At 71.3% G+C, this 56,469-nt stretch carries 55 protein-coding genes and 1 tRNA gene (2 of these 56 only partly in view); 18 read left to right on the forward strand and 38 right to left on the reverse strand.

All coding sequences use genetic code 11. The features are described 5' to 3' along the window. A protein-coding gene (locus RUR49_RS15585; protein WP_409147307.1) for a helix-turn-helix domain-containing protein crosses the window boundary here: on the forward strand, positions 1-320 show its 3' end. The gene continues 529 nt to the left of window position 1, outside the view; the window shows 320 of its 849 coding nt (coding positions 530-849); its start codon lies off the left edge, out of view; its stop codon occupies positions 318-320. Positions 321-375: 55 nt separating this feature from the next. On the opposite strand, the gene RUR49_RS15590 is transcribed toward RUR49_RS15585, so the two are convergent. The 9 genes from RUR49_RS15590 to RUR49_RS15630 all read right to left on the reverse strand — a co-directional run bounded on the left by RUR49_RS15590 (position 376) and on the right by RUR49_RS15630 (position 12,472). Then, the gene (locus RUR49_RS15590) at positions 376-906 is read right to left on the reverse strand and encodes a hypothetical protein (protein WP_409147308.1); all 531 of its coding nucleotides are present in this window, start codon (positions 904-906) and stop codon (positions 376-378) included. A gap of 211 nt (positions 907-1,117) precedes the next feature. Further along, on the reverse strand, positions 1,118-2,674 hold the full coding sequence (murJ, locus tag RUR49_RS15595; RefSeq protein ID WP_409147309.1) for a murein biosynthesis integral membrane protein MurJ: 1,557 nt from the start codon (positions 2,672-2,674) through the stop codon (positions 1,118-1,120). Between the two features lie 22 nt (positions 2,675-2,696). After that, complete coding sequence (locus RUR49_RS15600; RefSeq protein ID WP_409147310.1) at positions 2,697-5,495, reverse strand: [protein-PII] uridylyltransferase; 2,799 nt, start codon at positions 5,493-5,495, stop codon at positions 2,697-2,699. A gap of 133 nt (positions 5,496-5,628) precedes the next feature. Then, complete coding sequence (locus RUR49_RS15605; RefSeq protein WP_409147311.1) at positions 5,629-5,814, reverse strand: hypothetical protein; 186 nt, start codon at positions 5,812-5,814, stop codon at positions 5,629-5,631. 68 nt (positions 5,815-5,882) lie between these two features. Beyond that, a complete protein-coding gene (locus tag RUR49_RS15610) occupies positions 5,883-6,248 on the reverse strand; it encodes a DUF1850 domain-containing protein (protein WP_409147312.1) in 366 nt (121 codons plus the stop codon). Then, on the reverse strand, positions 6,245-8,380 hold the full coding sequence (locus RUR49_RS15615) for a TRAP transporter permease (protein WP_409147313.1): 2,136 nt from the start codon (positions 8,378-8,380) through the stop codon (positions 6,245-6,247). Before RUR49_RS15615 ends, RUR49_RS15610 begins: the two co-directional genes overlap by 4 nt. Positions 8,381-8,633: 253 nt before the next feature. After that, positions 8,634-9,608, reverse strand: a complete 975-nt coding sequence (locus RUR49_RS15620) for a TAXI family TRAP transporter solute-binding subunit (RefSeq protein WP_409147314.1) — start codon at positions 9,606-9,608, stop codon at positions 8,634-8,636. Between the two features lie 383 nt (positions 9,609-9,991). Next, positions 9,992-11,050, reverse strand: coding sequence for an ABC transporter substrate-binding protein (locus RUR49_RS15625; protein ID WP_409147315.1), 1,059 nt, complete (start codon positions 11,048-11,050; stop codon positions 9,992-9,994). 231 nt (positions 11,051-11,281) lie between these two features. Beyond that, positions 11,282-12,472 carry an NAD(P)/FAD-dependent oxidoreductase gene (locus RUR49_RS15630; protein WP_409147316.1) on the reverse strand — a complete coding sequence of 397 codons (1,191 nt, stop codon included), beginning with the start codon at positions 12,470-12,472 and terminating at the stop codon, positions 11,282-11,284. Between the two features lie 96 nt (positions 12,473-12,568). On the opposite strand from RUR49_RS15630, the gene RUR49_RS15635 reads away from it, so the two are divergent. Next, complete coding sequence (locus tag RUR49_RS15635; protein WP_409147680.1) at positions 12,569-13,459, forward strand: HpcH/HpaI aldolase/citrate lyase family protein; 891 nt, start codon at positions 12,569-12,571, stop codon at positions 13,457-13,459. Positions 13,460-13,474: 15 nt separating this feature from the next. Here the strand turns inward: RUR49_RS15635 and RUR49_RS15640 are convergent, their stop codons facing one another. Then, positions 13,475-14,803 (reverse strand): CobW family GTP-binding protein, encoded by a 1,329-nt coding sequence (locus RUR49_RS15640; protein WP_409147317.1) that lies wholly within the window; start codon positions 14,801-14,803, stop codon positions 13,475-13,477. Beyond that, entirely contained in the window at positions 14,803-16,290 is a 1,488-nt protein-coding gene (locus RUR49_RS15645) for a D-alanyl-D-alanine carboxypeptidase family protein (RefSeq protein WP_409147318.1), read from the reverse strand. The genes RUR49_RS15640 and RUR49_RS15645 overlap by 1 nt, the downstream gene beginning before the upstream one ends. Positions 16,291-16,596: 306 nt before the next feature. Here RUR49_RS15645 and RUR49_RS15650 point away from each other — a divergent pair, with 306 nt between their 5' ends. Beyond that, a complete protein-coding gene (locus RUR49_RS15650) occupies positions 16,597-16,878 on the forward strand; it encodes a BolA family protein (protein ID WP_409147319.1) in 282 nt (93 codons plus the stop codon). A 251-nt stretch (positions 16,879-17,129) separates the two neighbouring features. Here RUR49_RS15650 and RUR49_RS15655 read toward each other — a convergent pair whose 3' ends face one another. The 3 genes from RUR49_RS15655 to RUR49_RS15665 form a co-directional block, all read right to left on the reverse strand. Beyond that, entirely contained in the window at positions 17,130-18,461 is a 1,332-nt protein-coding gene (locus RUR49_RS15655) for an HlyC/CorC family transporter (protein WP_409147320.1), read from the reverse strand. Beyond that, the gene (gene aroB / locus RUR49_RS15660) at positions 18,458-20,236 is read right to left on the reverse strand and encodes a 3-dehydroquinate synthase (protein ID WP_409147321.1); all 1,779 of its coding nucleotides are present in this window, start codon (positions 20,234-20,236) and stop codon (positions 18,458-18,460) included. Before aroB ends, RUR49_RS15655 begins: the two co-directional genes overlap by 4 nt. A gap of 151 nt (positions 20,237-20,387) precedes the next feature. Next, positions 20,388-21,215: a TIGR00730 family Rossman fold protein gene (locus RUR49_RS15665; RefSeq protein WP_409147322.1), complete on the reverse strand. Its 828-nt coding sequence runs from the start codon at positions 21,213-21,215 to the stop codon at positions 20,388-20,390. Between the two features lie 173 nt (positions 21,216-21,388). On the opposite strand from RUR49_RS15665, the gene RUR49_RS15670 reads away from it, so the two are divergent. Continuing rightward, positions 21,389-21,475: transfer RNA gene (locus RUR49_RS15670), tRNA-Leu, on the forward strand. A 73-nt stretch (positions 21,476-21,548) separates the two neighbouring features. Here the strand turns inward: RUR49_RS15670 and RUR49_RS15675 are convergent. The 10 genes from RUR49_RS15675 to RUR49_RS15720 all read right to left on the reverse strand — a co-directional run bounded on the left by RUR49_RS15675 (position 21,549) and on the right by RUR49_RS15720 (position 32,148). Then, positions 21,549-22,361 carry an SDR family NAD(P)-dependent oxidoreductase gene (locus RUR49_RS15675; RefSeq protein ID WP_409147323.1) on the reverse strand — a complete coding sequence of 271 codons (813 nt, stop codon included), beginning with the start codon at positions 22,359-22,361 and terminating at the stop codon, positions 21,549-21,551. Further along, the gene (locus RUR49_RS15680; protein ID WP_409147324.1) at positions 22,358-23,296 is read right to left on the reverse strand and encodes a 3-hydroxyacyl-CoA dehydrogenase; all 939 of its coding nucleotides are present in this window, start codon (positions 23,294-23,296) and stop codon (positions 22,358-22,360) included. Before RUR49_RS15680 ends, RUR49_RS15675 begins: the two co-directional genes overlap by 4 nt. A 3-nt stretch (positions 23,297-23,299) precedes the next feature. After that, positions 23,300-24,190 carry an N-acyl homoserine lactonase family protein gene (locus tag RUR49_RS15685; RefSeq protein WP_409147325.1) on the reverse strand — a complete coding sequence of 297 codons (891 nt, stop codon included), beginning with the start codon at positions 24,188-24,190 and terminating at the stop codon, positions 23,300-23,302. After that, on the reverse strand, positions 24,187-24,777 hold the full coding sequence (locus RUR49_RS15690) for a hypothetical protein (protein WP_409147326.1): 591 nt from the start codon (positions 24,775-24,777) through the stop codon (positions 24,187-24,189). Before RUR49_RS15690 ends, RUR49_RS15685 begins: the two co-directional genes overlap by 4 nt. Continuing rightward, positions 24,767-25,849: a LacI family DNA-binding transcriptional regulator gene (locus tag RUR49_RS15695; RefSeq protein ID WP_409147327.1), complete on the reverse strand. Its 1,083-nt coding sequence runs from the start codon at positions 25,847-25,849 to the stop codon at positions 24,767-24,769. The genes RUR49_RS15690 and RUR49_RS15695 overlap by 11 nt, the downstream gene beginning before the upstream one ends. Positions 25,850-25,887: 38 nt before the next feature. After that, a complete protein-coding gene (gene hisD, locus RUR49_RS15700; protein ID WP_409147681.1) occupies positions 25,888-27,177 on the reverse strand; it encodes a histidinol dehydrogenase in 1,290 nt (429 codons plus the stop codon). 58 nt (positions 27,178-27,235) lie between these two features. Beyond that, the gene (locus RUR49_RS15705) at positions 27,236-28,462 is read right to left on the reverse strand and encodes a sugar ABC transporter substrate-binding protein (protein WP_409147328.1); all 1,227 of its coding nucleotides are present in this window, start codon (positions 28,460-28,462) and stop codon (positions 27,236-27,238) included. Positions 28,463-28,592: 130 nt separating this feature from the next. Next, on the reverse strand, positions 28,593-29,612 hold the full coding sequence (locus RUR49_RS15710; protein ID WP_409147329.1) for an ABC transporter permease: 1,020 nt from the start codon (positions 29,610-29,612) through the stop codon (positions 28,593-28,595). Continuing rightward, the gene (locus RUR49_RS15715; RefSeq protein ID WP_409147330.1) at positions 29,609-30,610 is read right to left on the reverse strand and encodes an ABC transporter permease; all 1,002 of its coding nucleotides are present in this window, start codon (positions 30,608-30,610) and stop codon (positions 29,609-29,611) included. The genes RUR49_RS15710 and RUR49_RS15715 overlap by 4 nt, the downstream gene beginning before the upstream one ends. Further along, a complete protein-coding gene (locus RUR49_RS15720) occupies positions 30,607-32,148 on the reverse strand; it encodes a sugar ABC transporter ATP-binding protein (protein ID WP_409147331.1) in 1,542 nt (513 codons plus the stop codon). Before RUR49_RS15720 ends, RUR49_RS15715 begins: the two co-directional genes overlap by 4 nt. 356 nt (positions 32,149-32,504) lie before the next feature. Between RUR49_RS15720 and RUR49_RS15725 the strand changes: the two genes are divergently transcribed. From RUR49_RS15725 to rplT, 3 genes are all read left to right on the forward strand, one after another. Continuing rightward, a complete protein-coding gene (locus tag RUR49_RS15725) occupies positions 32,505-33,371 on the forward strand; it encodes a DUF2066 domain-containing protein (protein ID WP_409147332.1) in 867 nt (288 codons plus the stop codon). A 183-nt stretch (positions 33,372-33,554) separates the two neighbouring features. Next, on the forward strand, positions 33,555-33,755 hold the full coding sequence (gene rpmI, locus RUR49_RS15730) for a 50S ribosomal protein L35 (RefSeq protein ID WP_409147333.1): 201 nt from the start codon (positions 33,555-33,557) through the stop codon (positions 33,753-33,755). Between the two features lie 87 nt (positions 33,756-33,842). Continuing rightward, a complete protein-coding gene (gene rplT / locus RUR49_RS15735) occupies positions 33,843-34,217 on the forward strand; it encodes a 50S ribosomal protein L20 (RefSeq protein ID WP_409147334.1) in 375 nt (124 codons plus the stop codon). A 92-nt stretch (positions 34,218-34,309) separates the two neighbouring features. On the opposite strand, the gene RUR49_RS15740 is transcribed toward rplT, so the two are convergent. After that, complete coding sequence (locus RUR49_RS15740) at positions 34,310-35,533, reverse strand: MFS transporter (RefSeq protein WP_409147335.1); 1,224 nt, start codon at positions 35,531-35,533, stop codon at positions 34,310-34,312. Between the two features lie 143 nt (positions 35,534-35,676). Here RUR49_RS15740 and RUR49_RS15745 point away from each other — a divergent pair, with 143 nt between their 5' ends. Beyond that, positions 35,677-36,825: a GGDEF domain-containing protein gene (locus tag RUR49_RS15745; protein WP_409147336.1), complete on the forward strand. Its 1,149-nt coding sequence runs from the start codon at positions 35,677-35,679 to the stop codon at positions 36,823-36,825. Here the strand turns inward: RUR49_RS15745 and RUR49_RS15750 are convergent. Genes RUR49_RS15750 through RUR49_RS15760 form a run of 3 tightly spaced genes read right to left on the reverse strand, consistent with a single transcriptional unit; the run spans position 36,815 to position 39,297 of the window. Continuing rightward, the gene (locus RUR49_RS15750; protein ID WP_409147337.1) at positions 36,815-37,423 is read right to left on the reverse strand and encodes a Smr/MutS family protein; all 609 of its coding nucleotides are present in this window, start codon (positions 37,421-37,423) and stop codon (positions 36,815-36,817) included. The genes RUR49_RS15745 and RUR49_RS15750 overlap by 11 nt on opposite strands. After that, positions 37,413-38,570, reverse strand: a complete 1,158-nt coding sequence (locus RUR49_RS15755; RefSeq protein WP_409147338.1) for a murein transglycosylase A — start codon at positions 38,568-38,570, stop codon at positions 37,413-37,415. Before RUR49_RS15755 ends, RUR49_RS15750 begins: the two co-directional genes overlap by 11 nt. A 4-nt stretch (positions 38,571-38,574) precedes the next feature. After that, the gene (locus RUR49_RS15760) at positions 38,575-39,297 is read right to left on the reverse strand and encodes a Tim44/TimA family putative adaptor protein (RefSeq protein WP_409147339.1); all 723 of its coding nucleotides are present in this window, start codon (positions 39,295-39,297) and stop codon (positions 38,575-38,577) included. A 205-nt stretch (positions 39,298-39,502) separates the two neighbouring features. Here RUR49_RS15760 and RUR49_RS15765 point away from each other — a divergent pair, with 205 nt between their 5' ends. After that, the gene (locus tag RUR49_RS15765; protein WP_409147340.1) at positions 39,503-39,970 is read left to right on the forward strand and encodes an FxsA family protein; all 468 of its coding nucleotides are present in this window, start codon (positions 39,503-39,505) and stop codon (positions 39,968-39,970) included. 153 nt (positions 39,971-40,123) lie between these two features. Then, complete coding sequence (gene secB, locus RUR49_RS15770) at positions 40,124-40,627, forward strand: protein-export chaperone SecB (protein WP_409147341.1); 504 nt, start codon at positions 40,124-40,126, stop codon at positions 40,625-40,627. A gap of 49 nt (positions 40,628-40,676) precedes the next feature. Here the strand turns inward: secB and dnaQ are convergent, their stop codons facing one another. The 5 genes from dnaQ to RUR49_RS15795 form a co-directional block, all read right to left on the reverse strand. Next, positions 40,677-41,381, reverse strand: coding sequence for a DNA polymerase III subunit epsilon (gene dnaQ, locus RUR49_RS15775; RefSeq protein WP_409147342.1), 705 nt, complete (start codon positions 41,379-41,381; stop codon positions 40,677-40,679). A 118-nt stretch (positions 41,382-41,499) separates the two neighbouring features. Continuing rightward, positions 41,500-42,108, reverse strand: a complete 609-nt coding sequence (coaE, locus tag RUR49_RS15780; RefSeq protein WP_409147343.1) for a dephospho-CoA kinase — start codon at positions 42,106-42,108, stop codon at positions 41,500-41,502. A gap of 13 nt (positions 42,109-42,121) precedes the next feature. Next, positions 42,122-42,964, reverse strand: a complete 843-nt coding sequence (locus RUR49_RS15785; protein ID WP_409147344.1) for a shikimate dehydrogenase — start codon at positions 42,962-42,964, stop codon at positions 42,122-42,124. After that, positions 42,961-43,560 carry a Maf family protein gene (locus RUR49_RS15790; RefSeq protein ID WP_409147345.1) on the reverse strand — a complete coding sequence of 200 codons (600 nt, stop codon included), beginning with the start codon at positions 43,558-43,560 and terminating at the stop codon, positions 42,961-42,963. Before RUR49_RS15790 ends, RUR49_RS15785 begins: the two co-directional genes overlap by 4 nt. After that, positions 43,557-44,396 carry a pyruvate, water dikinase regulatory protein gene (locus RUR49_RS15795; protein WP_409147346.1) on the reverse strand — a complete coding sequence of 280 codons (840 nt, stop codon included), beginning with the start codon at positions 44,394-44,396 and terminating at the stop codon, positions 43,557-43,559. The genes RUR49_RS15790 and RUR49_RS15795 overlap by 4 nt, the downstream gene beginning before the upstream one ends. 427 nt (positions 44,397-44,823) lie before the next feature. On the opposite strand from RUR49_RS15795, the gene hemE reads away from it, so the two are divergent. From hemE to RUR49_RS15835, 8 genes are all read left to right on the forward strand, one after another. Beyond that, entirely contained in the window at positions 44,824-45,897 is a 1,074-nt protein-coding gene (gene hemE / locus RUR49_RS15800) for a uroporphyrinogen decarboxylase (protein ID WP_409147347.1), read from the forward strand. Positions 45,898-45,901: 4 nt separating this feature from the next. Next, positions 45,902-46,333: a protoporphyrinogen oxidase HemJ gene (gene hemJ / locus RUR49_RS15805; protein WP_409147348.1), complete on the forward strand. Its 432-nt coding sequence runs from the start codon at positions 45,902-45,904 to the stop codon at positions 46,331-46,333. Positions 46,334-46,427: 94 nt separating this feature from the next. Then, a complete protein-coding gene (locus RUR49_RS15810) occupies positions 46,428-46,634 on the forward strand; it encodes a YdcH family protein (protein ID WP_409147349.1) in 207 nt (68 codons plus the stop codon). Between the two features lie 109 nt (positions 46,635-46,743). Then, entirely contained in the window at positions 46,744-47,247 is a 504-nt protein-coding gene (purE, locus tag RUR49_RS15815; protein ID WP_409147350.1) for a 5-(carboxyamino)imidazole ribonucleotide mutase, read from the forward strand. After that, positions 47,244-48,350, forward strand: a complete 1,107-nt coding sequence (locus RUR49_RS15820) for a 5-(carboxyamino)imidazole ribonucleotide synthase (RefSeq protein WP_409147351.1) — start codon at positions 47,244-47,246, stop codon at positions 48,348-48,350. The genes purE and RUR49_RS15820 overlap by 4 nt, the downstream gene beginning before the upstream one ends. Positions 48,351-48,543: 193 nt before the next feature. Next, entirely contained in the window at positions 48,544-48,777 is a 234-nt protein-coding gene (gene rpsU, locus RUR49_RS15825; protein ID WP_409147352.1) for a 30S ribosomal protein S21, read from the forward strand. 126 nt (positions 48,778-48,903) lie between these two features. Next, on the forward strand, positions 48,904-49,794 hold the full coding sequence (locus RUR49_RS15830; RefSeq protein WP_409147353.1) for a tetratricopeptide repeat protein: 891 nt from the start codon (positions 48,904-48,906) through the stop codon (positions 49,792-49,794). A 155-nt stretch (positions 49,795-49,949) separates the two neighbouring features. Further along, positions 49,950-52,256: an Orn/Lys/Arg decarboxylase N-terminal domain-containing protein gene (locus RUR49_RS15835; protein WP_409147354.1), complete on the forward strand. Its 2,307-nt coding sequence runs from the start codon at positions 49,950-49,952 to the stop codon at positions 52,254-52,256. A gap of 41 nt (positions 52,257-52,297) precedes the next feature. On the opposite strand, the gene RUR49_RS15840 is transcribed toward RUR49_RS15835, so the two are convergent. From RUR49_RS15840 to RUR49_RS15860, 5 genes are all read right to left on the reverse strand, one after another. Next, on the reverse strand, positions 52,298-53,320 hold the full coding sequence (locus tag RUR49_RS15840; protein WP_409147355.1) for an NADP-dependent oxidoreductase: 1,023 nt from the start codon (positions 53,318-53,320) through the stop codon (positions 52,298-52,300). Positions 53,321-53,492: 172 nt separating this feature from the next. Beyond that, positions 53,493-54,137: a BA14K family protein gene (locus tag RUR49_RS15845; RefSeq protein WP_409147356.1), complete on the reverse strand. Its 645-nt coding sequence runs from the start codon at positions 54,135-54,137 to the stop codon at positions 53,493-53,495. Between the two features lie 185 nt (positions 54,138-54,322). After that, positions 54,323-55,270: a ring-cleaving dioxygenase gene (locus RUR49_RS15850; protein ID WP_409147357.1), complete on the reverse strand. Its 948-nt coding sequence runs from the start codon at positions 55,268-55,270 to the stop codon at positions 54,323-54,325. Between the two features lie 46 nt (positions 55,271-55,316). Then, positions 55,317-56,090 (reverse strand): lysophospholipid acyltransferase family protein, encoded by a 774-nt coding sequence (locus RUR49_RS15855; protein ID WP_409147358.1) that lies wholly within the window; start codon positions 56,088-56,090, stop codon positions 55,317-55,319. A 57-nt stretch (positions 56,091-56,147) separates the two neighbouring features. Beyond that, positions 56,148-56,469 carry the final stretch of a YdcF family protein gene (locus RUR49_RS15860; protein ID WP_409147359.1) on the reverse strand. It continues 362 nt past the right edge of the window, so the window shows 322 of its 684 coding nt (coding positions 363-684); its start codon lies off the right edge, out of view; it ends in the stop codon at positions 56,148-56,150.

Genomic DNA, 56,469 nt, shown 5'->3' on the forward strand with positions numbered 1-56,469 from the left:
CCTGGCGCGCCCACATCCTCGCGCGCCTGCACCGGCAGGTGGAGGCGACGGCTGACGCGGGCCTCGCGGCGCTGATGGAGGAGCTGCGGGCCTACCCGATGCCGCGCGGAACGCCCGGCCGCACCACGGGGGCCGACGGGGGCGAGGTCTGCGTGCCGATGGTGCTCGACTCGGCGAATGGGCCGCTGTCGTTCATCTCGACGACGACCGTGTTCGGCACGCCGGTCGATGTGACCCTGGCGGAGATCGCCGTGGAGGCCTTCTTCCCGGCGGACACCGAGACGGCGGAGGCGCTGCGGGCGATGGCGGCCGGCGCCTGACGCACGAAAGCCGGCGGGGGTGCCGCCGGCTTTCGGTCGAACGCAGAGGTGGGCGTCAGGCCGCGCGGAAGCTGAGATCCGACGTGGTCACTGTCGGGCCGCCCGCACCGTCCTTGTCCAGAACCTGGATGCTCATGGTCCCGTCTCCCGGATTGCGGATGATCATCGTCGCCTTGTCGTCGCCGTTGATCGGCTCCGCCCAGGTGATCGTCAGCGTCAGGGTGTCGCCGTTCCGCTTCCCGGACAGCGTCGCCGGCCCCTCCGAGGCGCCGATGTAGGTACCCGAATAGACCCCTGTCGCCGGGTCGATGGTCAGCTTCGCGCCGATCCGCTTGTTGACGAACACGGCTGCGCGGCAGTTGCCGCCGATGTCGATCGCGTTCGGCCCGAGGTCCTGCGTCATCGTGCAGGTGACGTTCCACGGCCCCTCGTTGGCGCGGCGTAGCACCTTGCCGCCACCCGTCCAGTCGGTCTCGAAGCGAGAGAGGAAGTCGCCTTCATCGGCCGTCGCGGGAATCGGGGCGGTCGTCGCCACGGCGAAGAGCGCCACCGCTCCAAACGCCGCGACCTTGGTGAAGTTTCGCATGGCGGATCTCCGGTCGTTCATGAAACGGGGGTGGGCCGCATGCGGCCCACCCCCTCCTGTTTCAACAACGCGCGAGATGAGGCGAAGTTGCCTCGGCCGCCGAGGCAAGTTTCCCCTGCGATCTGCGATTTCACGGCAATGATCGAGAAAGGATTATGGCAGCTTCTTGTTCAACGGCGGCCGATATTGACTCTGGATCGCACCAGCCTACCTAGCGGCCGCGCTTCAGCACGCGGCGGAGGTCGGAGCGGCTCACCGCGCCGAAGGCGATCGCCGCCACCGCATAGGCGAGGCCGCCCACGCCGACGAAGGCGGCCAGCGCCCCGAGGCGCTGGAGGCTGCCGGCGGCGAACCAGGGCGCGAGCAGGTATTCGGCCCCATAGAGGACCGCGACCATCACCGCCACCGCCGCCAGCACCCGCACCATCGTGCGCTTCAGGCGCGCATCGGCGGCGTAGAGGTCGCCCTTGCGCAGGCCCCAGTAGAGCAGCGCGACGTTGAGCCAGCTCGCGGCAGAGGTGGCGATCGCCACGCCGACGTAGCCGATCAGCGGAAACAGCGCGAGGCTGATGACGACGTTCGCCGCCACCGTGATCGCCGAATAGACCATCGGCGTGCGGGTATTCTCGCGGGCGAAGAAGGCCGGCTGGAAGACCCGCGTCAGCACGAAGGCGGGCAGGCCGGCGCCGAAGGCGGCGAGCGCGGCGGCGGTGGCGACGCTGTCCTCGGCGGTGAAGGCGCCGCGCTGGAACAGCCCGATGGTGATCGGCAGGGCGAACAGCGTCAGCGCAGCGGCCGCCGGCAGCGTCAGCGCCATCGCGAACTCCATCGAGCGGTTCTGGCTGGCGTTGACGCTGGCGATGTCGCCGGCCCGCACGCGCTTGGCGAGATCGGGCAAAAGCACGACGCCGACGGCGATGCCGACGATGCCGAGCGGCAGCTGGTAGACGCGGTCGGCGAAATAGAGCCAGGAGACGGCGCCCGCCTGGGTGGACGCGATCATCGTGCCGACCACCGAATTGATCTGCACGACGCCGCCGGCGATGACGGCCGGACCCGCCAGCACGGCGAGGCGCTTGACCCCCTCGGTGAAGCGCGGGCGTCGGAGCGCGATCGGAAAGCCAGCGCGGGCGAGGGCGAAGAGCAAAAGGCCGAGCTGCAGGACGCCGCCGAGCGTGATGCCCCCGGCGAGCAGCACGCCGGCCATCGTCGTCCCCTCGTAGCCGAGCAGGAACACGGCCGCGAGGGCGGCGATCAGCGCGGTGTTGAGGAGGGCCGGCGAGAAGGCGGCGGCGGCGAAGCGGCCGAGCCCGTTGAGGACGCCGGAATAGAGCGACACCAGCGAGACGAGCAGCAGGTAGGGAAAGGCGATGCGGCTCAGAAGCACCGTCAGGTCGAACTTCGCCGGGTCGTCGGCGAAGCCCGGCGCCAGCACGAACACCAGTGCCGCCATTCCGAGTTCGGCCGCGACGGTGAGCACGAGGAGCGCGAGGCCGAGCGCCGACAGCGATTCCTCGGCGAAGCGCTTGGCGCTCGCCTCGCCCTCCGCCTCGAGCTTGCCGGCGAACAGCGGCACGAAGGCGGAAGAGAACGCCCCCTCCGCGAACAGTCGGCGGAACAGGTTCGGCAGGCGGAAGGCGACGACGAAGGCGTCGGCCACCGCGCCGGTGCCGATCGCCGCGGCGAGGAAACTGTCGCGGACGAAGCCGAGCACGCGGCTCGACAGCGTCAGCCCGCCGACGGTGGCGAAGTTCTTGAGGAGGCTCACGCGGCGCGGCCGGGTCTGACGGTTATTCGGCGGCGAGCGCGCGGCGCTCGCGCGGCCGCGTCTCGGCGGCCGGCGGGCGCGGCTCGAACACCGCCGTCAGCCGCCGCCGGATCGCCGCCTGGCGGTTGGCGTTGGTGACCTTATGGTTCATCAGGTCGGTGACGTAGAAGACGTCGACGGCGCGCTCGCCGAAGGTGGCGATGTGGGCCGAGGCGATGTTGAGGCTCAGGTCGGCGATGACGCGCGTCAGCTCGTAGAGCAGGCCCGGCCGGTCGAGGCCCGACACCTCCAGCATGGTGAAGCGGTCCGAGGCGGCATTGTCGACCAGCACCTCCGGCTCGACGTGGAAGGTCTTCGCCGGCGCGACCGTGCCGACACGGCGGGCGGGCCGCTCGGGCATCGGCTCCTTGCCGGCGACGACCCGCTCGATCAGCGCGGTGATGCGCTCGGCCCGCCGGAGTTCGTCCGCATCATCGGGAAACTCGCGCGACAGCGAGATCGAATCGATGGCGAGCCCGTCGGTGGTGGTGAAGATCTGGGCGTCGGCGATGTTGGCGCCGGCGGCGGTGCAGCAGCCGAACACCACCGACAAAAGCCGCGGATGGTCGGGCGCGAGCACGTTGAGGCAGACCGCGTCGCGGTCGGCGAGCATCGCGGCGGTGGCGGCGAGGCGCTGCCGGCGACGATCGGCGGAGCGGATCAGCGTGGCGTGCTCGCGCTTGCGCTCGAGATCGACGCGCAGCCAGTAGGCCGGGTAGTGGCGCTCGAGATAGGCGTCGAGTTCGGCCTTCGGCCAGTCCGGCAGCGCCCGGGCGAGCTCGGCCTTGGCGTCGTTGACGCGCTGCTCGCGCGACTGGCGGGTATGGCCGCCGGCCACCACCTGCTCGGTCTCGAAGAACAGCGTGCGCAGGAGCTGCGCCTTCCAGCCGTTCCATACCCCCGGCCCGACCGCCTTGATGTCGCAGACGGTGAGGATGTGCAGCAGCTTCAGCCGCTCCGGCGACTGCACGATGCGGGCGAAATCGGCGATCGTCTTCGGGTCGGAGAGATCGCGCGACTGCGCGGTCATGCTCATCACGAGGTGCGTCTCGATCAGCCAGGCGACCGTCTCGGTCTCCGCCGCCGTCAGCCCGAGGCGCGGGCACAGCCTTCGCGCGACCTTGGCGCCGGCCGTCGAATGGTCCTCCGGGCGGCCCTTGGCGATGTCGTGCAGGAACAGCGACACATAGAGGACGCGGCGGTTCTGGATGGCGTCGACGAGGCGGGTCGTCAGCGGATGCTCGTCGGAGCGGTCGCCGCGCTCGATCTCCGAGAGGATGCCGATGCAGCGCAGGAGATGCTCGTCCACCGTGTAGTGGTGGTACATGTTGAACTGCATCATCGCGATGACCTTGCCGAAGTCCGGCACGAAGCGGCCGAGCACGCCCGCCTCGCTCATCCGTCTCAGCACGATCTCCGGCTCGCGCCGCGAGGTCATGATCTCCAGGAACAGCCGGTTCGCCTCGGCGTCCTCGCGCAAGTCGTGGTCGATCAGCTTCAGCGAGCGGCGGATCAGCCGCATCGCATCCGGGTGGAAGGCGAGCGCGTGCTTGTCGGCCAGGTGGAAGATGCGCACGAGGTTGACCGGATCGCGCTCGAACACCCCGTCGTCGACGATGGTGATGCGGTCGTGGTCGACGACGAAGTCGGTGCTGTCGGCGAGCGCCGCCCGCCGCCGGCGCATCGAGCGCAGGAAGCGGTTGAGGCCCGTGACCTGCTTCACCTGCTCGTCTTCCAGTGCCGAGCAGAAGATGCGCGTCAGGTCACCGACGTCCTTCGCCACCAGGAAGTAGTGCTTCATGAAGCGCTCGACGTCGCGCAGGCCCGGGTGGCTGGTGTAGCCGAGGCGGACCGCGATCTCGCGCTGGATGTCGAAGGAGAGCCGCTCGTCCGCCTTGCTGGTGAGGAAGTGCATGTGGCAGCGCACCGCCCACAGGAAGTCCTCGGCCTTGCGGAAGAGGTTGTACTCGCCACGCGTGAACACGCCCTTTTCGACGAGGTCGCCGGCGCGGCGCACGCGGTAGAAGTACTTGGCGATCCAGAACAGCGTGTTGAGGTCGCGCAGGCCCCCCTTGCCCTCCTTGACGTTCGGCTCGACGAGGTAGCGCGAGCGGCCCTGGCGGCGGTGGCGCTCGTCGCGCTCGGCGAGCTTGGCCGCGATGAACTCCGCCGCCGTGCCCTTCACCACCTCTGAATCGAACCGCACCAGCAGCGAATCGGCGAGGCCGGCGTCGCCCCACAGGTGGCGTGCCTCCAGCACGGCGGTGCGGATCGTCATGTCGGTGCGGGCGAGCCGGATGCACTCGTCGACGGTGCGCGTCGCGTGGCCGACCTTCAGGCGCAGGTCCCACAGCGCATAGAGCACGAACTCGATGACGCTCTCGGTCCAGGCCGTCTGCTTGTAGGGCAGCAGGAACAGGAGATCGACGTCGGAGCCCGGCGCCAGCGTGCCTCGGCCGTAGCCGCCGACCGCCATGATGGCGATGCGCTCGCCCTTCGACGGGTTGTCGGCGCGGTAGACGCGCTCGACCGCGATGGTCGCGAGCTCGCGGATGATGACGTCCTGCAGGTGCGACAGCCGGCGGGCGCAGGCGGCGCCGCTGCCGTCGACGGCGAGCATCGCCTCGGCGCGGGCGAGCGCCTCCTTGCGCACCTCCTTGAGGCGGGCGACCAGCTTCGGCCGCACGTCGCGCTCGGCGCTCGCATCGGCGAGCGCCCTGAGCTCCCGCGACAGCGCCTCGGCGTCGACGATTTCCGACAGTCGCGGATCGACCTTCCGCATGGCGCGCTCACGTCCTTCCGGCGGCCGGACCGGGCCGGCGAACCGGCGGACGTTATATCGCCGCCGTCGCGGGCGCCACGGGATCATCGCGGCTGCCCAAAATCCGGTCAGGCCTCCCGGACGGGCCCGACGCTCAGCGGGCGCGCTTCAGCGTCAGACCGTATTCGGCCGCCCGGGCGGACACCTCGGCGGCGGGGCGGGAGAGCTTCAGGCTGATCGCCTCGGCCGGCGCACCCTCAGCGGCGAGCGCCTTCAGCCACCAGAGCTCCTCGACCGACCACGTCAACCCCATTGATACCGGCCCTGCGCCTTGCATCATCGCACCCTCCCTGTTCCGTCGAGCAGCCCCCCGGCCACTGAACGGGCCGCCTGGCCGATCGTTCCGCTTCAGGGGCAGGGCTTCAGCGTCACGGGGTCGGCCGCAGGCGGCAGGATCTCGCCGATGGGCCGGCACGCCCCCTCCACACAAAGGCGCCAGTCGCCCGCCTCCGGCGCCCGCCGCAGCGTCACCGCGGGCACGGAGAGCCCCGGCATCCATCGCCACCAGGTGCCGTCGAAGCGGGCGTCGTCCGGCGGCTCCATGCCGGCGCCGGTGCCCTTGATGCGCGCCTCGACGAGGACGAGGGCGGCGGGCTCGACGCGCCAGTCCTCCTCCCAGGCGGTGTGCTCGATGGTGTGGGTCCAGACGAGCGTGAAGGCGAGCGTCGCCACCCGCAACACCTCGCCGCCGCCGGCGAGGCAGAGCGCGCTCACGGCGTCGTCGATGGGCCGGTGGCGGTCGGGCCGGTGGCGCGGCGCACCGCCGTGCGGCTGCGCCAGACGTGCCAGACCGCGAAGGCGATGCAGCCGGCCCAGCCGATCTCGTCACTGATCGGCACGCTGACCACCAGGAACGCCGCCGCGCCGAACGCCCAGATCCGCTCCCACCACGCGACCGGTGTCATCCCGTAGCCGATTGCCGCCACCGCCCACAGCGACACCGCGACGATCGCCTTGGCGAAGACGTAGACCACCGCCGGCCAGAAGCCGATCGCCTCGGCGAGCGCACCGCCCTCCTGCAGCATCAGCACCGGCGCGTAGACCGCCATGAACGGCACGACGAAGCCGGCGATCGCCACCCGCATGGCGTTCATGCCGATCCTCATGCCGCTGACCTTGGCGATCGGTGCGGCGGCAAACGCGGCGAGCGCCACCGGCGGCGTCAGGTCGGCCATGATGCCGAAGTAGAACACGAACATGTGGCTGACGATCAGCGGCACGCCGAGCTCGAGCAGCGCGGGTCCGGCGATCGACGAGGTGATGATGTAGTTCGGGATCGTCGGGATGCCCATGCCGAGGACGAGGCAGGTGATCATCGTCAGCACCAGCGACAGGAACAGCGAGCTCTCGCCCACCGAGACGACGACGCGCACGAAGGTCGACGCCGCGCCGGTGAGGCTGAGGACACCGATGATGACGCCGACGAGCGCGCAGGCGACACCGACCGGCAGCGCGTTGCGGGCGCCGTCGGCGAGGCTGTGCACCACCGCCGACAGCGTCTCGCGGCCGCCGCGGTAGAAGGCGTTGACCGCCAGCATGGCGATGATGAGCAGCACCAGCGCATCGACGCCGAAGCGCAGGAAGGTCGAGGCGGCAAGCCCGATGACGATCCAGAACACGATCCTGAACGGCAGCGCCCCGAGCCGGGCGGCGAGCGGCAGGCCGAGGATGATCAGCGCCGTCAAGGCGAGGCCGATGGTGCCGGAGAACAGCGGCGTGTAGCCGGAGAACAACAGCCAGACCAGGGCGGCGAGCGGCAGGATCAGGAACCACTGGCGACGCAGCGCGCCCAGCGCGGACGGGCAGTCCTCCTTGGCGATGCCGCGCAGGTTCAGCCGGCCGGCCTCGAGGTGGACCATCATGAAGACGGTGAAGAAGTAGAGGAAGGCCGGCACGATCGCCGCCGTGACGATGTCGGCATAGGGGACGCCGAGCGTCTCGGCCATGATGAAGGCGACCGCCCCCATCACCGGCGGCATGATCTGGCCACCCATCGAGGCGGTCGCCTCGACGGCGCCGGCAAAGGCCGGCCGGTAGCCGAAGCGCTTCATCAAGGGAATCGTGAACTGGCCGGTGGTGACGACGTTGGCGACACCGGAGCCGTTGATCGTCCCCATCAGCGCCGACGACACCACCGACACCTTCGCCGGGCCGCCACGGGTGTGGCCGACCGTGCCCATGGCGATGTCGTTGAAGAGCTGGATCATCCCGGCGCGCTCGAGGAAGGCGCCGAACAGGATGAACAGGAAGATGTAGGTCGACGACACGTAGGTGGGCGTGCCGTAGAGGCCCTCGGTGCCGAGGAAGAGGGCATCGACGATCTGGGCGAGGTCGTAGCCGCGGTGGTCGAGCGGCGCCGGCAGGTACTGCCCGAACAGGCCGTAGGCGAGGAAGATGCCGCAGATGATCGGCAGCGCCCACCCCATCAGCCGCCAGCCGGCGATGAAGACGAGCGCGATGGCGACGAGGCCGACATAGATGTCGGCTTCCGTCGGGTCGCCGGCACGGATGATCAGGTCGTCGTGGTAGCGCCAGTGGTAGAGCCCGACGAGGAAGCCGACGATGCCGAGGGCCCACAAGAGCCAGCGCAGCGCAGGCTTCGTCGGCCAGCCCTCCGCCGCCAGCCCGAACAGGAGCAGCATCAGGAAGCCGACGTGGACCGAGCGCACCACCTGGCTCGGCAAGAGCGCGTAGGCGGCGGTCCACAGCTGGAACAGCGAGAAGGCGATGGCGATGAGGAACAGCACCCGCCCGGCGGCATTCAGCCCGAACCCCGGCAGGTGCCCCTCGACGGTCGCCTCGTCGAGCGGCGGCGCCGCGGTGGTGACGGCGGTGGCGGTGGTCATCGGCGACGCTCTCCCAAGGCCGTCCAGTCGCAACGCCCGTCCCTCCCCTGCCAGGGGGAGGGACAGACCGCGAAGCGGTCAGGGTGGGGCCTGTCGATCAGAGGCTCGACCTCGATGGGGTGGTGGGCGGGATTGACGAGCCCCACCCTGGCGACCTGCGGTCGCCTGTCCCTCCCCCTGGCAGGGGAGGGACACCTCAGCACCAACCGCCCTCCCCCTGGCAGGGGAGGGACGAGCGACTGCCCCCCTCACCTCACATCGCGCCCTTTTCCTTGTAGAAGCGCTCGGCGCCCGGGTGGAGCGGCACGGGCGAGTCCTTCGCGGCGCCCTCGATGGTGATGCCCTTCGCGGCGGAGTGCGCGGCGGCCATCTGGTCGAGGTGGTCGAACATCGACTTCGTCATCGCGTAGACGAGGTCGTCCGACAGGTCGGCGCGGGTGACGAGGAAGTTCTGCACGCCGGCCGTCGACACGTCGGCCTCCTGGCCACTGTAGGTGCCGGCGGGGATCGTCACCGCCACATAGGGCAGGCCGATCTTCTCGACGTCGGCGGCGGGCACCTCGACGACGGTGATCGGCACCGAGCTCGCGAGGTCGCGGATCGAGGCGACGCCGAGGCCGGCCGACTGCAGGGTGGCGTCGAGCTGGCGGTTCTTCATCAGTTCGACCGACTCGGCGAACGGCAGGTACTCGACCTTGCCGAGGTCGTCGTAGCTGAGGCCGGCGGCGCCGAGGATGGCGCGGGCGTTGATCTCGGTGCCGGACTTCGCCGCGCCGACGGAGACGCGCTTGCCCTTCAGGTCGGCGAGCGTCTTGATGCCGGATTCCTGCGAGGCGACCACCTGGATGTAGTTCGGATAGATCGCCGCGACCGTGCGCAGGCCCTCGAGCTTCTTCTTGAAGCCGGCGTCGGCGTCGCCCGCCCAGGCGAGGCCGAGCGAGTCACCGAGCGTGAAGGCGATCTCGCCCTTGCCGCTGTCGAGCAGGTTGAGGTTTTCGACCGAGGCCTTGGTGGCCTGCGCGGTCGGCCGCGCGTCGGGGATCGATTCCGCATAGATCTTCGTCAGCGCCACGCCGAGCGGGTAGTAGACGCCCGAGGTGCCGCCGGTCAGCACATTGATGAATTCGGCGCGGGCCGCCTGGGTGCCGGCGGCGAGCAGCGCCGCGCCGGCGACGGCGGCGAGGACGGTGGAGCGCAGTCGCGCCAGTTTCGAGGGTGTCGTCAGCATGGGGGAAGCTTCCTCCGGTGGCGGCACGCCTCGCATCGGCGCGCTCGGATGACGCCGCAGCGGCGGACCGTGCGGCGGAAGCTCGCAGGGTAGGTCGCGGGGCCGCGCCCGCGCAACCCGCCAAAGGATGGAGAGGGGTTGGGAGGCGGAGGCCGCGTAGCGCGTTCCCCTCCCCTCTCGCAGGGGAGGTGGCCGGCGAAGCCGGCCGGAGGGGTCCGCCGCGAAAAGCGCGGCGGTACGACATCTGAGACTGTCGCACCGTCGCACGCCGCCGGCTGCGCCGACGGCGCCCTCCCCGGTCCGCCTTCGGCGGCCCGACCCTCCCACGAGGGGAGGGTCGGCGTTTCAATTCGAGGCGGCCGCGAAATCGCCGGGCGCGCCACTCACATCGACGGCGGGCGCTTCGGCAGGCCGAGGGCTTCCTGGGCGGCCCAGACGTATTTCATGTCCATGTACTTGCGCCAGTCGACCCCCGCCGGCACGTCGCCGGTCAGCGCCACCTGGTCCATGAACGCCTGCATCACCTGGACGCTGTCGAAGCCGCCGTCCGGGCTGATCTGGTCGATCTCCTCCTGGTAGAGCGCCCGGAAGGCGGGCGGGATGTCGTATCCGAGGTCGATCATGATCTGGTAGGCCTTCTCCTGGTTCTCGGGCTTCATCAGCCACTGGCGGGCGCGGATGTCCTCGCGCACGAAGGCGTAGGCGGCGTCCTCGTTCTTCGCCAGCCAGTCCCCCGTCGCGCAGATCGCCTCCTGCGGCGACGGCGTCAGCTCGATCGACAGGAACTGGCCGCCGTTCTCCTCGAGGCCCTTGCGGTGGCGCGGGAACAGGATCGTGGCGTGGATGTTGCCGGCGATGATCGCCCCGAGCCTGCCGTCGGAGCCGCCCGACGTCGGCACGAACTCGACGTCCTTCTCGGGATCGAGGCCGAGCTTCTTGATGATCTGCTTCAGGACCCAGGTGTTGCGGGCGCCGAGCTGGCCACCGCTGACCTTCTTGCCCTTGAGGTCCTCGATCGTGTTGATGCCCTTGCCGACACCCATCATCCACCACTCCTGATCGCGGTAGATCTCGATGATGGTGAGCGGCACGCCGCTCGCCACGGCGGCGCCGATGAAGTTGCTGGTGTCGCCGTGCGTCAGGTCGAGGCTGCCGCCGATCAGGCCGGGGATGTACTCCTCGCTCTGGATGATCTCGAAGTCCTCGATGCCGACTTCCTTGAAGTAGCCGAGCGCCTGCGCCAGCCGGAACGGCCACTGCGCCGCGTAGTTCGGATTGTAGTTGCCGAACTTGATCTCCTTCAGGTTCGACATGACGTTCTCGACGCTGGGCGACTGCGCCCCGGCCTTGTCGAGCGTCCCGGCGGCGATGAGCGTGCCCAGGGCGCCGAGGGCGCCGAGCTTCAGCACGTCGCGGCGCGGCAACGTGATCCGGTGTTTCATCCGACGTTTCCTCGGGGTCTGTTGTTGTTTGCGAAGTCGTCGCCGACGTCTCGGCCCCGCCGAGGCGCGATGATCGCTGTTTCGACTTGAGCCCCCGAGCCCCGCGGGGGCATCGCAAGCGTAGTCGGCGGCGAACACGCTAGGAAATGATCAGAAGTGATGTATTCGAGCGCGTTTACTGATGCCGCTCGGGAAGGCAGGACGCCGGCGCTTGCAGCGGGTCGCCTGCCCTCAGATCACCGCCTGCTCGAAGTGCGGCCGACCCGCCGCCACGCGCTCGTAGCCGAACACCGAGAGGTCGATTGTCCGCCAGCCGCCGGTGGCGATGAGCTCCGCCACCGCGCGGCCGACGCCCGGCGCGTGCTGCAGGCCGTGGCCGGAGAAGCCGTTGGCGAACAGGAAGTTGCCGACCTCCGGATGGGGGCCGACGACGGCGTTCTGGTCGAGGGTGTGGTAGTCGTAGTGGCCGGCCCAGGCACGCTCGAAGCGGATCGCCTCGAAGGCCGGCACGCGGGTGGCGAGCGCCGGCCAGATCACCTCGTCGAACAGCGCGTAGTCGGGCTCGAAGTCGTCGTCGGCCGCGCGGCCGTCCTCCTCCTCCGGCGGGGAGACGCCGCAGATGAACGCCTCGCCCTCCGGCCGCACATAGACGCCCGAGGGGTCGACCAGGAGCGGCAGGCCCGGCACCTCGTCCCGGCAGCGGAAGACGAAGACCGAGCGCTTGCGCGGCTCGACGCCGAGCGTGAGGCCGGCGAGCGCCGCGACATCGCCCGCCTGCGGGCCGGCGGCGTTGACGAGACTGCCGCAGGCGATCCGGCGGCCGTCGGCGAGGCGGACGGCCGTGACGCGGGCGCCCTCGCGCTCGATCGCGGCGACGGTGCCGTGGAGGAACTCGGCGCCCGCGGCACGAGCACCGGTCCTGAGCAGCGACAACAGCATGTGGGCGTCGAACCAGCCCTCGCCGCTGCGGCCGAAGCAGCCGGCGGCGAGGTCGTCGGTGGCGAGCCAGGGGAAGCGCGCCGCGAGGCCGGCGGCATCGTAGAGCACGGTGTCGGCGCCCTCGGCGGCCTGCACGGCGTGGTTCGCCGCCAGCACCGCCGCGCCGTCGGCCGTGCCGGCGAGGATGAGGTAGCCGCCCTCGCGGAAGCCGATGTCGGCGTCCGCGCCGAAGCGCGCCTTCAGCGTCCGGATGAAGTCGACGCCGAACAGCGACAGGCGGACGTTCTCCAGCGTCGAGAACTGCTGGCGGATCGAGGCGGCCGACAGGGTCGTCGCCGAGCGCGCATAGGTCGGGTCGCGCTCGACAACAACGACGCGACCGGGGAAGCCCATCTCGGCCTTCAGGAAATAGGCGACCGCGGCGCCGACGGCGGCACCCCCGACGATGACGACGTCCGCCGTCCCGCCCCCAACCTCGACCAAAGTGCGACCTCCCTGCCTCTCGCGCCGCGGCCGGACACTGGCAGAATGGCGCCGACCCGCAAAGCGGCGCCGCCGCGACGAACCGTCCAGCCGGAGATGCCGATGACCATCCGCCCGCGCCGTAGCGTCCTTTACATGCCCGGCTCCAACGCCCGCGCCATCGAGAAGGCGCGCACCCTGCCGGCCGACGCCATCATCCTCGACCTCGAGGATTCCGTCGCCCCCGACGCCAAAGCGGCCGCGCGGGCGCAGGTGGCGGAGGCGGTGAAGGCCGGCGGCTTCGGCGGCCGCGAGGTGATCCTGCGCATCAACGCGATGTCGACCCCCTGGGGCGAGGACGACCTCGCCGCTGCCGCTGCAGCGGCGCCCGACGCCATCCTGGTGCCGAAGGTGTCGACCGCCGAGGACGTCTTCGCCGTCGACCGGGCGCTCACGGAATTCGGCGCGGCCCGATCGATCGCGCTGTGGGCGATGATCGAGACGCCGCGCGCCGCCCTCGACCCGCTGGCGGTGGCGGCGGCGCGGCGCGCACCCGAGGGGGCGCGGCTCGCCGCCTTCGTGCTCGGCACCAATGATCTTTCCAAGGACACCCGCGTCCGCCTCGTGCCCGGCCGGGCGCCGATGCTGCACTGGCTCGCCGACGCGGTGGCGGCCGGCCACGCCTTCGGCCTCGACGTGATCGACGGCGTCTACAACCGGCTCGACGATGCCGAGGGCTTCGCGGCGGAATGCCAGCAGGGCGTCGAGCTCGGCATGGACGGCAAGACGCTGATCCATCCGAACCAGATCGAGGCGGCGAACCGCGCCTTCTCGCCGGACCCGGCGGAGGTCGCGTTCGCCCGCACGCTGGTCGACGCCTTCGCGCTGCCGGAGAACGCCGGCAAGGGTGCGCTGTCGCTCGGCGGACGGATGGTGGAGCGGCTGCACGCCGAGATGGCGGCACGCACGGTCGCGCTCGCCGAGGCGATCGCGGCCCGGTCCGCCTGACGCAGCCGCCGCGGCTCAGGCCCGGAAGCCGGGGATCGCCAGCGGGTTGTTCGTCATCGCCGCCGCGTCCGGGCGGTCGGGCGCGATGACGCCGGTGAAGGCGTCGAAGAGGCCGCGCACGAAGGCTTCCGGCAGGTCGCAGGTGATGAAGACGAGGCGGGTGCGGCGGTCGCCGCCCGGCCACGACGGCAGCTGCGTCGGCGGGTGCATCGCGTGCTGCACGGCGTGGATGACGAGCGGCCGGTCCGGATCCTCGGCGATGCCGACGATGCCCTTCATCCGCAATAGCTTCGTCCCGTGTGCCGAGCGCAGCAGGTCGAGGAACATGTCGAAGGTCGCCATCGGGATCGGCCGGTCGGTGATCAGCGAGAACGACCGGATGCGCGCGTCGTGGCGGTTCACGTCGTGGACGTGATCGTGGTGCCCGTGGCCGTGGCCGTGCCCGTGGCCCTGTGATCCGTGATCATGATCGTGGCCAGCCGCAGCGACGTGACCGTCGTGGTGGTGGTCATGTGATCCGTGATCATGGTCGTGATCGTGGTGGTCGTGGCCGCCATGATCGTGCGTCCCGCCCTGCCCCGGCCGGCCATAGGCCTCCGCCGCGAGCCAGCGGGCGACGTCGGCGATCTTCGTCTTCGGGTCGTAGAGACCGCAATCGAGCAGGCGTTCGGCGGTCGCCTCGCCCCGCGCCGCCTCGAGGATCGGCGCCGCCGGGTTGAGGGCTTGGAGGCGGCGGCGGAGCGCGGCACCGGCCTCCGCGCCGCCCGCCATGTCGGTCTTCGTCAGCACCAGCCGGTCGGCCACCGCCGCCTGCTTCACCGCCTCCTCGTGGGCGTCGAGCGTCGCCGCGCCGTTCAGGGCATCGACGACGGTGACGACGCCGTCGAGGCGGAAGCGCTGCACGAGATAGGGATGCAGCATGATCGCGTGCATCACCGGCGCCGGATCGGCGAGGCCGGTGGTCTCGATGACCACCCGCGACAGCGTCGCGATGCGGCCGTTGTCGAGGCCGCGCAGGAGGTTCTCGAGCGTCGTCACCAGTTCGCCGCGCACGGTGCAGCACAGGCAGCCGGAGGAAAGCTCGATGATGCCGTCGGATGAGGCGGCGACGAGCAGGTGGTCGATGCCGACGTCGCCGAACTCGTTGACGATGACGGCAGCCTCTTTCAGCGCCGGATCGTTCAGGAGCGCATTCAGGAGCGTCGTCTTGCCGGCGCCGAGGAAGCCCGTGAGGATCGTCACCGGGATCGGCGCGCGCCGCGCCCGCGATGGCCCGGCCGCGCCCGCGTCGGTGTCCGCTACGGGGGCCGCGGGAACGCCGATGGCGTCGTCGGCGGACATCATCAGTTCTGCGGCTGCCGCGGCCCGAGCACCGGCGCGGCCGCCGGCGCCGTGGCGGCGGGCGCAGCGTCAGCCGGCGCCGTCGTCGGGATCAGCGACAGCGGCACCGACACGCCCGGCTGCGCGGCCGAGGCGATCGAGCCGAGGCCGGGGGCCTGCGGCTGCGGCACGCCCGGCAAGGGCTCGGCCAGGGGGGGCGGCGGCGGCGCGGTGGCGGCCGGCACGACCGGGGCGGGCGGAGCGGTGCTGGCGACCGGCAGGGCGGTCCCCACCTCCGTCGGCGGCACCAGCGCCATCAGGGTCGCCGGATCGGGGCCGGGGGTGGCCTCCGGGCCGCTCCGCGGGCGGACCGGCGGCATCGGCACGGCGACGGCGACGGCCGTGCCGGTGGCGCCGCCGAGCTTGATCGGCACCGGTGCCATCGTCGAGAAGCGCGCCTCGAGATAGCTCTTCGGCTTCGCCGGTGCGGCCGCGCCGGCGGCATTGGCGACGATGAGCCGGTTGCCGGCCTCGGCGATGACGCCGTCGTCATCCTCCATCTCGCCGGCGGGGGCGGGAGCAGCGGCGGTCTGCTGACGCTGCTTGCGCTTGGCGCCGCAGGTGTAGTCGCGCACGCTCACCGGCGCCGGCGTCACCGCCGGGGGGGCGAGGGTCGCCAGCGTGCCACGCCGCAGCGCCGGCTCGCCGAACGCCTTCGTCAGCAGCATGGCGGCGAACTCGTTGCGCTCGGCCGAGGTATAGGCGCCGAGGACAACGGCGATCAGCGTGCGGCCGTTGCGGGTGGTGGTGGTGACGACGTTGAAGCCGGAATTGCAGATGAAGCCGGTCTTCATGCCGTCGGTGCCGCGGAAGCGCTCCAGCAGGTGATTGTGGGTGCGGATGGTGCGCTTGCCGAGCTGCAGGGCGGTGATCCTGAAGAGGTCCCGGTGCTCGGGAAACTCCGCCAGCAGGGCCCGGGCGAGCACCGCCATGTCTCGCGCCGAGGTCACCTGCGCGTCGTCGGGCAGGCCGTGCGGGTTTTCGAAGTGGGTGGCGACCATGCCGAGGCGGCGGGCCTCGGCGTTCATCATGTCGACGAACCGGCCCTCGGAGCCGCCGCCGACGGCCTCGCCGAGCGCCACCGCGATGTCGTTCGCCGACTTGACGATGATGATCTTCAGCGCGGTGTCGACGGTCAGCACCGTGCCGACCTTGAAGCCCATCTTGCTCGGCGGCCGGGAGGCGGCGTTCTGGGTGATCTTCACCGGCGAGTCCGGCCCGATCCGTCCCTCGCGCATGGCGCGGAAGGTGACGTAGGCGGTCATCAGCTTGGTGATCGAGGCCGGATACCAGGCCTGGAACATGTTCTTCTCGGCCAGCACCGCGCCGGAGGCGGCGTCGACGACGACATAGGCGCCGATGTCGGCCCGCGCCGACGTGGAGAACAGGCCCGCAAACAGGCTGATGACTGCCGCGACGGCGATCGCCGCGATCCGTACGACGGAGATCATCGTCGGGTCGCTTCCTTCCTGCGCTCGGGACGGCCACGGCCGCCGGGGGTCGAAGACGGCATCCGGTTGGGACACCCGATCAATAGCCGATCGGCCCGGCGCTTGGCAAAGCCGCGCGCCTGCCGTGGTGAACGGCCCGACCGGAACAAGGCCCTTGGTGCGGGGCGGATGCGGCAATTCGGGGGCGACAGGACGACGATTCGACGACGCTCACGTCCCGGTTGACCACGCCGCCAGCTCCGCGCAAGGCTCGCGGCGGGTCGGCCTCGGTCGGCCCCCGAGGGCAAACGGGACAAGGAGATCGGGATGGCCAGCGTGCGCGAGACGATCGAGGCGAAGCTGAAGGCGGCGTTATCGCCCGAGGCGCTGGCGGTCGACGACGAGTCGCACCTGCACGCCGGCCACGCTGGCCACCGTCCCGGCGGCGAGAGCCATTTCCGCGTGTATGTCACGGCCGCCGAGTTCGCCGGCCTTAGCCGGCTCGACCGCCACCGCCGCGTCAACGCCATCCTCGCCCAAGAGCTCGCCGGCCCGGTGCACGCCCTCGCCGTGCACGCGAGCGCACCGGGAGAGCCGGGGCGAAGGTAGGAGCAATGGTGAACTGTCATTGGGGTTTCCCCCCACAACCACTCTCCTCTCCGTAGTCATTCCCGGCCTTGTGCCGGGAACCCATGCGAGCCGCCGCGCGGGGGAGCGCTCGCTTGGCGGCGGTGCTTGGCGAGAGGAATGGGTTCCCGGCACAAGGCCGGGAATGACTACCGATAGGGTGATGCAAGGACGAGAGGGCTGGCGCCCGCAGGGTGCCGGCGCAGGGCGCCGTGCAAGGACGCGGGCCGCTCTCACCCCATGACGCGGGCCGGCGGGGCCGGCAGGGCCGGCAGCGCCGGCGCCACCACACCCCCCGCCCCGAGCGGCGTCACCTTCAGGAGCGCGACGCGGTTGCGGTCCTTGCGCAGCACCTGGAAGCGGAAGCCGTGGAAGGTGAAGGCCTGGCGTTCCTCGGGGATCATGCGTGCCTCGTGGATGACGAGGCCGGCCACCGTCGTCGCCTCCTCGTCCGGCAGGTCCCAGTCGAGCGCCCGGTTGAGGTCGCGGATCGGCACGGTGCCGTCGACCACCACCGAGCCGTCGGCCTGCGGGCGCACGCCCTGGACGACGAGGTCGTGCTCGTCGGCGATGTCGCCGACAATCTCTTCCAGGATGTCCTCCAGCGTGACGAGGCCCTGGACCTCGCCATATTCGTCGACGACGAGGGCGAAGTGGCTCTTGCGCTTGAGGAAGGCCGCCAGCTGGTCGGCGAGGCTGGTGGTGTCCGGCACGAACCAGGGCGGCGTCGCGATGGTGGCGAGGTCGAGCCGGCCGACGTCACCGCCGACGGCGGCGAGCGCCCGCAGCAGGTCCTTGGCGTGCAGCACGCCGACGATGTTCTCCGGCTGGCCGCGCCACAGCGGCAGCCGGGTGTGCGGGCTCTTCAGGACGTTCTCGACGATCCGCTGCGGCGGCTCGTCGGCGTCGAGGGACTGGATGCCGGTGCGGTGGACCATGACGTCCGAGACGTCGAGCTCGGCGAGGTCCAACAGGCCACCGATGCGGTCGCGCTCGACCTTCACGAGGCCGCCTTCCAGGTGCTGCAGATCGACGGCGCCGCGCAGCTCCTCGTGGGCGGAGAGGATCGCCGTCTTGTCGTCGACGTTGACGCCGAAGAGGCGCAGGAGATGGCGCACGAGCAGCTCGATCGCCATCGTCACCGGGCCGAACACGGCGACGAGGATGCGGATCGGCCGCGCCACGGCCAGCGCGAAGCGCTCGGGATCGGCGATCGCCCAGGTCTTCGGCAGGACCTCGGAGAACACCACCACCATCACCGTCATGCCGATCGTCGCGTAGGCGACGCCGCTCTCGCCGAACAGGGCGAGCAGCATCGAGGTGGCGAGCGAGGCGGCGAGGATGTTGACGATGTTGTTGCCGAGCAGCAGCGCGCCGATCAGCCGCTCCCGCGACTGGATCAGGCGCGAGACGATGCTGGCGCGGCTGTCACCGCCCTTCTCCATCTGCAGCAGGCGCGAGCGCGAGGCGGCCGTCATCGCCGTCTCGGAGCCGGAAAAGAAGAACGAGACGGCGAGCAGGGCGAGGATGCCGCCGGCGGTGAGCCAGATCTCGAGGTCGCTCACTGCTGCGGTCCCTCCATGGCCCGCTCCTGCGCCAGGAAGTCCCGCACCGCTTCCACCGGCACGTCGCGGGCGAGGAAGGCGCCGCCGATGCCGGTGACGAGCACGAAGACGAGCTTGCCGCGCACCACCTTCTTGTCCTGCGCCATCAGCGCGAGCAGCGCCTCGTCGTCGGGAAGCGCGCCGGGGACGTCGGAGAGCCGCGTCGGCAGGCCGACACCGCGCAGGTGGCGCTCGACGCGGGCGGCGTCGTCGGTGGAGCAGAGGCCACGGGCGGCGGAGAAGCGGAAGGCCTGCGCCATGCCGAGCGCCACCGCCTCGCCGTGGACGAGACGCTCGCCGTAGCCGGTGCCGGCCTCGAGCGCGTGGCCGAAGGTGTGGCCGAGATTGAGGAGGGCGCGGGCGCCGGTGGTCTCGTGCTCGTCGGCGGCGACGACGCGCGCCTTCGCCCGGCAGCTCGTCGCCACCGCGTGGGCGAGACCGTCTCCGAGCGCCACCACGTCGGCGCCGTGGTCCTCGAGCCAGGCGAAGAAGCCGGGATCGTCGATCAGTCCGTACTTGGCGATCTCGGCATAGCCGGCGCGGCGGTGGCGCTCCGGCAGGGTGGCGAGAAGGTCGAGGTCGGCGAGCACCAGGCTCGGCTGGTGGAAGACGCCGACGAGGTTCTTGCCCTGGCGGGCGTTGATGCCGGTCTTGCCGCCAACGGAGGAATCGACCTGGGCGAGCACCGTCGTCGGCACCTGCACCATGCGCATGCCGCGCCGCACGATGCCGGCCGCGAAGCCCGCGAGGTCGCCGATGACGCCGCCGCCGAGCGCCACCACGAGGTCACCGCGCTCGCGCCGCGCCTCGAGCAGCCCGTCGACGACGGTCTCGAGGCCGCGGAAGCTCTTCGAAGCCTCCCCCGGCGGCACGACGATGGCGTGCGGCTCGAGGCCGGCGGCGGCGAGGCTGTCGGAGAAGGCGGCGAGGTGGCGGTCGGCGACGGTGGCGTCGGTGACGATGCTCGCGCGCGCTCCCGGAAAGCGCGCCGCGATCTCGGCGCCGGCATCGAGGCCGCGGCCGATCAGGATGTCGTAGGCGCGGCCGCCGAGGCCGACGGTGACGGTCTCGCGGCGATCGTCGCCGGCGACAGTGTCGCGGGCGAGCGCAGGGGCGGGGCTCATCGGACGGTCTCCGCGATGCGGGGTGGTGCCGGCCGGGGCCGGCTCGGCGAGGGCGGCCAGCAGCGCCGCCACGACGTCGTCGTGCGCGACGTCGCGGGACTGCACGGTGACGTCGGCGGTGGCGTAGACCGGCTCGCGGGCGGCAAGAAGGCGGCGCAGCGCCCCTTCCGGGTCGGCGCCGGCAAGAAGCGGCCGGTTCGACTTGCGGCGGACGCGGCCGATGAGGGTCTCGACGTCCGCCTTCAGCCACGCCGAGACGGCGCGGGCGCGGACGGCGGCGCGCGTCTCCTCGGCCATGAAGGCGCCGCCGCCGGTGGCGATTACCTGCCGGCCGCCCTCGAGCAGGCGGGCGATGACGCGCTTCTCGCCCTCGCGGAATTCCGCCTCGCCGAACTTCTCGAAGATCTCCGGGATCGTCATCGCCGCGGCGCGCTCGATCTCGTGGTCGGCGTCGACGAAGGGCAGCCGGAGCAGGCTCGCGAGGCGCCGGCCGATGGTCGACTTGCCGGCGCCGGGCATGCCGACGAGCACGACGGAGCGCTCGCCGAGACGGGCGAGCACGCGCTCCACCAGGTCGGCGGGGATCGGGCGGTGGCTGGGCTGCGTGTTCAAGCGGCGGCTTCCCTCGGGCTGCGGGTCGCTGCCGCGGTTGAAGGGGAGACGGCCGTGACTGTCAAGGCGGGCGACGGTCTGGCCCCCCGCACCGCGGCCAGACGGCGCGCCCCGGCCGGTCCGCCGGCGCGCCGGCGCCGGTGCCGCCGGCTCAGCGGTGCAGTTCCTCGAGGCCATGACGCAGGAGCGACTGCCAGATCTCCTCCGCCGTCTCGGCGAAGGAAAACAGCGTGAGATCGGCGGGCTCGATCATGCCCTCCTCGATCAGCCGCGGGAAATTCACCACCGACGTCCAGTAGGCCTCGTCGAACAGCACGATCGGCAAGGGCGGCGACTTGCCGGTCTGGCGCAGCGTCAGCACCTCGAACAGCTCGTCGAGGGTGCCGAAGCCGCCGGGGAAGACGACCAGCGCGTTCGCCCGCATGGCGAGGTGCATCTTGCGCATGGCGAAGTAGTGGAAGCGGAAGGTGAGTTCCGGCGTCGTCCACGGGTTCGGCTCCTGCTCGCGCGGCAGCGCGATGTTGAAGCCGATGGTGGGGGCGCCGGCCTCGCGGGCGCCGCGGTTGGCCGCCTCCATGATGCCGGGGCCGCCGCCGGTGGCGATGACGTTGTCGCGCAGGCCATCGCGCAGGCTACCCGGCTCGACGAGCGCGCCGCCGCGCTCGGAGGCGAGGCGGCCGAAGGCACGTGCCGCCTCGTACCAGCGGGCATGGTTGCCGGGGGCGTTGTCACCGGGCGTTCCCGGCCCGACCCGGGCGCTGCCGAAGACGACGATGGTGGAGCGCACGCCCCAGGCCCGGAGCGCCTCCTCGGCCTTGGCATATTCGAGCAGGAAGCGGACGCCACGGGTGGAATCGCCGAGGAGGAAGTCCTGGTCGAGCGCCGGCAGCCGGTAGGACGGCGAGGCGAGCGACGCAGCGTTCGGCTTCAGGTCATTCGGCGTATCGGTGGCGAGGGCGGAGGGGTCGTCGGACGGCATCGGGCGGGCGGCTCCTGTCGCGGCGGGCCCCCGTCTTCGCACGATGGATCGTACCGGGCGACCCCGCGCAGCAACCGGAGGCGGGCGCCCGGGGCAATCTGGCGTTCACCGCCGAGGTATCGTATGAGGGCGGCGGCGGCCCCCCGGCAACGGCGGCGTGCCCCGATCACGATGCGGGCGTGGCGGAACTGGTAGACGCGCCGGACTCAAAATCCGGTTCTGGTGACAGAGTGTCGGTTCGATTCCGACCGCCCGCACCAACCTTCCCGCAGTCCCCATCGAACTTTCGCTCGTCCCTCGACGATCCACGCCGCCGCAGGGCGCACGCGCCGCTCAGGCGAGCGGGCGGCCGCCGTCGACGGGGATGATCGCGCCTGTCGTGAAGGGCATCAGCGTCGCCACCGCCAGCACGGCATTGGCGACGTCGTCGGGGTCGGCGAGACGGGCGAGCGGCGTCAGCTCGACCTGGCGGTTGCGCCAGGCCTCGTCGAGGCCCTTGACGAACTCGGTGTCGACGAGGCCCGGCGCCACGGAGACGACGCGGATCGCCGGGGCGAGCGCGCGCGCCAGCGACTTCGTCAGGTTGTCGACCGCCGCCTTCGAGGCGCAGTAGGCGATGTTGCTGCCCATCGCCGTGGTGCCGGCGATCGAGGAGATGTTGACGACGAGGCCCCGGCCCCCGTGCGCGAGCAGCGGCCGGAAGGCCCGTGTCGCCGCGATGACGCCGCGGACATTGACCGACAGGATGCGGTCGACGAGGTCGTCGTCGAGCCCGTCGAGGTCGGCATGGGCGACAAACTTGGTGATGCCGGCGCAGTTGACGAGGATGTCGAGGCGGCCGTGCTCCTCGTCGACGTCGGCGGCGAGCGCCGCCAGGGCGGCCGAATCCGTCACCGGCGCCGGCGCTGCGCGGTGGCCCTGCCCCGGCAGGTCGGCGGCGAGCGCGCGTGCGGTTGCACCCGACGCGTTGTAGCCGACGACGACGGTGCAGCCGGCCGCCGCCAGCGTGCGCACGATGCTGGCGCCGATGCCGCCGGCGCCGCCCGTCACCACCGCGACCTTGCCCGCGAGCGGGGTCGCGCCGGGGAGCGAGGATCGGGACGCGGTGTCCGGCGCGGCAGAGACGTGACCGCTCACCGCCGTCACGCCGGCGCCCCGCGCTTGTGGGCGACGAGGTGCATCAGCTTGCGGTCGCGCCAGGCCCGGCGGCCGGCGAGACCGTCGGCGGGAAGGGCCGCGCGGCGCTCCGCCGTCACCCGGTCGATCAGGTCCTGCGACCACGGCCGCGGCTCGGTGCGGTCCTGCGCGACCGAGTGATAGAGCGGCCCGAGCCGAGCGGCGTAGTCGGACACGCCGCCCGGCGCGTTGAGGTCGATGGTCTCGAACGGCCCCATGAACGACCAGCGGTAGCCGAGGCCGTGGGAGACCGTCTTGTCGATGTCGGCGGCGGTGGCGTAGCCCGCCTCGAACAGCGCCCACGCCTCGTTGAGGAGCGCCCCCTGCAGGCGGTTGAGGATGAAGCCCTCGACCTCGCGGTTGACCACCACCGGCTCCTGGCCGACGTGGTCCATCAGCTCCCGCACCGCCGGCACCACGTCCGGATCGGTCCACGGCGCCGGAACCAGTTCCACCACCGGCACGAGATGCGGCGGGTTCACCGGGTGGGCGATCACGAAGCGGCCGCGGTTCGTGCAGCCCTCGGTGAAGGCCGAGGCGGGAATGCCCGAGCTCGAGCTGCCGACGATCGCCTCCGGCCGCATCGCCCGGTCGATCTCGAGCGACACCGCCGTCTTCACGTCGGTGCGCTCGAACACCGATTCCTGGATGTAGTCCGCCTCCGCCAGCGCCTCGGCGAGGGTATCGGCCACCGAGATGCGCCCGAGCACAGCCGCGACGTCGTCGACGAGACCGATGTCATGGAGCTCGGCGAGGCTGTCCGCAAGATGGCCGAGCACCGAGGCGCGGATCGACGCCTCGCCGTCGAACACCCGCACGGTCATGCCGGCGCGGGCGAAGACGATCGCCCACCCCGAGCCGACGAGGCCGGCACCGACGATCGCGACCTTGCTGATGTCGGCCATGGCTCAGGCTACCCGCGAGGGTTCGCCGTCGGCGAGGCAGATCTCGGTGATCCGCAGCCCCTCCTCGGTGATGCGCGAGGGGAAGCGGTCGCGCAGGCGCTCCTCGTGGATCGGGATGACGCGGCGGGACTCGTAGCCGACCTGCTTCATCATCTCCTCGGTGGCGAGCACGAGGTTGGTCTGGCTGCCGACGGCGAGACCGACCGGCACATAGATCGGGTCGGCGACGTCGACGGCACCGCCCGGCCCCTCGATGTTCTCGAAGACGTAGACGAGGTCGCCGGCGAGCACCCAGGTGTCCGAGGAAGCGGTCTTGCCGTCGTTGCGCACCGTCACCCACATCGAGCCGTAGGTGTGGCTGTCGAAGGCGGCGTGCAGGTCGATGCCGGGCAGGACGTCGGCCTTGGCGCCGTCGACGGTGACGAGGCGGCGCTGGCGGGCGAGGTCGAGGCCGCGGACGATGTCGCCGGGGTCCACCGCCGTCATCATCCAGCGCATCCGGTCGGGCAGCGCCATCGCCCACGTCCACTTCGCGATCTCGCGCTCCTGGATGTAGAAGGTCGCCTTCGGGAAGTCCTCGACGTTACCGAAGTGGTCGAAGTGGGCGTGGGTGATGAACACCGTGTCGACATCCGCCGGATCGAGGCCGATGCTGCCGAGGACGACCTTCGGCGAGCGCCAGTTCTCGACGCCGAAGCGGTCGCCCAGCACCTTGCCGTAGTCCTTGTCGCTGTAGCCGACATCGACCATGGCGGTGCGCCCCTTGCCCTTGATCAGGGCATAGCAATAGGGGAGCTTGACGTAGCCCTGGTTGTGGGCGCCGTAGAGGACGCCACTCTTGTGGTAGTCGGTGACGTAGCTGTATTCGAGCACCCAGATCGAATAGTCGCTCATGGTCTTCCTCCCGCTACTCTTGTTGGGGCGGACGCGCACGTGCAGCACGCCTGCCTGAAATCGACCATCGTCAGTCCCGCCTCGACGTCGGAGGCGGCCCGCAGCACCTGGTAGGCGGTGGCGATCCGTTCGGACGCTTCCGCCAGCGCGGCGGCCCCGCCGGAGACCTCGCCGCAGCGGGCGAAGGCCGAGAGGCTTTCGCCGACCAGCCGCTGCGCGCGTGCGAGCCGCGCCTTGTGCGCCGCCAGCGCACCCGGCGCCGCAAGGGCGGCGATCGCCGCCTCGGCCGTGTCCAATCGTTCCCGCGCGAGCCCGAGATCGGGCAGGTCGAGGATGTCCCGGCGGCCGCTCACCTCGACGAGGATCAACAGGCCGGAGATCTGGCCGATCAGGCAGCGCAGCGTGTCGAAGACGCCGGCGGCGCCGAGCCGGTAGGCGACGAGCGCTTCGGGCGCCGCCGACGGCTCTACCGGCACGGTGGCATCGCTCGCCGCGAATCCACCGGAGCCGGCGACGGCGGCGCAATCCTCGCGGTGGATGGTGACGGCGCGCTCGAACAGCGCCCGGCCGGCGGCATCAGCGCGCATGGTGATCCCCCGTCAGCTGGTCCGCCGTCCTGCGGTCCCGCGTCGTCAGGCGCTCGACGAGCCCGGCCGGCGGAATGCGCTGCACGAACGGCTCGGCGCTCGTGTGGGTGGCGAGCTTGCGGGCGATCTCGACGGTGCTCCGCAGCATCTCGTCGACTGGCTGGCGGACCGTCGTCAAAGCGTGCGACGGCCAGGCCGCCATCGCCACGTCGTCGAAACCGACGACGGAGAGGTCTTCCGGAATGGCGAGCCCGAGCTCCCGGCGCACGCCGTCCATGAAGCCGATGGCGAGGATGTCGTTGGCGCAGAAGACGCCGTCCGGTCGCGGCGAGAGCCCGGCGAAGGTGCCGGCGGCCGCATAGCCGGCCTCGTAGGAGAACAGCCCGGCCTCGAGGCAGCGCGGCGGATCGAGGCCGCGCTCGACGGCGCGGTCGACGAAGCCCTTCTTCCGCTCGACATTCGTCGAGGCGTCCGGCCGGGCGGCGACGTAGGCGAGGCGCCGGTGACCGCGGTCGATGAGGAAGTCGGCGACCTGGGCGCCGCCGAGGACGTTGTCGCAGGTGACGCCGAAGGAATTGTCGTCGTTCGACAGCCGGTTGAAGAACACCACCGGCGTTCCCGCCTCGCCGCATTCGCGGCGCGCCTCCGACGACAGCGTCGAGGCGAGGATGATCGTCACGTCGGGCTGGTAGGTGAGCAACAGCCGCACCGCCTCGTCGAAGTCGCCGGTGGCGGAGGCCGCCACCAGCATGACGTTCATGTCGATTGCCCGGAGCGCCTCGGTCAGCCGCGTCACCACCTCCGGATAGAACGGGTTGGTGATGTCGGAGACGACGAGGCCGACGATGCTCGTCCGCTTGGTGATCAGGCTGCGGGCGAAGGGGTTCGGCCGGTAGCCGATCTCCGCCGCCCGGGCGAGAACGAGGTCGCGGGTCTGCTGGGCGATGATGGCGTGCGGATGGAAGGCCCGCGACACTGTCGACACGGACATGCCGAGGTCGCGCGCGAGGTCCTTGACCGTCAGCCGCGGCTTGCGGCCTCGTTCGCGGGCGGGCGTGTCCAGGCTCGACATCGGGTTGCGGTCCCTTCGTTGGCGGGGACTTCGAGGCGTCAGGCGGCGTTGCGGCCCCCGAAGCGGCGAACGCGGATGTTCGCCTGCTCCGCGTGGCCATGGAAGCCTTCCAGCATACACAGCCGCGAGCACACCTCGCCGACGAGCGCGCTCGCCTCGTTGGTCAGGACGCGCTGGTAGGTGCACGTCTTGATGAACTTGCCGACCCAGAGGCCGCCGGTGTAGCGCGCCGCCTTCTTCGTCGGCAGCGTGTGGTTGGTGCCGATCACCTTGTCGCCATAGGCGACGTTGGTGCGCGGGCCGAGGAACAGCGCGCCGTAGTTGGTCATGTTGGCGAGGAAGTAGTCGGGATCGCGCGTCATCACCTGCACGTGCTCGGAGGCGATGCGGTCGGCCTCGGACAGCATCTCCTCATAGCTGTCGCAGACGATCACCTCGCCATAGTCGTTCCAGGCCTGGCGGGCGGTCTCGGCGGTCGGCAGCACGGCGAGCTGGCGCTCGATCTCGGCCATCGTGTCGCGCGCGAGCTTCTCGGAATTGGTGAGCAGGACGGCCGGCGAGGTCGGCCCGTGCTCGGCCTGGCCGAGCAGGTCGGTGGCGCAGATCTCGCCGTCGACGCTGTCGTCGGCGATCACCAGCGTCTCGGTCGGGCCGGCGAACAGGTCGATGCCGATGCGGCCGTAGAGCTGGCGCTTCGCCTCTGCGACGAAGGCGTTGCCGGGGCCGACCAGCATGTCGACGGGGGCGATGGTCTCGGTGCCGATCGCCATCGCACCGATCGCCTGGACGCCGCCGAGCACGTAGATCTCGTTCGCGCCGGCGAGGTGCATGGCCGCGACGATCGCCGGATGCGGCCCGCCCTGGAACGGCGGCGCGCAGGCGATGATGCGCTCGACGCCGGCGACCCTCGCGGTGACGACGCTCATGTGGGCGGAGGCGACCATCGGGTACTTGCCGCCCGGGACGTAGCAGCCGACGGCGTTGACGGGGATGTTCCGGTGGCCGAGGACGACGCCCGGCATCGTCTCGACCTCGAGGTCGAGGATGCAGGCGCGCTGCTTCTCGGCGAAGTTGCGCACCTGCGCCTGGGCGAAGCGGATGTCGTCGAGGTCCTGCGGCGAGACCTTCGCCATCGCCGCCTCGATGTCCGCCTCGCTCAGGCGGAAGCTCTCCGGCGACCACTTGTCGAACCGCTCGGAGAGGTCACGCACCGCGGCGTCGCCGCGCTTCTCGATGTCGGCCAGTATGCCTTCGACCGTGGCGCGGACCTTTGCGTCGTTCGCCGCCACCGCATTGGAATCCAGACCGCGCTTCAGAACCTTGGGCATCGTCATTCCTCGTCTCACTAGGGGGCGGCGGACGGCCGGAGCCGTCCGCCGGTGTGCGTCAGGGCTGCACGGTCGGCTCGACGTCCGTCAGCTTGTAGAGATCGGCCGGGGGCTCGCAGCGCTGGCAGTTGATGCCCGGCTCGTTCGGCGCCTTGGTCACCTCGGCCGGCAGCGGCTGGATCGTCGCGCCGGGGGTCGGCTTGCCTTCGAGGGCGGAGGCGAGCGAGAGCTCCGGCAGGAGCTCGGGGTTGAACACCTCGGTGACGAACGACGAGGGCACCTTGCCGTCGGGGAAGGTGTTGCAGCCGTTCTCGAAGGTGTCGCCCTCGCAGAGCTTCACCTTGTCCGCCGGCACCCACGGCAGCGGGTACTGGATGTTGGTGGGCTCGAGCTCGCGCTTGCCGGTGAGGATCTCCATCATCAGCTTGAAGGCGTAGCCCGACTGCGCCGGCGGCGAGCCGGACGAGACGCCCTTCAGGCCCTTCGCCTGCATCTCCGGGTTGGCGAGCGCCAGGCGGAAGCCGTTGGAGTTCTCGCCGACCACCGGGACGAGATCGCCGCCCTTGTCGAGCAGCGCCTGGATGGCGCCGTACTCGCCAGCCTGGGCCCAGATGCCGTCGACGTCCGGATGGGCGGCGAGCGCCTTGGCCGTCTCCTGCTGGGTCGTGCGGTCGTCCCAGTAGGAGTAGTACTCGGCGGCGACCTCGATGCCGGGATACTGGTTGAAGATGTGCATGGCACCGTCGGTGTGGCGCTTGTCCACCGAGTTGCCGGGCACGCCGCGGCTGAGGAAGATCTTGCCCTTGCCGCCGAGCTCGTTGACCAGCGCCTGGGCGGTGTTCTCGCCGAAGCCGGAGGTGATGTAGCTGACGTTGTAGGCGCACGGCTCGGTGACGGTGGCGTCGTAGCTGAAGAACAGCACGCCCTCGTCGCAGCCGCGCTTGATCGTCCGGTTGAGGGCGGTCGACGAGATCGGGAACGACACGATGCCGTCGGCGCCGGCCTCGATCATGCTCTCGTAGGCGGAGATCTGCGCCTGCGGGTCGGTGCCCGAGATCACCTCGATGAGCTCGACCTGCTTGTCGTAGGGCGGCGTGGCGGCCAGCGCCTTGACGATGTTGACGGCCTCGGACTGCCAGGAATTGCCGGAATAGCTGAGGCTCAGATAGATCTTGTACTTCTTGTCGGCGTCCTGGGCGCTCGCGGCACCCGTCAGGGCGGCGATGGCGAGCAGCGCCGTCGTGCCGAGCGCCACGGCCTTGGTCGCGCTTTTCCACTTTGTCATTTTGCGTCTCCTCCTTCCGATATCCCGACCGAAGTCAGGCCTCATGGTGAGAACGTTCTCACCAGCACGCGGCGCAACCCCGCCGCGCAGATTTGTTCCCCACGCGGCAGGCTTTGCCGCGCAGATCGCGTCAGCCTCGCCCGGGTCGTCTGAGCCGGGCGAACAGCTCCTCTCTGAGGAAGAACAGGGCGGCGACGATGATCCCGCCCTCGATCACGGTGCGCCATCCCTGCTCGAGGCCGATGGCGGAGATGACGGTGCCGAGCGTCGTGAGCAGCACCGCGCCGCCGACGGTGCCAACGAAGCTGCCGCGCCCGCCGAGGATCGACGAGCCGCCGATCACCACGGCGGCGATCGACGGCAGCATGTAGTTGTCGCCCATGCGGAGCGTCGCGCCGTTGGCGTAGCCGACCAGCATCATGCCGACGAAGCCGGCGCAGGCGGCGCTGACGACGTAGGCCGTCATTGTCACCGCGCCCACCGAGACGCCGGCGACCCGCGCCGCCTCGGGATTGGCCCCGACCGCATAGAGCCGCCGCCCGAGCACGGTGCGGCTCTGCACGACCCAGCCGGCGAGCGCGAACAGGACGACGAAGAAGACGACGGTCGGGACGCCGAGCCACGTCGACTTCATCAGCGCCGTCAGCACGTCCGGCGAGGCGCCGCGCGGCGTCCCGCTCGTGTAGCCGAGGGCCACCGAGGCGAGGATGATCGAGGTCGCCATCGTCATGATGAAGGGCGGGATCTTCAGCACCGTGACGCCGAAGCCGTTGAAGGCGCCGCACAGGCAGCAGACGCCGAGGATCGCCGGCAGCAGGTACCACGCGTCGGGGTTGCCGGCCCCGACCCACGTCGCCGACAGCACGCCGCCGATGGTGATCAAAGCGGGGATCGACAGGTCGAGGCCGCCGACGAGGATCACCAGCCCCTGCCCGAAGGCGAGCACGATGAGGAAGGAGGCGAGCGTCAGCACCGTCAGCACCTGGCTCCACGAGCCGAGCGCCGGGCTGACGAAGCGCGAGCCGAGAATGAGCAGGATGCTGAGCGCGAAGACGACGATGCCGTTGATCGTCTCGCGGCCGATGCCGCCGGAACGGCGCGTATCGGCCGCCGCCTTGAAGCCGCCGGAGACGTGCGGGGAGACGCTCATCGGATCGCTCCGAGAAGCCGCGGCACGGCGCGCCCGAACAGGATGGCAGCGATCAGCACGAAGCCCTGGAAGATGCCGGTGTAGAAGGACGACACGCCGCCGGAGAACAGCACCTTCTGCAGCAGCATCAGGCTGCCGGCGCCGATGATCGAGCCGACGAGGCCGCCGCGCCCGCCCGACAGCGAGGTGCCGCCGAGCGCCACGGCCGCGAAGACCAGCATCAGGAACGGCGCGCCGGCGTTCGGATTGCCGGTCGCCGTCTGGGCGCTCAGCATGAAGCCGGCGACGCCGTAGAGCATGCCGGCGCCGACGAAGGCGACGAAGCGGATGCGCCGCACCGAGACGCCCGACAGCATCGCCGCGTGCTCGTCGGCCCCGACGGCATAGAGGCCGATGCCGGTGTTCGTGCGGGAGAAGGCGAGCCACGCCAGCGCCACCGCCAGCACCACCAGCCCGGAGACCGGCACGACGCCGAACAGCCGGTCGGTGAGCTCGTAGCTCACCCACTCCGCGACCATGCCGCCCGGCGCATCGAGCACCACGAGGGCGAGGCCCTGACAGACGATCATCGTGCCGAGCGTCGCGGCGATCGTCTGCAGGCGCAGCACGGCGACGAGCCAGCCGTTGACGGCACCCACCGCCGCGCCGATGGCGCAGCAGCCGAGGAGGCTCAGGACCGCGCCGCCCGGCCCTTCCAGCGGATAGACGGCCATGAAGACGTTGGTGAGCGAGACGACGCCGGCGACCGAGAGGTCGAAGCCGCGCGTCAGCACCACCAGCGTCTCGCCGGCGGCGGCGATCGCGAGCGGCGCGGCGTTGTTGACGAGGCTCGTGAAGGTCGAGGCCGACAGCGCCCGCGGCTCCCAGAGCGCATAGAGGGCGTAGAGCACGACATAGAGCAGGGCGACGATCGCCGCGCCGCTGGTGAGGCCGCGCACCAGGCCGGATCGCGACCCGGTGGTGGCGGGACCAGCGGCCGTGTCGGTGGCTGCGCTCATGCCGGCACCGCCTGTCCGGCGGCGGCCACTGTCGCCTCCGCGCCGCGGTGGCCGACGAGCGAGGTCACCAGCCGCTGCTCCTCGAGGTCGTCTCCGCTGTGCTCGGCGAAGATGCGCCCGCCATAGAGGACGAGGCAGCGGTCGGCGAGGTCGATGATCTCGGGCAGCTCCGACGAGTAGAACAGCACCGCGCCGCCGTCTTCGGCGAAGCGCCGGATCGCGGCATAGATCGACTGCTTGGTGCCGACGTCAACGCCGCGGGTCGGGTCGAAGAGGAGCAGGGTGCGAGCCCCCGTCAAAAGCGTGCGGGCGAGCAGCGCCTTCTGCTGGTTGCCGCCGGAGAGGTCGCCGATCGGGAAGGACAGGTAGCGCTCGGCGAGGTCGACGCTGGCGGCGACACCCGCCGCCGCCCGCTCCTCGAGCGCGCCCCAGACGAAGCCGCCGCGGGCGATCCGCCCGGCCACCGGCAGGGTGATGTTGCCGGCCGTCGTCAGGCTCGACAGGATGCCTTCGGTCTTTCGCTCCTCCGGCAGGTAGGCGACGCCGCCGCCCGCCTTCAGCGCCGCCTTCGGGCTGCGCGGGCCGACAGCCTCACCGTCGACACGGATCGTGCCGGACGATGGCGAGGCCAGGCCCGCCAGAATGCGGAAGAGGTCGCGCTGGCCCTGGCCCTCGAGTGCGGCGACAGCGAGGACCTCGCCCTTCCTGAGGGCGAAGGTCGCGTCCTTCAGGCCGCCGCCGGCGAGGCCATCTGCCTCCATCGCTAGCGGCCCGGCGGCCGCGGTGCGGCGGGCGTGGCGATCGGACCGCACGGCGCGGCCGACCATCATCTCGAAGATGTCGGCGTCCGAGGCCCCGGCGAGATCGACGGTGGCGATGCTGCGGCCGTTGCGCAGCACGGTGGCGCGGCCGCAGAGAGCACGGACCTCGGCGAGGCGGTGCGAGATGTAGAGGACGGCGACACCGCGGGCGGTGGCCTGGCGGACGAGGCCGAACAGCCAGTCGACTTCGGACAGCGCCGCCGTCGGCTCGTCCAGCACCAGAACCCGCGTCGCGTGCTCCATCGCCCGCACGATCTCGAGCCGCTGCCGGTCGGCGAGCGACAGCGCGCCGACGAGGGCGGTCGCGTCGATGCGGCCGAGGCCGTAGCGGTGGAGGATGCCGGTTGCATCGCTCCGCGCCGCGCGGCCGGAGGCGAGGCCGAACAGGCCGCGCGGCATGCGCGGCAGCATCAGGTTCTCGGCGACGGTGAGGTTGGGGAGGAGGCTCAGTTCCTGGAACGCCGTGGCGACGCCGGCAGCGCGGGACTCGAGCAGGGTGCGCGGACGGAACGGGCTGCCGGCGATCGACATCGAACCGGCGTCCGGCTGCACGACGCCGCTCAGCACCTTCACGAGGGTCGATTTGCCGGCGCCGTTCTCGCCCAGCAGCGCGTGCACCTCGCCCGCCCGCAGCGCGAGGTCCAGCCGCTCGATGGCGACGGTCGCGCCATAGGATTTGGCGACGCCTTCGACGGCGAGGGCGATCTGCCCATCCACGTTCGCGCCCTCCCCAGGGTCTGCAGTGTGTCGGCGGGTCTCTTGTGAGAACCTTCTCCGAGAACGTTCTCATGATTGTCTCGGCCTCCCGCCGTGTCAAGGGGACGGCGCGTGACGCGGGGGACGGGTCCGTCCCCGGCCAGCCATAATCGGCTGCCAACGAGACGAGCCCCCAGCGTTTCCGGCGAGGGATCGTCGAGGACATCGGCAGCGGGCGAGGCCCCGAAACGGAGCGACGCGATGGTCGAGAGCAACGTGAAGATCCCTGGACCCGACCACCCGATCGTCATCGCGCCGACCGCCTGCCACGTCGCCTTCTATCCGAACCGCGCCGGCGCCATCGAGGTGACGCGGTCGTGACCGTCCGGGCCCTGTGTCTCGCCGCGACCCTGCTGCCGGCGCTGCTGGTCGCCGCCGCCCCCGCCGTCGCCGCCGAGATCGTCGGAGCGGAGGTGGGTGGGCTCTACCGCGCGACCGTCATCGTCACCGGCCGTGAGGAGACCCGGCACGCCGGGCTGCGTCAGGCCTTCGTCGAGGTCCTGGCGAAGGTCTCGGGCGATCCCCGCCTCCTCGGCGACCCCGCCGCCGCCCTCGTGGCGGAACACGCGCTGGCGGATGCGCCGGAGACGGTCGCCGGCCTCTCCTACCGCGACCGCATGGAGGGCATTCCCGTCCACGACGAGCAGGGCTCGCGCGACCGGCCCTACGACCTGACGGGCGCCTTCGACCCGGCCCGCGTCGATGCGGCGCTTTCCGCTCTCGGCCGCAAGCCGTGGGCGCAGCCCCGGCCGGCGGTGCTCGCGGTCGTGACGGTTCGCCGGGGTGGGACCGAGTTCGTGCTCGCCGGCGACGGGCCGCGCGGCCGCGACATGGTCGAGGCGCTGACGGTGGCGGCGGAGCGCATGGCGCTGCCGACGGTCATTCCGGACGCCGCCGTCTTGAAGCGGCTCGGCTCGCTGTCGCAGGCAGCCCTGTTCACGCCCGGGCCGGAATTCGCCGACACGACCCTCCGGGTCGGCGCCGACGCGACGCTGATCGGCATCCTGATCTGGAGCGACACCGACCGCGGCTGGATCGCCGAGTGGCACCTCGAGACCGGCCAGGAACCGGGTGCTGCGCCGCCGACGCGCTGGACGGTGCGCGGGGTGAGCTTCGACGCCGCCTTCCGCAACGGCATCGGCGGCGCCGCGCAGGTGCTGTCGGGCAACGGCGCGCCGGAGTGAGCGGGCCCGACCGGCGTTGCCTTCGCCCGGCCGGACCGCTATAAGCCCCAACCTTCGAGGATCGCCCGGCTAAAAGGGCATGCCGTGGCGGTCCCGAACGCTCATGCGACACCCCTTGGCGGAGCGGCTCCCTCGCGGGACGCCCCGACCATGCGCGAGGTGTCCCAACGACTGGAGAGCCAAATGCCCAAGCTGAAGACGAAGTCGGGCGCCAAGAAGCGCTTCAAGCTCACCGCCACCGGCAAGGTGAAGGTCCAGCAGGCCGGCAAGCGCCACGGGATGATCAAGCGGACGACGAAGTTCATCCGCAACGCCCGCGGCACCACCGTGCTCAGCGATCCGGACGCGCGCATCATCAAGAAGAACTTCCTGCCGAACGGCTGAGGCCGTCCGCCGGGTTCCCTTCAAGCTGATCGATCCGCATCCGGTCGCCACGACCGACACTGACACCCTCGACGAGGAGTATCCGCCATGGCTCGCGTGAAGCGCGGCGTTGCCGCCCATGCCAAGCACAAGAAGGTCCTGAAGCAGGCTAAGGGCTTCTACGGCCGCCGCAAGAACACCATCCGCACGGCGAAGGCCGCCGTCGACAAGTCGCTGCAGTACGCCTACCGCGACCGCAAGAACCGCAAGCGCACCTTCCGCGCTTTGTGGATCCAGCGCATCAACGCCGCGGTCCGCGAGCACGGCCTGACCTATTCGCGCTTCGTCGATGGTCTCGCCAAGGCGGGCATCGAGGTCGACCGCAAGGTGCTGTCGGATCTCGCCATCCGCGAGCCCGAGGCCTTCAAGGCACTCGTCGACGCCGCCAAGGCGCACGTCGAGCCCGAGACCGCCGCGGCCTGACGCCACAGACTGCGCATCTGCCTGAAAAAAGCGCGCCGGCATCACCGGCGCGCTTTTTGTCGTGACCGTCTCCCAACCGGCCGATCGCGCCGTCAGCGCCGGCCGCCGGCGATGCGCGCCGCCTCCGGCAGGCGGCGCAGCGTCAACATCGCCGCCGCCCCGAGCAGCGGCCCGGGCACCAGCACGACGAACGCCCACTGCCAGCTGCCGAGCGCGCCCACCATCGCCGGGATCACCCAGATCGCCGCGATGGTCAGGGCGAAGCCGATGCCGAGCTGCAGCGTCAGCGCCGTGCCGACGAGATCGCGCTCCCCCGCCTCGGTGACGATCGCCGAGAACTGGGCGGAATCGCCGACGATCGTCGCCCCCCATACCGCCACGACGACGATGAACAGCCACAGCGGTCCGTCGAAGACGAGGCCGATCGACAGCGCGCAGGCAGCCGAGACCAGCATCAGGCCGCTCGTCGTGATCGTCCGGCCGATGCGATCGGCGAGCCACCCGCCGCCGACGCAGCCGATGGCACCGGCGGCGATCGCCAGGAACGTCACCAGCGACGGCGCGATCGCCACGGCCTGAGCAGCAAACGCGCTGGTGGTGAAGGCGAAGATCCACGCCCACATGGCGTAGAGTTCCCACATGTGGCCGAAGTAGCCGAGGCTCGCCAGCACGACGGCGCGGTTGCGCACGACGCGGCCGACCTGCCCCGGGTCGAAGCGCGCCACCGGGAACGGGTACGGCCCCTCGCGCACGGCGACGAGCAGGATCACCCCGCCGGCAAGCGTTGCCGCCGAGGTGGCGGCGACGACGAGCCGCCAGTCGGTCTCGACGGTGGCGCGTAGCAGGTGCGGCAGCGCCGAGCCGAGCGTCAGGGCGGCGATGGCCGCACCGAGGGCGAAGCCGCGGCCCCGGATGAACCAGGTGGCGAGCAGCTTCAGCGCCGGCGGATAGAGCCCGGCGAGGCAGATGCCGGTGAGGAAGCGGGCGGCCACGGCCGCCTCGAACTGCGGCACCAGCAGCGGCAGGGCATTCGCGGCGGCGGCGACCCCCGCGGCGGTGATCATCAGCCGCCGGGGCGGCACGATGTCCGGGAGGTTGCCGAGCCCGAGCATCAGGGCGCCGGCGACGAAGCCGGCCTGGACCGCGATCGTCAGCGCCGAGGCGGCGACCTCGCTCAGCTGCCACAGCGCGGCGAGCTCCGGCGCCACCGCGGTGGCCGAGAACCACGTCGACATCGTCAGCACGAGGGAGAGGCAGATCGCCGCCAGCGCGCGGCCTCGCCCGCTCGCTTCACCGCTTGCCGGCGTGGCCTTCATGCGGCTGGTCCTTTCGGCGCGGCGCGGCTTCCCCGACGTCGCCGAACAGGGTATCGCCGTCCCGACCCGGGCTGTCCACACCGGCGACGCCACCGCACGAGAGCGCGGATGCCGCCGGTTTGCGGCATGACTGAGGGCCGACGATGCTCGACCACAAGACGCTGTTCTTCGCCGCAACGGTGGCGATCGGCTGCGTCGGACTGCTGCTGATCGTCGCCTGGCTGCAGAACCGCAGAGACCGCACGCTTCTGTGCTGGTCGATCGGCTACGGGCTCTTCGCGAGCGGGCTCGCCCTGATCACGCTGCGCGAGGCCCTTCCCTGGTTCGTCGGCTATCCGCTCGCCAACGCCGTCCTGGTCGCCGGCTACGCCTTCAACTGGGCGGGCGTGCGGGTGTTCGACGGCCGCCGCATCCTCTGGGTCCTGACGCTGGGCGGGCCTTTGCTGTGTGGCGTCGCCTACCTGGTCCCGGGCGTGGCGGAGGACTATCGGGCGCGCGCCTTCATCGTCACGGCGCTCGCCGCCGCCTACAGCTTCGTCATCGTCGTCGATCTGCTGCGCGCCCGCGGCGACGGGCTGCGCGCCCGGCCGGCGCTCGCCGCCACCATCGGCGTGAACGGCTCCGCCAACGCAGTGCGCGCCGGCCACTCGCTGACGGTGGCACCGGACTTCGACATGCTGAGCGTGTCGGAGCCGGTGCTGTCGATCACCGGCCTCGTCTCTCTGCTCGCCGTGGTGGCGGCAAACTTGTTACTGATGGCGATGTCGAAGGAGCGCGTCGCGGCGGCGATGCAGCGTCTCGCCAACACCGACCCGCTCACCGGCGCCGCCTCGCGGGGACGCTTCTTCACGGTCGCGGCGGCAATGACGGAGGCCGCCCACACCGAGGGCAAGCCGCTGTCGATGGTCGTCTTCGACCTCGACGGCTTCAAGGCCGTCAACGACGGTGCCGGCCACGAGGCGGGCGACGCGCTCCTGCACCACTTCGCCGACATCGTCCGCACCGCGCTTCCCGTGAACGGCGTCTTCGGCCGCATCGGCGGCGAGGAATTCGCCGTTGCCATCCCCGGGGACGAGGAGGAGGCCGCGAGGTTCGCCGAGACGGTCCGCCGCCGCTATGCGGCGACGGCCACCGCGACGGTCGAGGCCGCTCCGACGGTCAGCGCCGGCCTCGCGGCGCTGGTGTTCGGTGAGAAGGCGGAGACCCTCGTCGCGCGGGCCGACAAGGCGCTCTATGCCGCCAAGGCGGCGGGCCGCGACCAGGTGAAGCGGGCTCCGGCGCTCAACCGGTGACGCGACCACGCCGTCGCAGCCGGACGTACAGCGCGCCGCCGCCGCCGTGCGGCGGGGCGGCCTCGCCGTAGCTTTCCACCAGGCTGGCCGCGTCGCGCGCGCCGAGCCAGGCCGGCACCAGGCGGCGCAGCACGCCGCGCTCGCCGTCGCTGTGGCGCTCGGCATCGCCGGGGCGGCCCTTGCCGGTGATGACCAGCACGGTCTTCAGCCCCTCCGCCTGCTTCGAGGCGAGAAAGCCGAGCAGGACCGCGTGGGCGCGCGCCTGCGTCAGGCCGTGCAGGTCGATGCGCGCCTCCACCGCCGTGTGACCGCGGGCGATGCGCAGACGGGTGCGGCGGTCGATGTCGCCCGGTGCCGGCTTCGGCGGCGGCGCGACTGGGCGGCCCCGGGCGGGCGCCGGTTTCGCGGGCGCGGCGGCTGCGTCGGGCTTCGGAGCCTCGGTCGGTGCGGGCTTCGGCGGTTCCGCCAGCGGCAGTTCCGCCGGCTTGGCGACGATGCGGCGGCGGCGCTGGCGGAGCGGCGTCACCGTGGCGGCGACGGCCTCCCACAGCGCCCGGTCGACGGGATCGAGCGGCGGCCGGCCGCGCCTAGCCGCCATCGCGCGGCACCAGCACGAACACCTCGGCCGGATGGCGCAACCGTCCGGCCACGGCACCCGCCGCGACGCCGGCCCCGACGAAGATGTCGCCGCGCCCGGCGCCCTTGATCGCCGAGCCGGTGTCGTGCGCCGCCATCAGCCGGCGGAACGGCGCCAGCGCGCCGCCGGGTCCGATCGGCAGGTCGGCGACGACGAAGACGGGCAGGCCGTAGGGCTGGACGGACGGATCGACGGCCAGACTTCGGCCGGCGATCAGCGGCACGCCGAGCGCGCCCACCGGCCCCTCGTTCGCCGGCCTGTCGAGGGGCCGGAAGAACACGAACGAGCGGTTCTCAGCCATCAGCGCACCCGCCTCGTCGGGGTGGGCCTTCAGCCAGGCGGCGAGGCGGTCGGCGGTCATGTCCTCGCGGGCGATCTCGCCGCGGTCGATGAGGATGCGGCCGATGGCGGTGTAGGGGTGGCCATTCTTGCCGTCGTAGCCGACCCGCAGCACCCGCCCGTCGGGCAGGCGGACGCGGGCCGAGCCCTGGACGTGGACGAAGAAGGCGTCGACCGGATCGGCGAGCCAAACGAGCTCGAGGCCGCGCCCCGACAGGGCGCCGGCCTCGATCGCGGCGCGGTCGTCGAAGGCCGACAGGCGGCCGGCCGCGTCGCGGCGGGCGTGGCTGAAGCCTTCGAGCGCGCCGGTGCCCTTCTTCAGGTCGACGAGATCGGGCGGGCGGCGATAGAGCGGCGTCCGGTAGGGACCGCCGGGGGCGAGGGAGCCTGCCACCTCCGGCTCGAAATAGCCGGTGACGAAGCCGTCGGACGTGACGCGGACGGGCCGAAACTCGGTCTCGAAGAAGCGGCGGGCGGTGGCGGCGTCCGGCCGCGCGGGCAGCGCGGTGGCGGCGGCGCAGGCGCGGCGGAAGGCGGCGCTGTCGACCGCCACCGCGGTCTTGGCGCGCTTGCGCCCGACCGCGGCGGGGCACCCGGCCCGGAAGGCGACCAGCGCGGCGGCGTGGTCGTCGGCGGCCCAGCCGGGGATGTCGGCGAAGCGCACCGCCTGTGCGGCGGCGGTGTTCGCGGGAAGGAGCAGGGACGCCGCGGCGAGCGCCAGGGTCCCGGCAAGGGCCAGCGCCGCCGCCGGCACGACCGGCCGGCGCACGGCCTCAGTCCGCCGATTCGGTCGCGACGAGCTTCCAGTTCGGGTCGCGGCTCGAGATGTCGCGGGCGAACGTCCAGATGTCGACGACCTCGACGACCTTGTTGGCGTCGCCCTCGACGACGGTGCCGTCGCGGCCGCGGGTGAGCGAGATCAGCTCGCTGCGGAAGCGCACGGTGACGTGGGCGGTCGGCCCCTTCAGCGAGGCGTCGACGATCTCGGCCTTCTCGATGCCGACGAAGGTGGACTCGACCTTCTCGCCACGCGACTCGCGGTCGGCGATGGCGGTGTCGAAGCCCTCGAAGACCTCCCTCGAGAGCAGCGGCTTCAGGTTCTTGCGATCGCCCTCGGCAAAGGCCGTGACGATCATCTCGTAGGCGGCGCGCGCGCCGGTGACGAAGTGCTCGGGATCGAAGCTCGGGTCGCTGGCGACGATGGCGGTGAGCTGCTCGTTCAGGCTCGACCCCGCCGGAGCGATGCGGGCGATCCGCTCGGCCGCCTCGGCGCTCTGCTCGGACGAAAGCTCGCCGGGCTGCTTGGCGGACGGCAGCGAAACGACGTTGTCGGGGCGCGTCGCGCCGGACGCATCGGCGTTGTCGCGGGCCTGATAGGGATCGACGGGCTGTCGTTCGTTGCCGGTCCGGCGGCCCAGCACGCTGCGCAGCCGCAGGAACACGGCGACCGCCAGCACCAGGAAGATGATGTTGTAGATGTCGAACAGCTCGTTCATCTTCCGCTCACCGATCGGCCGGCCCCCGGTGCCCGCCGCTTTCCAAGTCCACGTTCAGGCCCGGCTCGTGCCGCCCCGGGGATGCACCGCAGGCGCGCCCTCCCCATATGTAGGTTCCGTTCAACCAGCATAAAGGCACGCGCACAACCCTCGTCGTCGTCCCGGCCAAAATGGCGGGGCAGGAAGGGGGCGCCGACAGGACACGATGCCCCTCATTCTCGCGCTCTTGCCGTTCGTTCTCCTCATCGCCGCGGAGATCGCCGCCTTCATCCTCGTCGGCGAAGCGATCGGCGTGCTGCCGACGGTGGCGCTCGTCTTCGCGCTGTCGGTCGCCGGCGTGATCCTCACCCGCCGGCAGGGCCTCGGCGCCCTCCTGCGCATCCGCGCCGAGCTCGACGCCGGCCGCATGCCCGGCGAGGCGATGGGCCACGCGGCGATGATCGTGCTCGCCGGCACGCTGCTCATCATCCCCGGCTTCGTCACCGACGCCATCGGCCTGCTGCTGTTCGTGCCGGCGGTGCGCTCGGCGCTGTGGCGGGCGATCGGACGCCGCCTGAAGGTCAAGGTGGTGAGCACCGGCCCGCGCCGCGGCGGCCCGGTGGTCGACCTCGACCCCGATTCCTACTCTCCCGTCCCGGACCGCCCGCCGGAGCGCCTGCCGCCGGCCCCCTGAGGCACCAATCCACGTCCCGCGCCGCAGCGCCTCGGGCGCGGCGGCTTGTCCCTCGGGGTCGGCGCGTGCTAGCGAGCCCCCGTCTACCGGGACCGCGCCATCGCGGTTCCGCTTCGCACGAACCTCCCCGACAGCGAATGGAACGGCCGATCCATGAGTGACACTTCCGCCAGCGGCAACGCCCGCAGCAACCAGGGCAGCGCTCCGGCTACCGGCCCGTCCGTCAACGTCCTCGGCCAGTACCTCAAGGACCTGTCGTTCGAGAATCCGCGCGCCCCGATGTCGCTGCAGCCGCGCGACCAGAGCCCGCCGATCAACATCAACGTCAACGTCAGCGCCCGCCAGCTCGGCCAGTCCGAGATCGAGGTGACGCTGACGATGGAGGCGAAGGCCGGCACCGGCGCCGACGTGCTGTTCGCCTGCGAGATCGCCTATGCCGGCGTCTTCCGCCTGCAGAATGTGCCGCAGGAGCACCTGCAGCCGTTCGTGATGATCGAGTGCCCGCGGCTGCTGTTCCCGTTTGCGCGTCAGATTGTCGCAGACGCCACGCGCAATGGCGGCTTCCCGCCGCTGATGGTCGACCCGATCGACTTCGTCGCGCTCTACCAGCAGAACGCCGCGCGGAACCAGGCGAACCCGGCCCCCCAGCCGAACTGAGCCTGGCGCCGCGGAAAACGCGGCATTCGCACGCGACCGGGGAGGCGGGTCAGCCCGCCTTCTCGTAGACGAGCCAGACAGCCGCGTCGCCGAGGCCGGCGACGAACGCCCGGTGCGCGGCCACTTCCGCCTCCGTCAGCCGCGACGGCAACGGTACCGGCCGCTGGCGGGCGGGGCCGCGCTTCACCGATCCCGAGACGAGCCCGACCATCTCCGGCTCGCCACCCAGGATCAGCGCCGCCTGCCGGCCGCCGATCAGCTCCATGTAGACTTCGGCCAAGAGCTCGGCGTCGAGCAGCGCGCCGTGCTTGGTGCGCGTCGAGTTGTCGATCCGGTAGCGGGCGCACAGCGCGTCGAGGGAGTTCGGACCGGCCGGGTGCTTGCGGCGGGCGAGCTTCAGGCTGTCGATCACCCGCTCCGGGCCGATCGGCGGCAGGCCGCAGCGGCCAAGCTCCATGTTCAGGAAGCCGATGTCGAAGTCAGCGTTGTGGATGACGAGGATGGCGTCCTCGACGAAGGCCGTGAACGCCGCCGCCACCTCCGGGAAGCGCGGCTTGTCGCGCAGCATCTCGTCGGAGATGCCGTGCACCCGGAAGGCCTCCATCGGCATGGTGCGGTCGGGATTGACGTACTGGTGGTAGATCCGGCCGGTCGGGATGCCGTTGAGCAGCTCGACGCCGCCGATCTCGACGAGGCGATCGCCGCCCTTGGGGTCGAGGCCGGTCGTCTCGGTGTCGAGCACGATCTCGCGCACGGTTCAGGCTCCAGGCGGCAACGGGCGGAAGGCGGGGCGAATCGGCGGCTCTTCGCTCACGCCATCGCCGCCGACAAATGTCATCGCGGCGCGACGACGGGCAACCCGCCCAGCCACGTTATCCCCGCATCTGATGATGGCCCGGCAGCGCCGCCACCGCCCGCAGGATCCCCACCACCGCGCACCGCGCCGCATCGATACCGCCGCTGGTGTCGATGAGGAAATGCGCGCGCCGGCGCTTCTCGGCATCCGGCATCTGGCGGGCGAGGATGGCGGTGAGCCGCGCCTCCGTCATGCCGGGCCGTGCCATCGCCCGCTCGCGCTGTACGTCGGCCGGCGCGGTGACGACGACGACGGCATCGACGCGGGCGTCCCCGCCGGTCTCGAGCAGAAGCGGCACGTCGAGCACCACCCGGCGTGCGCCCGCCGCCGCGGCGCGGGCGAGGAAGTCGCCCTCCGCCGCGCGCACCAGCGGATGCACGATCGCCTCCAGCCGGGTGAGCGCCGCCGGATCGCCGACGACGCGGGCGGCGAGGCGCTCGCGGTCGATGCGGCCGTCGACGGTGACCCCGGGAAAGGTCGCTTCGACCGGACCCACGGCGGCACCGCCATAGAGCGCGTGCACGGCCGCGTCGGCGTCGTGGACGGGCACGCCGGCGGCGCGGAACAGGCCGGCGGTGGTCGACTTGCCCATGGCGATCGAGCCGGTGAGGCCGAGGACGAACACCGGCGCCTCCCGCTCAGCCGGCGGGAGGAACGAGCGTGGCGAGCACGGCGCGGCGGAGCGCCGGCGTCACCTCCGGCCGGTGGCCGAACCAGCGCGTGAAGCCCGGCACCGCCTGGTAGAGCAGCATGCCGAGCCCGTCGGCCGTGGGGTTGCCGCGGGCGCGCGCCGCCGTCAGTAGCCCGGTCTCCAGCGGATTGTAGACAACGTCGGTGACGACGGCCGAGCGCGACAGGGTCGAGAGGTCGATCTCGAGCGGCGGCTGGCCGACCTGGCCGAGGGTCGTCGTGTTGACGAGGATGCGGGCGTCGGCGAGGAGCTTCGGCAGCGCCTCCCAGCCGTAGGCCGTGCCGCCGACGAGGGCCGCAACCTCCGCGGCGCGGTCGGCCGTCCGGTTGACGATCGAGATCGGCGAGAACTCGCGCAGCTTCAGCCCGTAGGCGACGGCCCGGGCCGCCCCGCCGGCACCCAGCACCACGGCGGGACCGGGATAGCGCGACCAGTCCGGCAGGGCGTCGTCGAGATTGTCGAGGAAGCCGCCGACGTCGGTGTTGGCGCCCATGATGTAGCGGCCGTCGAGCCACATCGTGTTGACCGCCTTGAGGCCATCGGCGACCGGATCCAGCACGTCGCAGGCGGCGGCGGCGATCTCCTTCAGCGGCACCGTGACATTGCAGCCGGCGAGGCCCGAGTGCGGCAGGCTGCGGAAGAAGGCACGGGCGTCATCGGGCGACAGCGCCTGCGCGTCATAGGAGCCGGGCAGGCCCATCTCCTTCAGCCAGAAGCGGTGGATCGCCGGCGAGCGGACGTGCGTCACCGGCCAGCCGACGACGACGGCGCGGGGAGGGGTGTCGCTCATGAGGTCAGGGCTCCGACGTCGCGCAGGTGGGAGAGGAGGGGCAGGAGGGGCAGGCCGAGGACGGTGAAGTGGTCGCCCTCGATGCGCTCGAACAACTGGGCGCCGAGGCCTTCCAGCTGGTAGCAGCCGACGCTGCCGAGAACCCGGTCGCCCATCGCCGCGAGATAGCTCGCGAGGAAGGCCGCCGAAAAAGGCCGCACGGTGAGGCGGGCGGTGTCGAGATGGCTCCAGACGACCGCGCCTTCGCGGGCGGTGACGACGGCCGAATGAAGCGCGTGGGTGCGGCCCTGCAGCCGGCGCAGCTGCTCGCCCGCATCGGCGATCGATGCCGCCTTGGTGAAGCGCTCGCCGGCGAGGTCGAGGACCTGGTCGGCGCCGATCACCAGCGCGCCGGGCTGTGTGCGCGAGACCGCGAGCGCCTTCGCTTCGGCGAGCGCCATCGCGATCTCGGCGGGGGTGGCGCCGGCGTCGAGCATCGGTGCCTCGAGCGCCCGCTCGTCGACGTCGGCGGGGATGACGTCGAGCGTCACGCCGGCATTGCGCAGCATGTCCGCGCGGGTACGGCTGCCGGAGGCGAGCACGAGACGGACGCTCACTCCGCCGTCTCCCCGTGCTCCAGCGCCTGGCGATCGCGCACCAGCGCCATGATCGCCGCCGCCGTCTCCTCGATCGAGCGGCGCGTCACGTCGATCACCGGCCATCGGTTCTCCGCACACAGCCGCCGCGTCAGGGCGATCTCCTCGGCGATCGCCTGGCGGTCCACATAGGCCGCCGAATCGCGGACAGCATTGAGCGACAGCAAACGGTTCTCGCGGATCTGGGCGATCCGCTCCGGGCTCGCGACGAGGCCGACGATCAGCGGCCGCTTTGCCCGGAACAGTGCCGGCGGCACCTGGATACCGGGGACGATCGGCAGGTTGGTCGCGCGGATGCCGCGGTTGGCGAGGTAGATCGAGGTCGGCGTCTTCGATGTCCGGCTGACGCCGACGATGACGACGTCGGCGTCGTCGATGTTGTCCGGCAGGGCGCCGTCGTCGTGCATCAGCACGAAGTTGAGGGCGTCGATGCGGCGGAAATAGTCGGCGTCGAGCTGGTGCTGGCCGCCGACGCGCGGTGTCATCGGCACATTGAGATAGGCCTGGAACATGTGGACGACCGGGTCGAGCACGTCGGCCGAGGGGACGCCGAGCTCGCGACAGTGCCGCACCAGGCGCTGCGCCATCGCCTGGTCGACGAGGGTGAACAGCACGACGCCGGGCGTCGCCTCGATCTCCATCAGCGCCCGGTCGAGCTGCCGCTCGGCCCGCACGAGGGGATGGACGTGCTCGATCGCCCCGATGCCCTCGTAGCGGGCCATCGCCGCGCGGGCGACGGTCATCAGCGTTTCGCCGGTCGAGTCCGAGACGAGGTGCAGGTGGAAAAAGGTCGGCAAACGGCGCTCGCGATCAGGGCGGCGGCGGGTCGCGGCGGTTGTCCCCGCAGTTGTGCCGGCGCCTGTGGAGGAAACGGGAGAACGGGGCCTTTTTGCCCCGGCGTCGCGATACTGTCGCCGCTGCCGGCTTTCCGATCAACAGGCGGGCCTCGGCGGGGACGTGAAACGGCGCTGTTCGCAACGTCGGGGACACTCTAGGTTCGTCCTCGTGATGTCCACAGCCGCTCCCCAGCCCGCGGCCGACCTAGCCGGCCAGGAGAGGTCGCCGAACGGCTTGGACCGGTTGAGAAATTCGTGACGCCTCCGGCAGCGGGGACAGATCTCCTCCACTGCCGCGAGCCGCCGCCGCCGCCCGCCGCCGAGATTGTGGGAAACCGACAATCCCGGTAATCCACCGCCTAAGAGAAGCATTAAGAAATCATTAACCATGGATTCCTTTGAAGAGGGCGCCGGTGGACGGCGCGAGGACACCGCCACGCCGCCCCGGCGGCTGATGCAGGTGCTTGCGGGCGAGAGCCTCGAGACGCCGCCGATCTGGCTGATGCGCCAGGCCGGCCGATTCCTGCCGGAGTACCGGGCGGTGCGCTCGCAGGCGCCGAACTTCCTGGCGTTCTGCTACAACCCCGACCTCGCGGTCGAGGTGACGCTGCAGCCGATCCGCCGCTTCGGCTTCGATGCCTCGATCATCTTCTCCGACATCCTGGTGATCCCCGATGCGCTCGGACAGCGGGTCCGCTTCGTCGAGGGGGAAGGTCCGCGGCTCGATCCGCTGGCGCTCGCCGACGTCGGCCAGCTCAGCCTCGAGCGGCTCGAGCGCCATCTCGCGCCGGTCTACGAGGCCCTTCGCAGGGTCCGCGCCGAGCTGCCGCCGGAGGTGACGCTGCTCGGCTTTGCCGGCGCGCCGTGGACGCTCGCCACCTACATGACCGCCGGGCGCGGCAGCCCGGACCAGGCGGTGCCGCGGCGCATCGCCTACGGTGACCCCGAGGGCTTCGACCGGCTGATCGCACTGTTGGTGGAGGCCGTGTCGCGTCACCTGATCGCCCAGCTCGATGCCGGGGCCGATGCGGTGCAGATCTTCGACAGTTGGGCGGGGGCGCTCGACCAGACCGGCTTCGAGGCGTGGTCGATGGCGCCGACGGCGGCGATCGTCGAAAACGTCCGCCGGGCGCGGCCGGGTGCGCGGATCATCGGCTTCCCGCGCGGCGCCGGGGCCTATATCGGCGCCTATGCCGCCACCACCGGCGTCGACGCGGTCGGCCTCGACTGGAGCACGCCGTTCACGGCGTCGCGCCAGCTTCCCGACCGGGTGGCGGTGCAGGGCAATCTCGACCCGATGCGGCTCGTCGCCGGCGGACGGGGCCTGGACGCCGCCGTCGACCGCATCCTCGATGCTTTCGAGGGACGGCCGTTCATCTTCAATCTCGGCCACGGCGTCACGCCGGAAACGCCGATCGAGAACGTCGAGCGCGTCGTTGCCCGCGTTCGGGCGCGGGGCTGAGAGAATGGCGGATCTCTATCTCTGGGCGAAGACGCTCCACATCCTGGCGGTGATCGCCTGGATGGCGGCGCTGCTCTATCTGCCCCGCCTGATGGTCTACCACGCCGGGGTACCGGCGGGCTCGCCGACCTCCGAAACCTTCAAGGTGATGGAGCGGCGGCTGCTGAAGGGCATCGCCACGCCCTCGATGATCGCCACCTGGGTGTTCGGCCTGTGGGTCGCCTACGAGGCGGGGTTCTTCTCGTCCGGCTGGCTGCATGCCAAGCTCGCGCTCGTGCTGGTGCTGTCGGGGATGCACGGCTATCTCGCCGGTGCGGTGCGCAAGTTCGCCGCTGACCGCAACACGGTGTCGGCGCGCACCTGGCGCATCCTCAACGAGGTGCCGGCTGTGCTGCTCGTCTTCATCGTCGGGCTGGTGGTGTTCAAGCCGTTCTGACGCGGCTTGGGAAAGGCTATGACGGCTGCCGAAACCGCTGCGATTTGCTATGGTTCGGGGGTCTGCGGCGAGATCGAACAGGGACGCGGTGCGCTTGAACGAAGAGGATGAGCGGGCCGCGCGCCTCGAGCTCGCCCAGCTCAGGCTGGAACATCGCGATCTCGACGCGGCGATCGAGGCGCTGTCGCAGAAGGCGGCGGCGGATTCCCTGCAGCTGCAGCGGCTGAAGAAGCGCAAGCTCGCGCTGAAGGACCGCATCGGCTTCCTCGAGGACCAACTCCTGCCCGACATCAGCGCCTGAGCGGCACGCGCCGTGGCGAGCGCGCTTGCGCGGTCCCGGCAGTTCCGATAATGGCGCGGCTTCCCGCGGCCACCCTGGCCTGCGAGGCCAGCCGCCGGGGCGCCCCGTCATGTCCGCCGCCGTCTCCGACACGCCGCCGATCGCCATCATCATGGGCAGCGCCTCCGACTGGCCGACGATGCGCCACGCCGCCGAGACGCTGGATGCGCTGGGTGTCGCCTACGATGCCCGCATCGTCTCCGCCCACCGCACGCCGGAGCGTCTCTACGACTTCGCCCGCGGTGCCCGTGCGGCCGGCTTCAAGATCATCATCGCCGGCGCCGGTGGCGCCGCCCACCTGCCGGGCATGACGGCCGCGCTGACACCGCTGCCCGTCTTCGGCGTGCCGGTGGAATCGAAGGCGCTCTCCGGCGAGGACAGCCTGTTGTCGATCGTGCAGATGCCGGCCGGCATCCCGGTCGGCACGCTGGCCATCGGCAAGTCGGGCGCCGTCAATGCCGCGCTGCTCGCCGCCGCCGTGCTGGCGCTGACCGACGAGGGCCTTGCCGGCCGGCTCGATGCCTGGCGCGAGCGGCAGTCGTCGGCGGTCGCCGAGCGACCGGACGGGCTGTGAGCGCGGTGGCGACCGCCGGCCGCGACGACGGCCGCGTGCTGGCACCGGGCGCCACCCTCGGCATCCTCGGCGGCGGTCAGCTCGGCCGCATGATCGCACTCGCCGCCGCCCGTCTCGGGCTGCGCACCCACGTCTACTGCCCCGATCCCGACAGCCCCGCCTTCGACGTCTCGGCAGCCCATACGGTCGCCGCCTACGAGGACGAGGCGGCGCTGCGGACGTTCGCGGCCGGCGTCGACGCCGTCACCTACGAGTTCGAGAACGTGCCGCTCGCCACCGCAACCCTGCTGTCGGCCATCGTGCCGGTGCGGCCGGGGGTGCGGGCGCTCGAGGTCTCGCAGGACCGCCTCGTCGAGAAGCGCTTTCTGGAGGGGCTGGGGATCGCCGTGGCGCCGTTCCGCCCCATCGATGGCCCGGCGGACCTCGCAGACGCCGCGGCCGCCCTGGGCCTTCCTGCAGTCCTGAAGACGCGCCGGCTCGGCTACGACGGCAAGGGCCAGACCATGCTGCGCGAGGGCTTCGATGCCGCCGCGGCGTGGACGGCGATCGGCGCGGCACCGGCGATCCTCGAGGGCTTCGTGCCGTTTTCGCTCGAATGCTCGATCGTGCTCGCCCGCGGCCTCGATGGCGGCACCGCCGCCTTCGACGTCGCCGAGAACCACCACGAGCACCACATCCTGCGCCGCACCGTCGTGCCGGCGGCGATGGCGCCGGAGACGGCAGCGGCCGCCGCGGCGCTGGGGGTCCAGGTCGCCGACGCGATCGGCCACGTCGGCGTGCTGACGGTCGAGCTCTTCCTCGTCCGTGATGCGAGCGGTGAGCGGCTGGTGGCGAACGAGATCGCGCCGCGCGTCCACAATTCCGGTCATTGGACCGAGGACGCGGCGAGCGTTTCGCAGTTCGAGCAGCACGTGCGCGCCGTCGCCGGCTGGCCACTGGCCGCGCCGCGGCGGTTCTCGGCCGTCGAGATGGAGAACCTCATCGGCGCGGATGCGCAAGCCTGGCGCGAGATCGCCGGCGAGCCGGGCGCGCGGCTGCACCTCTACGGCAAGCGCGAGATCCGGGCGGGCCGCAAGATGGGCCACGTCAACCGCCTGCGATAGCGCCGGCGCGCGGAATCCGCGCCAGCGGCGTGGACAGGGCCCGCCCGTTCTGCTATCGACCCCGCCATCGAGCGACGTCAAGGCGGCGCGCGAGCGAATGTCGTTCGCGCATCATTGCGTCGAGAGCGAGCTCCAGACCGGGTTTCCCGGCGCGGCGCTCCCCCCAGAATTGAACCAAGACGGGACACGACGCGTGCAGGTTCTCGTTCGCGACAACAACGTCGACCAGGCGCTCAAGGCGCTGAAGAAGAAGATGCAGCGTGAAGGCATCTTCCGTGAGATGAAGCTCCGCGGCCACTATGAGAAGCCGTCGGAGAAGCGGGCCCGCGAGAAGGCGGAGGCCGTGCGCCGCGCCCGCAAGCTCGCCCGCAAGCGCGCCCAGCGCGAGGGCCTGATCCCCGGCAAGCCGAAGCCGGTCACGCGCTGAGCGTTCGGCACGACGCCGTCTCGCGACGACGCGACCACGGCGGCGCCTGCCCCCGGCCCGCTGACCGGGCACCTTCTGGTCGCATTTGGCTGCGAACGTGCCGCCATGCGTGACGGGGGCGAACCCTTGCCTGACCTGAACCGGCCGATCTCCTCAGTGATCGCGGATCGTCCGCGCGCCGCGCTCCGTCGCGGCGGGGCGGCCGCGGTGCTGTGCGCAATGGCGCTCGCCGGCTGCCAGGCATCCGATTCGGCCTCCGGCCCGCCCGTTTCGGTGGCGGCCCGGGCGACCGCGGCGGTCAACATCGATTCGCTCACCGCCGTCGTCGAACAGAACCCGCGCGACCCGACCGCCTACAATATCCGCGGCGCCGCCTACGCCCGCGGCGGCGACCTCAAGTCGGCGCTGGCCGACTTCGACATGGCGATCCGCCTGAAGCCGGACTATTTCCAGGCCTACGCGAACCGGGCGCTCGCCTACCGCAACCTCAACCAGCTGGACCGGGCGCTGTCGGACTATTCGCGCGCCATCCAGATCAACCCGAACTACGACGCCGCCTATGTCGGCCGCGGCAACATCTACCGCCAGAGCAACCGCTTCGACCTGGCGCTGGCCGACTTCGACGCCGCCATCCGGCTGAACTCCTTCGATCCGCGCGCCTTCCACAACCGCGGCCTGATCTACCAGGCGCAGGGGCAGCATTCGTTCGCGATCGAGGACTTCACCACCGCCATCGGCCTCGATCCGAATGCCGCCGAGCCCTACAACGGCCGCGGCCTGTCGCGGCTCGCGACGAACGACCCGAAGGCCGCCGCTGACGACTTCACGGCCGCCGTCACCATCAATCGCGCCTATACGGACGCCTGGATCAACCGCGGCCTCGCCTACGAGACGCTGGGCGACCGCGATGCCGCCATCAGCTCCTACAACCGGGCGCTCGGTCTGCGGCCGACCAGCACGCCGGCCAAGGAAGGCCTTGCGCGCATCAGTTCGGGGCAGCCGCTCGTCCGCTCCTGACGCGCCGGCCACGACCGCCTCCACCTTCGATTCCACCAGGTCAGGCGAACCGTCCCTCCGTCCGCGGACGTGACCGCGTCACGTCGCGCCGGTAAGGTCGCGCCCGGACGTCGGGGCGCGGACAGCCGCCGCCGGCGCGGAGACGAGAGGCCTCCATGCTCGAGCGCACCACCAAGCGGCAACGCCACAAGGTGCTCATTGTCGACGACAAGCTCGCCGACCCGACCGGCTTCGGCGGCCGCGCCGTGCGCGACCTCGTCGGCGAGTTCACAGAGCGCGGCGTCGCCGTGGTCGAGGCGACGAGCTTCGCCGACGGCGAGGCTGCCGTGGTCTCCGACGCCGCTCTCGACGCGGTGCTGATCGACTGGACGCGGGCGAGCGAGGCGGCGGGCGGCCATCCCGAGGGCCTGTCGCTGCTGCGGCTGATCCGCTCGCGCAACGCCGAGATGCCCGTCGTGCTGATGGCCGACCGGGCCGACGGCGAGGCCTTCACCGTCGAGGTGATGTCGCTCGCCAACGAGTTCGTCTGGATGCTGGAGGACACCGCCGCCTTCATCGCCGGGCGGGTCGTGGCAGCGATCAAGCGCTACCTCCACGACCTCTTGCCGCCGTTCACCCAGGCGCTGTTCACCTACATGGAGACGTCGGAGTACTCGTGGGCGGCGCCGGGCCACCAGGGCGGCGTCGCCTTCACCAAGACGCCGGAAGGGCGGATCTTCTACGACTTCTTCGGCGAGAACCTGTTCCGCTCCGATACCGGCATCGAGCGCAGCGCGCTTGGCTCGCTGCTCGACCACACCGGCCCGGTCGGCGAGGCGGAGGCCTATGCGGCGCGCATCTTCGGCGCCCACCGCAGCTACTCGATGCTCACCGGCACCTCCGGCGCCAACCGGGCGGTGATGTCGGCGGCGGTGCCCGACGGAGCCTTCGCGATCTGTGACCGCAACTGCCACAAGTCGGTCGAGCAAGGGCTGGTGCTGTCCGGCGGCATCCCGCTGTTCCTCCGGCCGACCCGCAACCGCTACGGCATCATCGGGCCGATCCCGCCATCCGAGTTCGAGCCGGCCGAGATCCGCGCCCGCCTCGACGCACATCCCCTGCGCGGCGAGGCCTCCGGCCCCGACGCGGCTTACGCGGTGGTGACGAACTGCACCTATGACGGCCTCTGCTACGATGCCGAGGGCGTCGAGGCGCGCCTGGCTGAGAGCGCCGACCGCATCCACTTCGATGAGGCCTGGTACGCCTACGCCCGCTTCAACCCGCTCTATGCCGGCCGCTTCGCCATGCGCGGCGATCCCGGGGAGCACGATCCGGCCGGGCCGACGGTGTTCTCCACCCAGTCGACCCACAAGCTGCTCGCAGCCCTCTCGCAGGCCTCCTACGTGCACGTCCGCGACGGCCGGCGGGCGATCCCGCACTCGGTGTTCAACGAGGCCTACATGGCCCAGCAGAGCACCTCGCCGCTCTATGCGCTGATCGCCTCCAACGAGATCGGCGCGGCGATGATGGAGGGCCCGAGCGGGCTTGCGCTGACCCGCGAGGTGATCGACGAGGCGATCCGCTTCCGCCAGTCGCTGGAGCGCGCCCATGCGAGCTTCGCGGAGAAGGGCGACTGGTTCTTCCATCCCTGGAATGCCCCGACGGTGCCGGACGCGGAGACCGGCGAACCAGTGCCGTTCACCGAGGTGTCGCCCGAGCGGCTCGCCACCGACCCGTCCTGCTGGCTGCTCCGCCCCGGCGAGAGCTGGCACGGCTTCGAGGGGCTGCCGGAGGGCTGGTGCCTGCTCGATCCGATCAAGGCCGGCATCGTCTGCCCGGGCATGGGCGAGGACGGCCACCTCGAGGCGACCGGCATCCCCGCCCCGGTGCTGACGGCCTACCTGCACCGCCACGGCATCATCCCCTCGCGCACCACCGACTTCATGGTGCTCTGCCTGTTCTCGATCGGCGTGACGCGCGGCAAATGGGGCACGCTGATCAACACGCTGCTCAACTTCAAGCGCGACTACGACGCCGACATGCCCTTGAAGCACGTGCTGCCGGACCTCGTGGCGCTGTCGCCGAAGCGCTACGGCCGGCTCGGGCTGAAGGGGCTCGCCGACGAGATGTTCGAGCACATGCGGGCGGCGCGCATGGACGAGTGGCAGGCGCGCGCCTTCACGGCGCTGCCGGCGCCGGTAATGGCGCCGCGGCGGGCGAACGCGGCGCTGTTCGCCGGCGACGCCGTCCAGCTGCCGCTCGAGGACGCGGCTGGCCGGGTGGCGGGGGTCGGCATCATCCCTTACCCGCCCGGCATCCCGATCGTGCTGCCCGGCGAGAACTTCGGCCCCGCCGACGGCCCGTGGCTCGGCTACATGCGCGTGCTGGAGGCCTTCGGCCGAGCATTCCCCGGCTTCGAGAAGGAGCTCGAGGGCGCCGAGCTCACCGAGGACGGCTACCGCCTCTGGTGCCTCACCGACTGACGGCGGCCGTGCCCGAGGGGGGGCCGCCGCCGCCGGTGCCGCTACGGCGCGACGTGGATGACGAGCTTGCCGAAATTGTCGCCCTTCAGGAGGCCGATGAACGCCTCCGGCGCGTTCTCCAGCCCGTCGACGACGTCCTCGCGGTAGCGCACCTTGCCGTCGCGCACCCACGCCGTCATCTCCCGCTCGAAATCCGGGATGTCGGCCGCGAAGTCGTAGACGATGAAGCCGCGCAGCGTCAGCCGCTTCGACAGCACGGCGCGCATCAGTCCGGGCACGCGGTCCGGGCCGGGCGGCGGGGCCGTATCGTTGTAGTGGGCGACGAGGCCGCACACCGGCACCCGGGCGAAGGTGTTGAGCAGCGGCAGCACCGCGTCGAAGACCCCGCCGCCGACATTCTCGAAATAGACGTCGATGCCATCCGGGCAGGCGGCCGCGAGCTTCTCGCGGAAGTCGGGGGCGCGGTGGTCGAGGGCGGCGTCGAAGCCGAACTCTTCCGTCAGCGCCCGCACCTTGGTGGCGCCGCCGGCGATGCCGACAGCCCGCGCCCCGCGCAGCTTTGCGATCTGGCCGACGGCCGAGCCGACGGGGCCGGTGGCGGCGGCCACCACCACGGTCTCGCCCGGCTGCGGCTTGCCGATGTTGCCGAGGCCGACATAGGCGGTGAGGCCGGGCATGCCGAGCACGCCGAGCGCGGTGGAGATCGGCTCGGCGGCGTCCGGCACGCGCCGCACCGCCGACGCCGGCTGCACGGAATGCGACTGCCAGCCGGAGCGGGCGAGCACGAGGTCGCCGTCGCTGTAGTCGGCGTGGCGGGAGGCGATGACGCGCGCCACCACCTCGCCCTCCATCACCGAGCCGATCTCCACCGGGGCGGCATAGGACTTCGCCGCGCTCATCCGCCCGCGCATGTAGGGATCGAGCGAGAGCCACAGCGTCTCCAGCAGCACCTCGCCCTCGCGGGGCGCGGCGACGGGGGCGCGCTCGAGGCGGAAGTCGGAGGGCTTCGGCTCGCCCTCGGGGCGGCTCGCCAGCACGATGCGGGAGGATTGGATCTCGGCCACGGGTGCGGCTCCTGTCGTTCCAGCGGAAGAAGGGACCGGCGGGCTGGCATCGGGGGCCACCGCCGGTCAGGCGGCTCGATGGTAGGGGGTTCGCGCTGCGGCGGAAACGCAGACGGCGCCCCGAAGGGCGCCGCCGCAATTCCGCGTGTTGTCGCGGATGGAGAGAGGCCGGTTACTGGCAGTAGTGCCGCAGGCCGTCATAGCCCAGGTACGTGCCGGTGTTCGGGTCGAACGAGCGGTACTTCGACGAGCAGTAGTCGTACCAGCCCGGCGAGAACGGCGCGTACCCGCCCGCCGACGGCACCGCACCGTTGGCGCGGGTCTCGACCCGACCGGCGGCACCCTCGTAGTAGGTCACGCTCGGAGCGGCGTAGACAGGAGCGGCCACCACGGCACCCGCAACGACACCGGCCGCGAAGGCGCTCGGCGCCCACCAGCCCCAGCCGTAGCCGCGACGATAATAGTAGCGCTTGTTGTTGTTGTAGTGGCGGTGGTTGTTGTTGTAGCTGCGGTTGCGATTGTGGTTGTTCGCGTAGCGGTTGTTGTTGCGCGGGTTGCCGCGCCGCACCGACGTCTGCGTCACCTTGCGGGTGTTGGACGTCCGCACCGTCTTCGAACGATTGACGTTCTTCGAGCGGTTGGCGTTACCGCGCGGGGCGACCTTGCGGTTATTCTGCGCCTTGCGGTTACCGGCCTTGTTGCCGCCCTGCTTCTTGATCTCTTTCTGCTGGGCAGCAGCGGGCGTCGCCGTGACCGTTGCCGCGATGGGCGCCGTCGCGATCAGCGCGGCGGCCAGCATCAACATCATCTTGCGCATCACTGCGCCTCCCGTTCTTGTCAGGTTGTCGCCGTGAAACGCCGGCGAAGCACGTTTGGTTCTCAAACGCTTCGAATAATCGAGTCCTACGGCTTAGAAGATGAACCGCACCTGAACTCGGCCGACGATTGCGCGAGCCTAGGTGGACCCGTGATGCCGGCCCATCCAAATCAAGTGGCGACGGATCAGAGAGGCTTCAAGCCCGCCTCGATGTCGCGGCGATGCGGCTCGAAGGCGGGCGGCAGGGCGAGCTTCGTGCCCATCGTCTCGGCCGGCTCGTCGGCGGCGAAGCCCGGCCCGTCGGTGGCGATCTCGAACAGGATGCCGCCCGGCTCGCGGAAATAGAGGCTGCGGAAATAGAAGCGGTCGACGACGCCGCTGTTCGGCACCCCGAAGGAGGCGAGCCGCTTCACCCAGGCGCGATGCTCGCGGTCGTCCGGGGCACGGAAGGCGATGTGGTGGACCCCGCCGGCGCCGGGGCGGGCGACGGTGAGGTCCGGCCGCACGGCGACGTGGAGCTCGGCCCCCGGCCCGCCCTCGCCCATCTCGAAGACGTGGACGCGGTGGTTCGGCGATACCGGGTCGGGATAGTCGCGTACGGCCCGCATCCCCATCACCTCGGTCAGCACCGTCGCCGTCGGCGCGAGCTCCGGCACCGTCAGGGTGATCGGGCCGAGGCCGCGAATCTGCCGCTCCGCCGGCACCGGGCTCTTCTCCCACGGATGGGCCGGCCCAGTGCCGCCGTCGTCGACGAGGGCGAGGCGCTGGCCTTCCGGATCGGTGAAGTCGAGCACGCCGCGGCCGTCCCGCACCGTCGGCTCGGCGACCGAGACACCGGCGCTCGCGAGATGCGCGCGCCACCAGTCGAGCACGCCCTCGCCGGCGACCCTGAGACCGGTCAGCGTGACGGTGCGGCCACCGCGGCGCTCCGGTGGTGCCGGCCAGTCGAAGAAGGTGAGGTCGGTGCCGGGCGAGCCGTGCTTGTCGGCGTAGAACAGGTGATAGGCGGTGACGTCGTCCTGGTTCACCGTCTTCTTGACGAGGCGCATGCCGAGCACGCCCGTGTAGAAGGCGTGGTTGCCGGGCGCGTCGGCGGAGACGGCGGTGACGTGGTGGATGCCGGTCAGCTGCACGGGACGGTCTCCGGATTGGCGGCCGCGGCGATGCCGGGGCCGTCGGTCAGGCGGATGGCGCGGCGGGCTCGGCGCGCGCGGGGATCGGCGGTGGCCGCCGGCTGGCCGCCGCCTCGGCGATCAGCCGATCGGAGGCGTCCTCGATGTCGCGCTCCAGCTTGGCGAGGAACTCGCGCCGCGGCATGCCGGGGGCGATCGGCGGCAGGAACTCGACGATGATCGTGCCCGGGTAGCGCAGCCACGAGCGCCGCGGCCAGTAGAGGCCGGAATTGAGGGCGACCGGCAGGCACGGCGCGCCGCAGGCCTCGTAGATGTAGCCGACGCCCACCTTGTAGGCCGGCGGCCCCCCCGGCAGCGTGCGCGTGCCCTCCGGGAAGATGATCACCTGGCGGCCCTCGGCGATCGCCTGCTTCGCCCGCTGCGTCATCTCGATGAGGGCACGCGCCCCGGCGCTGCGGTCGATGGCGATCATCCCCATCTGGCGCGTGCCGAACCCGAAGATCGGGATGCGGCCGAGCTCGTGCTTCAGCACGAAGGCGGCCGAATCGAACATCGGGATGAGGGCGAAGGTCTCCCACATCGCCTGGTGCTTGGCGGCGACGAGGAAACCGCCCTCGGGGATGTTCTCGAGCCCCCGCCACTCGACGCGGGTGCCGCCGACGACGCGGTGCAGCCAGACGACGATCCGCCCCCACAGCTTGACCAGCGGCCAGGCACGCCGGTCGGGCAGCAGGAAGAACGGCCAGATCACCAGCAGCATCAGCCAGGTGAAGCCGTAGAGCATGACCGTGAAGGCGAGCGAGCGGAGAACGACGAGCACGAGGGAGAACCGGCAGCGAGGGATCGGCGGCGTCTGGCCCGGAGAACCGGAGCCCGCTCACAACGTCGTAGACCGGTCCGCACCGGAGGAAGGACCGCCGGCGCGCTCGACGAGGAGGCGGGCGCGGGCGAGGAGATACTTCAGATACTCGGCGCCGAGAAGCCTCGCGGCGGCGGGATTGCGCCACCAGGCGTCGAGCTCGAGCTCGCTGCGCACCACCGGATAGGGGATCAGCGTGCGGTCGGGCAGCGCCTCGGAGAATTCGGCGAGCGAGCGCGGGATGTGGTAGGCGCTGGTCACCACCATCACCGAGCGGAAGCCGTGCGCCTCCACCCATTTGCGTGCCTCGGCGGCGTTGCCGATGGTGTCGGCCGCCTCG

Source organism: Pseudoxanthobacter sp. M-2, from assembly GCF_046156265.1.
GTDB lineage: Bacteria > Pseudomonadota > Alphaproteobacteria > Rhizobiales > Segnochrobactraceae > CAMDHY01.

Bases quoted from the DNA above. Each gene is read 5' to 3' on its own strand.
- RUR49_RS15590 (WP_409147308.1), bottom strand. From the start codon at position 906: ATGCGAAACTTCACCAAGGTCGCGGCGTTTGGAGCGGTGGCGCTCTTC.
- RUR49_RS15600 (WP_409147310.1), bottom strand. From the start codon at position 5,495: ATGCGGAAGGTCGATCCGCGACTGTCGGAAATCGTCGACGCCGAGGCG.
- RUR49_RS15605 (WP_409147311.1), bottom strand. From the start codon at position 5,814: ATGATGCAAGGCGCAGGGCCGGTATCAATGGGGTTGACGTGGTCGGTC.
- RUR49_RS15615 (WP_409147313.1), bottom strand. From the start codon at position 8,380: ATGACCACCGCCACCGCCGTCACCACCGCGGCGCCGCCGCTCGACGAG.
- RUR49_RS15620 (WP_409147314.1), bottom strand. From the start codon at position 9,608: ATGCTGACGACACCCTCGAAACTGGCGCGACTGCGCTCCACCGTCCTC.
- RUR49_RS15625 (WP_409147315.1), bottom strand. From the start codon at position 11,050: ATGAAACACCGGATCACGTTGCCGCGCCGCGACGTGCTGAAGCTCGGC.
- RUR49_RS15635 (WP_409147680.1), top strand. From the start codon at position 12,569: ATGCCGATGACCATCCGCCCGCGCCGTAGCGTCCTTTACATGCCCGGC.
- RUR49_RS15640 (WP_409147317.1), bottom strand. From the start codon at position 14,803: ATGATGTCCGCCGACGACGCCATCGGCGTTCCCGCGGCCCCCGTAGCG.
- RUR49_RS15645 (WP_409147318.1), bottom strand. From the start codon at position 16,290: ATGATCTCCGTCGTACGGATCGCGGCGATCGCCGTCGCGGCAGTCATC.
- RUR49_RS15650 (WP_409147319.1), top strand. From the start codon at position 16,597: ATGGCCAGCGTGCGCGAGACGATCGAGGCGAAGCTGAAGGCGGCGTTA.
- RUR49_RS15665 (WP_409147322.1), bottom strand. From the start codon at position 21,215: ATGCCGTCCGACGACCCCTCCGCCCTCGCCACCGATACGCCGAATGAC.
- RUR49_RS15680 (WP_409147324.1), bottom strand. From the start codon at position 23,296: ATGGCCGACATCAGCAAGGTCGCGATCGTCGGTGCCGGCCTCGTCGGC.
- RUR49_RS15685 (WP_409147325.1), bottom strand. From the start codon at position 24,190: ATGAGCGACTATTCGATCTGGGTGCTCGAATACAGCTACGTCACCGAC.
- RUR49_RS15690 (WP_409147326.1), bottom strand. From the start codon at position 24,777: ATGCGCGCTGATGCCGCCGGCCGGGCGCTGTTCGAGCGCGCCGTCACC.
- RUR49_RS15695 (WP_409147327.1), bottom strand. From the start codon at position 25,849: ATGTCGAGCCTGGACACGCCCGCCCGCGAACGAGGCCGCAAGCCGCGG.
- hisD (WP_409147681.1), bottom strand. From the start codon at position 27,177: ATGCCCAAGGTTCTGAAGCGCGGTCTGGATTCCAATGCGGTGGCGGCG.
- RUR49_RS15705 (WP_409147328.1), bottom strand. From the start codon at position 28,462: ATGACAAAGTGGAAAAGCGCGACCAAGGCCGTGGCGCTCGGCACGACG.
- RUR49_RS15710 (WP_409147329.1), bottom strand. From the start codon at position 29,612: ATGAGCGTCTCCCCGCACGTCTCCGGCGGCTTCAAGGCGGCGGCCGAT.
- RUR49_RS15715 (WP_409147330.1), bottom strand. From the start codon at position 30,610: ATGAGCGCAGCCACCGACACGGCCGCTGGTCCCGCCACCACCGGGTCG.
- rpmI (WP_409147333.1), top strand. From the start codon at position 33,555: ATGCCCAAGCTGAAGACGAAGTCGGGCGCCAAGAAGCGCTTCAAGCTC.
- rplT (WP_409147334.1), top strand. From the start codon at position 33,843: ATGGCTCGCGTGAAGCGCGGCGTTGCCGCCCATGCCAAGCACAAGAAG.
- RUR49_RS15740 (WP_409147335.1), bottom strand. From the start codon at position 35,533: ATGAAGGCCACGCCGGCAAGCGGTGAAGCGAGCGGGCGAGGCCGCGCG.
- RUR49_RS15745 (WP_409147336.1), top strand. From the start codon at position 35,677: ATGCTCGACCACAAGACGCTGTTCTTCGCCGCAACGGTGGCGATCGGC.
- RUR49_RS15750 (WP_409147337.1), bottom strand. From the start codon at position 37,423: ATGGCGGCTAGGCGCGGCCGGCCGCCGCTCGATCCCGTCGACCGGGCG.
- RUR49_RS15760 (WP_409147339.1), bottom strand. From the start codon at position 39,297: ATGAACGAGCTGTTCGACATCTACAACATCATCTTCCTGGTGCTGGCG.
- RUR49_RS15765 (WP_409147340.1), top strand. From the start codon at position 39,503: ATGCCCCTCATTCTCGCGCTCTTGCCGTTCGTTCTCCTCATCGCCGCG.
- secB (WP_409147341.1), top strand. From the start codon at position 40,124: ATGAGTGACACTTCCGCCAGCGGCAACGCCCGCAGCAACCAGGGCAGC.
- RUR49_RS15785 (WP_409147344.1), bottom strand. From the start codon at position 42,964: ATGAGCGACACCCCTCCCCGCGCCGTCGTCGTCGGCTGGCCGGTGACG.
- hemE (WP_409147347.1), top strand. From the start codon at position 44,824: ATGGATTCCTTTGAAGAGGGCGCCGGTGGACGGCGCGAGGACACCGCC.
- hemJ (WP_409147348.1), top strand. From the start codon at position 45,902: ATGGCGGATCTCTATCTCTGGGCGAAGACGCTCCACATCCTGGCGGTG.
- purE (WP_409147350.1), top strand. From the start codon at position 46,744: ATGTCCGCCGCCGTCTCCGACACGCCGCCGATCGCCATCATCATGGGC.
- RUR49_RS15835 (WP_409147354.1), top strand. From the start codon at position 49,950: ATGCTCGAGCGCACCACCAAGCGGCAACGCCACAAGGTGCTCATTGTC.
- RUR49_RS15845 (WP_409147356.1), bottom strand. From the start codon at position 54,137: ATGCGCAAGATGATGTTGATGCTGGCCGCCGCGCTGATCGCGACGGCG.